This window comes from Mesorhizobium sp. AR10, assembly GCF_024746795.1.
Lineage (GTDB): Bacteria > Pseudomonadota > Alphaproteobacteria > Rhizobiales > Rhizobiaceae > Mesorhizobium.
In genome coordinates, this window is the sequence record NZ_CP080523.1 from 173015 (window position 1) to 229746 (window position 56732).

General features: G+C 61.0%; 51 protein-coding genes and 8 pseudogenes (2 of these 59 running past the window's edge). 42 read left to right on the top strand and 17 right to left on the bottom strand.

Annotated features, from left to right (window positions below):
* The 13 genes and pseudogenes from hupE to hypE form a co-directional block, all read left to right on the top strand.
* Positions 1 to 127, top strand: a pseudogene (hupE, locus tag LHFGNBLO_RS00805) (nickel permease HupE); it begins 413 nt to the left of the window's first position.
* 98 nt (positions 128 to 225) lie between these two features.
* On the top strand, positions 226 to 522 hold the full coding sequence (locus LHFGNBLO_RS00810) for a HypC/HybG/HupF family hydrogenase formation chaperone (protein ID WP_258600300.1): 297 nt from the start codon (positions 226 to 228) through the stop codon (positions 520 to 522).
* 167 nt (positions 523 to 689) lie between these two features.
* A complete protein-coding gene (locus LHFGNBLO_RS00815; RefSeq protein WP_319944162.1) occupies positions 690 to 1181 on the top strand; it encodes a hydrogenase accessory protein in 492 nt (163 codons plus the stop codon).
* Positions 1178 to 1981 (top strand): hydrogenase expression/formation protein, encoded by an 804-nt coding sequence (locus LHFGNBLO_RS00820; protein WP_319944163.1) that lies wholly within the window; start codon positions 1178 to 1180, stop codon positions 1979 to 1981. The genes LHFGNBLO_RS00815 and LHFGNBLO_RS00820 overlap by 4 nt, the downstream gene beginning before the upstream one ends.
* Positions 1978 to 2193, top strand: a complete 216-nt coding sequence (locus tag LHFGNBLO_RS00825) for a rubredoxin (RefSeq protein ID WP_258600301.1) — start codon at positions 1978 to 1980, stop codon at positions 2191 to 2193. Before LHFGNBLO_RS00820 ends, LHFGNBLO_RS00825 begins: the two co-directional genes overlap by 4 nt.
* A complete protein-coding gene (gene hybE, locus LHFGNBLO_RS00830) occupies positions 2183 to 2707 on the top strand; it encodes a [NiFe]-hydrogenase assembly chaperone HybE (protein WP_258600303.1) in 525 nt (174 codons plus the stop codon). Before LHFGNBLO_RS00825 ends, hybE begins: the two co-directional genes overlap by 11 nt.
* Before the next feature lie 41 nt (positions 2708 to 2748).
* Positions 2749 to 3813, top strand: coding sequence for a nickel-dependent hydrogenase large subunit (locus LHFGNBLO_RS00835; protein ID WP_258600304.1), 1065 nt, complete (start codon positions 2749 to 2751; stop codon positions 3811 to 3813).
* Positions 3806 to 4147, top strand: coding sequence for a hydrogenase maturation nickel metallochaperone HypA (gene hypA / locus LHFGNBLO_RS00840; protein ID WP_183455173.1), 342 nt, complete (start codon positions 3806 to 3808; stop codon positions 4145 to 4147). Before LHFGNBLO_RS00835 ends, hypA begins: the two co-directional genes overlap by 8 nt.
* On the top strand, positions 4147 to 4935 hold the full coding sequence (hypB, locus tag LHFGNBLO_RS00845) for a hydrogenase nickel incorporation protein HypB (RefSeq protein ID WP_258600305.1): 789 nt from the start codon (positions 4147 to 4149) through the stop codon (positions 4933 to 4935). Before hypA ends, hypB begins: the two co-directional genes overlap by 1 nt.
* Positions 4936 to 4953: 18 nt before the next feature.
* A complete protein-coding gene (hypF, locus tag LHFGNBLO_RS00850) occupies positions 4954 to 7230 on the top strand; it encodes a carbamoyltransferase HypF (protein WP_258600307.1) in 2277 nt (758 codons plus the stop codon).
* The gene (locus LHFGNBLO_RS00855; RefSeq protein ID WP_258600308.1) at positions 7221 to 7451 is read left to right on the top strand and encodes a HypC/HybG/HupF family hydrogenase formation chaperone; all 231 of its coding nucleotides are present in this window, start codon (positions 7221 to 7223) and stop codon (positions 7449 to 7451) included. Before hypF ends, LHFGNBLO_RS00855 begins: the two co-directional genes overlap by 10 nt.
* Positions 7448 to 8611 (top strand): hydrogenase formation protein HypD, encoded by a 1164-nt coding sequence (gene hypD / locus LHFGNBLO_RS00860; RefSeq protein ID WP_258600309.1) that lies wholly within the window; start codon positions 7448 to 7450, stop codon positions 8609 to 8611. The genes LHFGNBLO_RS00855 and hypD overlap by 4 nt, the downstream gene beginning before the upstream one ends.
* A complete protein-coding gene (hypE, locus tag LHFGNBLO_RS00865; RefSeq protein WP_258600311.1) occupies positions 8602 to 9654 on the top strand; it encodes a hydrogenase expression/formation protein HypE in 1053 nt (350 codons plus the stop codon). Before hypD ends, hypE begins: the two co-directional genes overlap by 10 nt.
* Before the next feature lie 16 nt (positions 9655 to 9670).
* Here the strand turns inward: hypE and LHFGNBLO_RS00870 are convergent, their stop codons facing one another.
* Complete coding sequence (locus tag LHFGNBLO_RS00870) at positions 9671 to 10495, bottom strand: IS5 family transposase (protein ID WP_258600313.1); 825 nt, start codon at positions 10493 to 10495, stop codon at positions 9671 to 9673.
* 77 nt (positions 10496 to 10572) lie between these two features.
* Here LHFGNBLO_RS00870 and LHFGNBLO_RS00875 point away from each other — a divergent pair, with 77 nt between their 5' ends.
* Positions 10573 to 11211: a formyltransferase family protein gene (locus LHFGNBLO_RS00875; RefSeq protein ID WP_258600314.1), complete on the top strand. Its 639-nt coding sequence runs from the start codon at positions 10573 to 10575 to the stop codon at positions 11209 to 11211.
* A gap of 1155 nt (positions 11212 to 12366) precedes the next feature.
* Here the strand turns inward: LHFGNBLO_RS00875 and LHFGNBLO_RS00885 are convergent.
* The 3 genes and pseudogenes from LHFGNBLO_RS00885 to LHFGNBLO_RS00895 form a co-directional block, all read right to left on the bottom strand.
* A complete protein-coding gene (locus LHFGNBLO_RS00885; protein ID WP_258600316.1) occupies positions 12367 to 12549 on the bottom strand; it encodes a hypothetical protein in 183 nt (60 codons plus the stop codon).
* A 427-nt stretch (positions 12550 to 12976) separates the two neighbouring features.
* A pseudogene (locus LHFGNBLO_RS00890) lies at positions 12977 to 14315 on the bottom strand (IS1380 family transposase).
* 305 nt (positions 14316 to 14620) lie between these two features.
* A pseudogene (locus tag LHFGNBLO_RS00895) lies at positions 14621 to 14983 on the bottom strand (transposase); the annotation flags it as partial.
* A 168-nt stretch (positions 14984 to 15151) separates the two neighbouring features.
* Between LHFGNBLO_RS00895 and LHFGNBLO_RS00900 the strand changes: the two are divergent.
* Positions 15152 to 15223 (top strand): hypothetical protein, encoded by a 72-nt coding sequence (locus LHFGNBLO_RS00900; RefSeq protein WP_258600510.1) that lies wholly within the window; start codon positions 15152 to 15154, stop codon positions 15221 to 15223.
* Between the two features lie 311 nt (positions 15224 to 15534).
* Here the strand turns inward: LHFGNBLO_RS00900 and LHFGNBLO_RS00905 are convergent.
* A pseudogene (locus LHFGNBLO_RS00905) lies at positions 15535 to 15770 on the bottom strand (hypothetical protein); the annotation flags it as partial.
* Between the two features lie 307 nt (positions 15771 to 16077).
* Here LHFGNBLO_RS00905 and LHFGNBLO_RS00910 point away from each other — a divergent pair.
* The gene (locus tag LHFGNBLO_RS00910) at positions 16078 to 17484 is read left to right on the top strand and encodes a TolC family outer membrane protein (protein WP_413774622.1); all 1407 of its coding nucleotides are present in this window, start codon (positions 16078 to 16080) and stop codon (positions 17482 to 17484) included.
* Positions 17485 to 17583: 99 nt separating this feature from the next.
* On the opposite strand, the gene LHFGNBLO_RS00915 is transcribed toward LHFGNBLO_RS00910, so the two are convergent.
* Positions 17584 to 18408 carry an IS5 family transposase gene (locus LHFGNBLO_RS00915; protein WP_258600313.1) on the bottom strand — a complete coding sequence of 275 codons (825 nt, stop codon included), beginning with the start codon at positions 18406 to 18408 and terminating at the stop codon, positions 17584 to 17586.
* 144 nt (positions 18409 to 18552) lie between these two features.
* Here LHFGNBLO_RS00915 and LHFGNBLO_RS00920 point away from each other — a divergent pair, with 144 nt between their 5' ends.
* Both LHFGNBLO_RS00920 and LHFGNBLO_RS00925 read left to right on the top strand, forming a co-directional pair.
* The gene (locus tag LHFGNBLO_RS00920; protein WP_258600318.1) at positions 18553 to 18942 is read left to right on the top strand and encodes a hypothetical protein; all 390 of its coding nucleotides are present in this window, start codon (positions 18553 to 18555) and stop codon (positions 18940 to 18942) included.
* A gap of 461 nt (positions 18943 to 19403) precedes the next feature.
* Positions 19404 to 20378, top strand: coding sequence for a hypothetical protein (locus tag LHFGNBLO_RS00925; protein ID WP_258600319.1), 975 nt, complete (start codon positions 19404 to 19406; stop codon positions 20376 to 20378).
* Positions 20379 to 20861: 483 nt separating this feature from the next.
* On the opposite strand, the gene LHFGNBLO_RS00930 is transcribed toward LHFGNBLO_RS00925, so the two are convergent.
* Positions 20862 to 21991, bottom strand: a protein-coding gene (locus LHFGNBLO_RS00930) for an IS3 family transposase (protein ID WP_258599977.1) whose coding sequence is annotated in 2 segments (ribosomal slippage) — positions 20862 to 21733 and positions 21733 to 21991 — 1131 coding nt in all. Because the reading frame shifts where the segments join, the coding sequence is not laid out codon by codon here.
* 504 nt (positions 21992 to 22495) lie between these two features.
* Between LHFGNBLO_RS00930 and glmS the strand changes: the two genes are divergently transcribed.
* Positions 22496 to 24319 carry a glutamine--fructose-6-phosphate transaminase (isomerizing) gene (glmS, locus tag LHFGNBLO_RS00935; RefSeq protein WP_258600321.1) on the top strand — a complete coding sequence of 608 codons (1824 nt, stop codon included), beginning with the start codon at positions 22496 to 22498 and terminating at the stop codon, positions 24317 to 24319.
* A gap of 704 nt (positions 24320 to 25023) precedes the next feature.
* Positions 25024 to 25239, top strand: coding sequence for a helix-turn-helix domain-containing protein (locus LHFGNBLO_RS00940; RefSeq protein ID WP_244662211.1), 216 nt, complete (start codon positions 25024 to 25026; stop codon positions 25237 to 25239).
* Positions 25240 to 26209: 970 nt separating this feature from the next.
* Here the strand turns inward: LHFGNBLO_RS00940 and LHFGNBLO_RS00945 are convergent.
* Entirely contained in the window at positions 26210 to 26599 is a 390-nt protein-coding gene (locus LHFGNBLO_RS00945; protein WP_258600322.1) for a hypothetical protein, read from the bottom strand.
* A gap of 612 nt (positions 26600 to 27211) precedes the next feature.
* Here LHFGNBLO_RS00945 and queC point away from each other — a divergent pair.
* The 5 genes and pseudogenes from queC to LHFGNBLO_RS00975 all read left to right on the top strand — a co-directional run.
* Complete coding sequence (gene queC, locus LHFGNBLO_RS00950) at positions 27212 to 27910, top strand: 7-cyano-7-deazaguanine synthase QueC (protein WP_258600324.1); 699 nt, start codon at positions 27212 to 27214, stop codon at positions 27908 to 27910.
* Entirely contained in the window at positions 27910 to 28266 is a 357-nt protein-coding gene (gene queD / locus LHFGNBLO_RS00955) for a 6-carboxytetrahydropterin synthase QueD (protein WP_258580774.1), read from the top strand. Before queC ends, queD begins: the two co-directional genes overlap by 1 nt.
* Positions 28263 to 28997: a 7-carboxy-7-deazaguanine synthase QueE gene (queE, locus tag LHFGNBLO_RS00960; protein ID WP_258600326.1), complete on the top strand. Its 735-nt coding sequence runs from the start codon at positions 28263 to 28265 to the stop codon at positions 28995 to 28997. Before queD ends, queE begins: the two co-directional genes overlap by 4 nt.
* A 631-nt stretch (positions 28998 to 29628) precedes the next feature.
* Complete coding sequence (locus LHFGNBLO_RS00965; protein ID WP_258600327.1) at positions 29629 to 30744, top strand: hypothetical protein; 1116 nt, start codon at positions 29629 to 29631, stop codon at positions 30742 to 30744.
* A gap of 744 nt (positions 30745 to 31488) precedes the next feature.
* Positions 31489 to 31833, top strand: a pseudogene (locus LHFGNBLO_RS00975) (transposase); the annotation flags it as partial.
* Here LHFGNBLO_RS00975 and glyA read toward each other — a convergent pair.
* From glyA to LHFGNBLO_RS00985, 3 genes and pseudogenes are all read right to left on the bottom strand, one after another.
* A pseudogene (gene glyA / locus LHFGNBLO_RS33555) lies at positions 31821 to 32000 on the bottom strand (serine hydroxymethyltransferase); the annotation flags it as partial. The pseudogenes LHFGNBLO_RS00975 and glyA sit on opposite strands and share 13 nt — an antisense overlap.
* Before the next feature lie 392 nt (positions 32001 to 32392).
* The gene (locus tag LHFGNBLO_RS00980) at positions 32393 to 32689 is read right to left on the bottom strand and encodes a hypothetical protein (protein WP_258600329.1); all 297 of its coding nucleotides are present in this window, start codon (positions 32687 to 32689) and stop codon (positions 32393 to 32395) included.
* 61 nt (positions 32690 to 32750) lie between these two features.
* The gene (locus tag LHFGNBLO_RS00985; protein ID WP_258600330.1) at positions 32751 to 33026 is read right to left on the bottom strand and encodes a hypothetical protein; all 276 of its coding nucleotides are present in this window, start codon (positions 33024 to 33026) and stop codon (positions 32751 to 32753) included.
* 825 nt (positions 33027 to 33851) lie between these two features.
* Here LHFGNBLO_RS00985 and LHFGNBLO_RS00990 point away from each other — a divergent pair.
* The 3 genes from LHFGNBLO_RS00990 (at position 33852) to LHFGNBLO_RS01000 (ending at position 35554) form a co-directional block, all read left to right on the top strand.
* Entirely contained in the window at positions 33852 to 34016 is a 165-nt protein-coding gene (locus LHFGNBLO_RS00990) for a hypothetical protein (protein WP_258580778.1), read from the top strand.
* Between the two features lie 1053 nt (positions 34017 to 35069).
* Positions 35070 to 35300 carry a DsbA family protein gene (locus LHFGNBLO_RS00995; protein ID WP_258600514.1) on the top strand — a complete coding sequence of 77 codons (231 nt, stop codon included), beginning with the start codon at positions 35070 to 35072 and terminating at the stop codon, positions 35298 to 35300.
* Positions 35204 to 35554, top strand: coding sequence for a DsbA family protein (locus LHFGNBLO_RS01000; RefSeq protein ID WP_258600332.1), 351 nt, complete (start codon positions 35204 to 35206; stop codon positions 35552 to 35554). The genes LHFGNBLO_RS00995 and LHFGNBLO_RS01000 overlap by 97 nt, the downstream gene beginning before the upstream one ends.
* Positions 35555 to 36607: 1053 nt before the next feature.
* On the opposite strand, the gene LHFGNBLO_RS01005 is transcribed toward LHFGNBLO_RS01000, so the two are convergent.
* From LHFGNBLO_RS01005 to hemN, 5 genes and pseudogenes are all read right to left on the bottom strand, one after another.
* The gene (locus LHFGNBLO_RS01005; RefSeq protein WP_258600333.1) at positions 36608 to 37753 is read right to left on the bottom strand and encodes a TlpA disulfide reductase family protein; all 1146 of its coding nucleotides are present in this window, start codon (positions 37751 to 37753) and stop codon (positions 36608 to 36610) included.
* Positions 37754 to 38112: 359 nt separating this feature from the next.
* Positions 38113 to 38661 (bottom strand): hypothetical protein, encoded by a 549-nt coding sequence (locus LHFGNBLO_RS01010; RefSeq protein WP_258600334.1) that lies wholly within the window; start codon positions 38659 to 38661, stop codon positions 38113 to 38115.
* Between the two features lie 55 nt (positions 38662 to 38716).
* Positions 38717 to 39040 (bottom strand): hypothetical protein, encoded by a 324-nt coding sequence (locus tag LHFGNBLO_RS01015; RefSeq protein WP_258600336.1) that lies wholly within the window; start codon positions 39038 to 39040, stop codon positions 38717 to 38719.
* Between the two features lie 136 nt (positions 39041 to 39176).
* Positions 39177 to 39657: pseudogene (locus LHFGNBLO_RS01020) on the bottom strand (3-oxoacyl-[acyl-carrier-protein] synthase III C-terminal domain-containing protein); the annotation flags it as partial.
* A gap of 148 nt (positions 39658 to 39805) precedes the next feature.
* Positions 39806 to 41155 (bottom strand): oxygen-independent coproporphyrinogen III oxidase, encoded by a 1350-nt coding sequence (hemN, locus tag LHFGNBLO_RS01025; RefSeq protein WP_258600337.1) that lies wholly within the window; start codon positions 41153 to 41155, stop codon positions 39806 to 39808.
* Between the two features lie 156 nt (positions 41156 to 41311).
* Here hemN and LHFGNBLO_RS01030 point away from each other — a divergent pair, with 156 nt between their 5' ends.
* From LHFGNBLO_RS01030 to ubiM, 13 genes are all read left to right on the top strand, one after another.
* Positions 41312 to 42058, top strand: a complete 747-nt coding sequence (locus LHFGNBLO_RS01030; protein ID WP_258600339.1) for a Crp/Fnr family transcriptional regulator — start codon at positions 41312 to 41314, stop codon at positions 42056 to 42058.
* A 329-nt stretch (positions 42059 to 42387) separates the two neighbouring features.
* A complete protein-coding gene (locus tag LHFGNBLO_RS01035) occupies positions 42388 to 42708 on the top strand; it encodes a hypothetical protein (protein ID WP_258600341.1) in 321 nt (106 codons plus the stop codon).
* Positions 42692 to 44323, top strand: a complete 1632-nt coding sequence (ccoN, locus tag LHFGNBLO_RS01040) for a cytochrome-c oxidase, cbb3-type subunit I (protein WP_258600343.1) — start codon at positions 42692 to 42694, stop codon at positions 44321 to 44323. Before LHFGNBLO_RS01035 ends, ccoN begins: the two co-directional genes overlap by 17 nt.
* Positions 44314 to 45045 carry a cytochrome-c oxidase, cbb3-type subunit II gene (ccoO, locus tag LHFGNBLO_RS01045; RefSeq protein WP_258600344.1) on the top strand — a complete coding sequence of 244 codons (732 nt, stop codon included), beginning with the start codon at positions 44314 to 44316 and terminating at the stop codon, positions 45043 to 45045. Before ccoN ends, ccoO begins: the two co-directional genes overlap by 10 nt.
* Before the next feature lie 11 nt (positions 45046 to 45056).
* Positions 45057 to 45206 (top strand): cbb3-type cytochrome c oxidase subunit 3, encoded by a 150-nt coding sequence (locus LHFGNBLO_RS01050; protein WP_095496049.1) that lies wholly within the window; start codon positions 45057 to 45059, stop codon positions 45204 to 45206.
* 2 nt (positions 45207 to 45208) lie between these two features.
* A complete protein-coding gene (gene ccoP, locus LHFGNBLO_RS01055; protein ID WP_258600345.1) occupies positions 45209 to 46072 on the top strand; it encodes a cytochrome-c oxidase, cbb3-type subunit III in 864 nt (287 codons plus the stop codon).
* A gap of 204 nt (positions 46073 to 46276) precedes the next feature.
* Positions 46277 to 47839, top strand: a complete 1563-nt coding sequence (gene ccoG, locus LHFGNBLO_RS01060; protein WP_258600346.1) for a cytochrome c oxidase accessory protein CcoG — start codon at positions 46277 to 46279, stop codon at positions 47837 to 47839.
* The gene (locus tag LHFGNBLO_RS01065) at positions 47836 to 48333 is read left to right on the top strand and encodes a FixH family protein (protein WP_258580791.1); all 498 of its coding nucleotides are present in this window, start codon (positions 47836 to 47838) and stop codon (positions 48331 to 48333) included. Before ccoG ends, LHFGNBLO_RS01065 begins: the two co-directional genes overlap by 4 nt.
* Positions 48330 to 50615, top strand: coding sequence for a heavy metal translocating P-type ATPase (locus LHFGNBLO_RS01070; RefSeq protein ID WP_258600347.1), 2286 nt, complete (start codon positions 48330 to 48332; stop codon positions 50613 to 50615). Before LHFGNBLO_RS01065 ends, LHFGNBLO_RS01070 begins: the two co-directional genes overlap by 4 nt.
* Entirely contained in the window at positions 50612 to 50767 is a 156-nt protein-coding gene (ccoS, locus tag LHFGNBLO_RS01075; RefSeq protein WP_258600348.1) for a cbb3-type cytochrome oxidase assembly protein CcoS, read from the top strand. Before LHFGNBLO_RS01070 ends, ccoS begins: the two co-directional genes overlap by 4 nt.
* Positions 50768 to 51070: 303 nt before the next feature.
* Complete coding sequence (locus tag LHFGNBLO_RS01080; protein ID WP_258600349.1) at positions 51071 to 51538, top strand: substrate-binding domain-containing protein; 468 nt, start codon at positions 51071 to 51073, stop codon at positions 51536 to 51538.
* Positions 51535 to 53433 (top strand): glycoside hydrolase family 127 protein, encoded by a 1899-nt coding sequence (locus LHFGNBLO_RS01085; protein ID WP_258600350.1) that lies wholly within the window; start codon positions 51535 to 51537, stop codon positions 53431 to 53433. The genes LHFGNBLO_RS01080 and LHFGNBLO_RS01085 overlap by 4 nt, the downstream gene beginning before the upstream one ends.
* A 388-nt stretch (positions 53434 to 53821) precedes the next feature.
* Entirely contained in the window at positions 53822 to 55003 is a 1182-nt protein-coding gene (ubiM, locus tag LHFGNBLO_RS01090; protein WP_258600351.1) for a 5-demethoxyubiquinol-8 5-hydroxylase UbiM, read from the top strand.
* A 353-nt stretch (positions 55004 to 55356) separates the two neighbouring features.
* Here ubiM and LHFGNBLO_RS01095 read toward each other — a convergent pair.
* A pseudogene (locus tag LHFGNBLO_RS01095) lies at positions 55357 to 56000 on the bottom strand (transposase); the annotation flags it as partial.
* A gap of 171 nt (positions 56001 to 56171) precedes the next feature.
* Here LHFGNBLO_RS01095 and LHFGNBLO_RS01100 point away from each other — a divergent pair.
* Positions 56172 to 56732, top strand: the 5' end (the start) of a protein-coding gene (locus LHFGNBLO_RS01100) for a putative bifunctional diguanylate cyclase/phosphodiesterase (RefSeq protein ID WP_258600353.1). 1347 nt of this gene lie beyond the right edge of the window; only the first 561 of its 1908 coding nucleotides appear in the window; it begins with the start codon at positions 56172 to 56174; the stop codon falls past the right edge of the window.

Consider the following 56732-nt stretch of genomic DNA (forward strand, 5'->3'; position numbering starts at 1 on the left):
CACGGTCATCCTGCATCTCACCGGTTTCGGGCTGGCCTGGTTGAGGTTCGGCAACGCCCGACGAGTTGCCGCGCGGACCGCCGGCGTGGCCATTGCCCTTGCCGGTGCAGTCCTGCTGGCCGGCTGAACTTCTCCCAGGGCTAAGGCCGGTCGGGAGTCCGTGTGGGCACCCTGCGTACCGCGGCTCCCGATTTCATAAGATCTGGACGACGGAGGAGGAGCATCATGTGCATCGGCATTCCCATGCGGACCGTCGCCGGCAATGAGTTCGTCGCCCACTGCGAGCGACATGGCCGGATATCCTCGATCTCCCTCATGCTGGTCGGCCCACAACCGCCGGGAACCTACCTACTCACCCATCTCGGCTCTGCCATCCGGGTGCTGGACGTCGACGAGGCCCGGGCCATCGACAACGCACTCGCGGGTCTTGCTGAAGCTGTCGAGGGGAGGGCTTTCGACGCCCTCTTTGCCGATCTCACCTCGCGCGAGCCGGAACTGCCGCCGCATCTGCGTTGCGAGTGAAAAGAAAGTTTCCAAAGTGGAAGGACTTTCCATCCAGATGCCCGCGATACTTTGTGAAGGCGGAAATTTGTCTTCCAGATCAAAGGAATCTGACTTTCCCAAGTCTGGCACGCCGCTTGCTCCTCATTTCGTTGGAATGTTTTGCAGCGTGATTTGTGGAGGAGACTATGCCATCTGTCCTGGTCCGCGCCCTGAGCGAGCGGGCGCGCCTGCCCCTCATCGACGAGACGAATATCGATGCCTTCCTCGCTCCGGCGGCGAGTGAACCCGACAATGCCGTGCTGTTCTTCACCGGCGATCCGTCGCAGCGGCCGGAAGCCGATGACGTCGCCGTCGTCCTCCCACATATCCTCCAGGCCTTCCAAGGCCGCTTGCGCGGCGCCGTGGTCCTGCGCACGGCCGAAGACAAGCTAAAGGCCCGCTTTAACGTCGTTGTGATGCCGAGCCTCACCGTGACTCGTCGAGACCAACCGGTCGGCGTGCTGGGCAAGATCCGCGACTGGTCCGAATATGTCGAGAAGATCAGCGCCTGGCTCGCGCCCGACACGCCGGTCATGGTGCCCTCGGGCGGACCGAAGGTCGAGATCACCCATGCCGGCAAGGAGCGTGCGATGAAGGCCGGATTCTGGGTCGCCCCGGGGGCGAGGATGCGGCGATGACGATGATGCCCGTCGGCCCCGAGCCGCCGCTGCGTGCCCGCAAGCTCAATTTCCTCGCCACCAGCAGCGCCGAGGAAATGATCCGCCGATGTCGGCGGACGGCGATGCTCCTGCCGGAACTCGCTGACGCGCTCGCCGTTCAGAAGGCCGACCGGCCGGGCCGGCTATTCGACATCACCGATTTCCCCGACGACGACAAGGAACTGATCGCCCAGACTCTCGGCGAGGGCGAGGTCGCCGGCGTCGCGGCATTGACGAACGGCATCACGGCCCGGATGCAGGAGGCGGTGATGGCTGGCGTCTGGCGCGTCCGTTTCACCGACGGTGAGGGCCGGCTCATTGCCGACTATGTCGAGGTCGCGAGCATTCCCGCCGCTGTCAAACAGGCGTGCTCGGCGCTGCCGGGCTCGATCAGCCACGGGCCGGCGCCGACCGGCGCCATGAACGTCATGCCCGTGCTGACCGAGATCGGTGATCGCATCGCCCGTTACAGCGACGGTGATCCGGGCCATATCATCACCTTCTCGCTCTTCCCGATGAGCCCGGAAGACATGGTCTTCCTGCAGGAAACGCTGGGTGCCGGGCCGGTGCAGCTCACCTCGCGCGGCTATGGCAGCTTCCGCATCGTGGCGACCGGCGCGCGCAATGTCTGGTCGGTTCAGTTCTACAACGCCATGGACACGATCATCCTCGATACGTTGGAGATCTGCGACATTCCCTCGGTCGCGATCGCCGCCGAGGATGATTTCCGCGACTCCGAGGCGAGGCTGCGTGAGATCGAGGAGGCCTATTTCAAATGAGCGCCTTCGAGAATTTCGGCAAGCGCGAGACCGTGTCGGGCGACGACCAGATGGAATGCGGTATCTGCTGGCATGTCTATGATCCCGCTGAGGGTGACCCGGTCTGGCAGATTGCCTCGGGGACGTCGTTTGCAAACCTGCCGGAAGACTGGCGCTGCCCAAATTGCGATGCGCTGCAATCGAAGTTCATGAGGCTGGGTGATGGACGCTGACGTCGCAGAGAGGGCCGAGATCGATCCCGCGCAGGCGCTCGGCCGGCGGCTCGAGGCCTGCTACCGGCGCATTTACGCGACCGCCATGGCCGATGTGCCGATCTGCAATCCCGCGCTTGGCATTGCCTCGACCGGTTTTCGGACTTACGGCGGTCGTGCGTTCGGCATCGTGACTACACCATGGTTCATGAATCTCGTGGCAGCGGATCTGCCGCAGGGCCCTTCCTCCGCCCCAGCTGCCACCGGTACGACCCTCCGCGTCGGCCTGCCGGCGGGTGAGGTCGGGTTCATTGCCGGTGAACTCGATGCGATTGACCGTGTCGATTCCTGCTCGCTGTTTTCGCCGGTCTTCGAGTTTGCGACGATGGAGGCTGCCCTCGAAACAGCGGACGAAGCAGCCCGGGCCTTCTTTGATCCTGCCACGCTCGAACCGCCGCCCGCCCCGCCCGCGGCGGTCAATCGGCGTGACCTGTTGCGCGGGTATGTCCGCAGGCGCGAGGAAGCGTCGCAATGACATTCCTTCTCGGGGCAGGCACGATAAGGATCGACGTAACCGTGTCGCGCGCGCTTGCCTGTTCCGTCACGGTGAAGGCGAACCGCCCGCAGGGCCTGACGCGCATGTTCATCGGCCGCAGGCCCGAAGAGGCGCCCCCTCTTGCCGGTCAAGTCTTTTCGCTCTGCGGTTTTGCGCAAGCCGTCGCGGCGCGGCTCGCCGTCCTGAATGCAGCGGATATGGCGATGAAGGTGGAAGAACGGATCGGCTCCGGTGCCGGATTGCTCGCCGAGCGGACTTTCGAAACCTTGCGGGCGCTCATCCTCCATTGGCCATGCCCCCTGCCGGCATCGCTCGGCGCAACCGCCGGTAGACATCTCCGCGAAGCGCTGGCCGCTTCGCAAGAAATCATCGCCGCGGCCAAGGCCGGGCAAAACGACAGGGCGCATTTGGCGGCCGCCGCTGCGCGGCTGTCTGCGGCGGCCAGCGCGCTCGGCATCCCGAGCCAGGGCGACACACCTTTGCCGGAATCAGCCTGCGCCGCGATGTTGCAGGATATAGGCAACGATCGGGTCTTCAATGGCCGGCGGCCCGATCCACTGACCATCAATGACGATCCGGAAGTCATCGCCCGGCTTTGCGCCGAGCCCGGCTATGCAAGCCTGCCGCATCTCCTAGGCCGCGTCGCGGAGACGGGCGCGTATGCCCGGCTCGCCGCCGGTGACGTGGAGGCCTCCCATCTGGTCCAACGACTGCTAGCCCGCATCAACGACGTGCGCCTCTGCCTCAAACAACTGACCGCTCTCGCAGCAACCGGCAAGTGCGACGGAGCATCACTCGCCTGCGGCGGGGCCACGCCGGGCGCCGGTGGCTACGGTGCTGTAGAATGCGCGCGTGGCCGGCTCTATCATCAGGCCGAGATCGGCGGCGACGGCAGGCTTTCGTCCTATCGCATCCTCGCCCCGACCGAATGGAATTTTCATCCCGCCGGCCCCTTCGTCGAGACACTGCTGTCGTCACCCGTCGGGACCGATGAGGCCGCCGTGAGATCGGTGTCGCGGCTCGCGGTCCTGTTCGATCCCTGCGTGGCCTTTGAGGTTAATGTTCGCGAGGCCGCACATGCATGAAATGTCGCTGATGGAGAGTGTGATCGAGATCGTCTGCGACACGGCGCGGCAGAACGGCGCGACACGCGTCAAGTCGGTCCGGGTCGATGTCGGCGTGCTGAGCCACGTCGAGCCGGACGCGCTGATGTTCTGTTATGAGGCCGTGCGACACGGCACGATTGCGGACGAGGCGACGCTCGAGATCAACCGCATTGCCGGCGAGGGCTGGTGTCTCGACTGCGGCAAGACGGTCGCCTTGGAGGAGCGGTTCGGCGCCTGCCCGGACTGCGGACGGCATCGGGTCCAGATGACGGCAGGCGACGAATTGAAGATCAGGGATATGGAGGTGAGCTGATGTGCACGGTATGCGGTTGCGAGACTTCTTCCATCGAGGGTCACAAGCACGAGGAGGGCGGGCACCGTCACAGCCATGACCATCATCACGACCAAGACCACCACCACCATGGCGATGGCGGGCATGAGGAGCGGATCATCCAGGTGGAGAGAGACATCCTCTCCAAGAACCACGCTTATGCGGAAGAGAACCGGCGATATTTTGAGCGCCAGGGCATCTTTGCGCTCAACTTCGTCTCCAGCCCCGGCTCGGGCAAGACCAGCCTGCTGGTCCGCACGATCAATGACCTAAAGGACCGCCTCACGATCTCGGTTATCGAAGGTGACCAGCAGACCTCGAACGACGCGGCCCGGATCCGCGAGACCGGCGCCCGCGCCATCCAGATCAACACGGGCAAGGGCTGCCACCTCGACGCCCACATGGTGGGCCACGCGGCTGAGGATCTCGCGCTTGAACCAGGCTCTGCGCTCTTCATCGAGAATGTCGGCAACCTCGTCTGTCCCGCCGCCTTCGATCTCGGCGAGGCCCACAAGGTTGTGGTCCTGTCAGTCACCGAAGGCGAGGACAAGCCGCTCAAATATCCCAACATGTTCGCCGCCGTCGACCTGATGATCCTCAACAAGGCCGACCTGCTGCCGCATCTCGATTTCAATGTCGGCCTCTGCATCGCCAACGCCCTGCGCGTCAATCCGCGCCTCCAGACGCTGACGGTCTCCGCCCGCACGGGAGAGGGCATGGAAGCCTTCTATGCCTGGCTCGAGGCATCCGCCCCCCACCGGGCCGCGTGACCGAAGGTGGCATGAACCATGGCGAGGGCGCTCGCACGACCGATCGAAAACCCGATCCGGCGGCTCAGGCTCCAGGTGCGCGGCGCCGTGCAGGGCGTCGGGTTCCGGCCCTTCGCCTACAGGCTCGCGCGGACTATGCGGCTTTCCGGCTTCGTGCTGAACGACAGTGCCGGCGTGCTGATAGAGATCGAGGGTCCGGATGCGGGCCGCTTTCCCGACGCGATCCGGACCCAGGCGCCGCCGCTCGCCCGCATCGACTCGATCGACGTGCTCGAACTCTCGCCAGCCGGTGGCGAGCGGTTCGAAATCCTCGAGAGCCTTGGCGGCAAGAGCGCGACCCGGATCGGCGCGGATGCCGCGACCTGCGCCGAATGCCGGTGTGAGCTGACCGATCCCGCGAGCCGGTACTTCGGTTATCCCTTCGTCAACTGCACCCATTGCGGCCCGCGCTTCACCATCACTCGCGCGCTGCCCTATGACCGGACGCAGACCTCGATGGCATCGTTTCCGATGTGCCGGGCCTGTGCCTCGGACTATATCGATCCGGAGAACCGGCGCTTCCATTCCGAGCCGGTCGCCTGCCCCGATTGCGGCCCGAGTCTCAGCCATTCGATCGCGGAGATTGCGGCGCGGCTCGAAGGCGGCGCCATCGTCGCGCTCAAGGGCATAGGCGGTTTCCACCTGCTCTGCGACGCCCGCAACGATGCAGCGATCGATCTCCTCCGGCTGCGCAAGGCTCGTGACCAGAAGCCGTTTGCCGTCATGGTCGCCGGCATCGAGGCGGCGCGGCAGTTCGCACGACTGAGCGAAGCCGAAGAAGCCTTGCTGGCCTCGCCCGCGAGCCCGATCGTGGTGGTCGAGGCACGTGCCGGTGCGCTCTCCAACCTCATCGCGCCCGGCCTCGCGCGGATTGGGCTGATGCTCGCCTATGCTCCACTGCATCATGTGCTGCTCGACGAACTCGCCTGCCATTCGCCGCACCGACCTGCAGCGCTGGTCGCGACCAGCGCCAATCCCGGTGGTGAACCCCTTGTGGCCGACAACGCCGACGCCGAGCGCCGCCTTGCCGCGATTGCGGATCTGATCGTCACCCATGATCGCGACATCACCGTCCGCGCCGACGACTCCGTCATGCAGGTCATCGATGGCGCCCCGGCGTTCATCCGTCGCGCCCGCGGCTTCGTGCCCGAGCCCGTCGATCTCGGCGAGGATGGACCTGCGGTGATCGCCACCGGCGCCGACCTCAAGAACACTATCTGCGTCACACGTGGGCACGAGGCCTTTCTCTCGCAGCATATAGGCGGCCTCAACAATGCCGAGGCGATCCGTTTCCAGCGCGAGGCGATCACCCATCTCTGTTCGATCCTTGACGTGAAGCCGGAATTCGCGGTCTCGGACCTGCATCCGGATTTCCGTTCCGTGCGGATGGCAGAGAGCCTGGGCCTGCCGGTCGTGGCAGTCCAGCATCATGTCGCCCATGTCGCGGCCGTGGTGGCGGAGCATCGGCTTTCCGGCCCGGTTCTCGGGCTTGCGCTCGATGGCCACGGTTTCGGCACCGATGGCACGAGTTGGGGGGGCGAAATGCTCATCGCCGATGGGGGTCATTGGCGCCGAGCGGGATCGCTTACATCGCTGCCGCTGCCCGGTGGCGACCGCGCGGCGCGTGAGCCTTGGCGCATGGGGGTGGCAGCCCTGCAGGAGTCCGGATGCATAGATTTCGCGTCGCAGCTCTGGCCAGGTCATCGGGGTGTTGTGCAGCTCACGGCGATGTTCGAACGCGGTATGCAGCCGTCCCGGACAACCAGCCTCGGCAGGCTCTTCGATGCCGCCGCGGCGATAGCAGCCGTTCGTCTCGTCCAGAGCTATGAAGGGCAGGCGGCGATGGAGCTCGAGGCCCTGGTCCGGGCGCCGCGCTGTCTCTGCGACGGCTATGCAATCCGGGACGGGGTGCTCGATTTCCGGCCCCTTATCCTGCATCTTGCGCGGGAAGGACTGAGCGGCGCTGACGCGGCCGATGTCTTTCACGGTACGCTGATCGCGGGACTTGCGGAATGGGCCGCGAGGGAAGCGGCACCCCTCGGCATCCCGCAGGTCGCGCTCGGCGGCGGATGCTTGATGAATCGGGTCCTTGCGGCCGGACTTGCGCAAGCGCTTCGGGACCGCGGTCTCAAGCCTTATTTGCCACGTCTCGCGCCGGCCAATGACGGCGGCATCGCGCTCGGCCAGGCCGCCCATGCGCGGCAGGTCATCATGAACGAGAATGCATCAGCGCAGGAGAGCCGGACATGTGCTTAGCGATACCGGTCCAGGTCAAGGAAGTACTGCCCGACAACATGGCGAAGGTCACGCTCGACGGCGTCTCGAAGATCGTTTCGACCGCGCTGATCGACGATGTCCGGCCGGGCGACTATCTCCTCCTTCATGTCGGCTATGCGCTCGCGAAGATCGATCCGGAGGAGGCGGAAAGGACGCTCGCACTCATCCGAGAAGCTGCGGCCATGGGAGATGCGGCATGAAATATATCGACGAATATCGCGACGGCAGGCTCGCCAAGGCTATCGCCCGGCAGATCGCCGCTCTCGCCGATCCGGCGCGTTCCTATCACTTCATGGAGTTCTGCGGCGGCCATACGCATGCTATTTCCCGCTATGGTCTCGAGGACCTGCTGCCGGCCAATGTGCGGATGATCCACGGACCGGGCTGTCCCGTCTGCGTGCTGCCGATCGGCCGTATCGATGCGGCGATCGCGCTCGCCATGCGGCCGGAGATCACGCTCTGCACCTATGGCGACCTGATGCGCGTGCCGGGCTCGAACGGATCGAGCCTCTTGAAGGCCAAGGCGGCCGGCGCCGATATCCGCATGGTCTATTCCACGCTCGATGCGCTCAGGATCGCCGAGGCCGAGCTCGAACACGAAGTGGTGTTCTTTGCTATCGGCTTCGAGACCACGACGCCACCGACCGCGCTCGCGCTCAAGGCGGCGATAGCCAAGGGGCTCGGCAATTTCTCGATCTTCTGCAATCACGTGCTGACGCCGCCGGCGATCCAGAACATCCTGGAAAGCCCTGACGTTCGCAAGCTCGGCACGATCAAGATCGACGGTTTCGTCGGCCCTGCCCATGTCTCGACCGTCATCGGCACCGAACCTTACGAATTCTTCGCCGGGGAATTCCAGAAGCCGGTGGTGGTGGCGGGCTTCGAGCCGCTCGACGTCATCCAGGCGATCCTGATGCTGGTGCGCCAAGTCAACGACGGCATGCACGAGGTCGAGAACCAGTATATTCGCGCCGTGACTGCGCTCGGCAACGAAAAGGCCCAGGCGGAGGTAGCGAATTTCTTCGAGCTGCGCGAGAGCTTCGAATGGCGCGGTCTCGGCGAAGTGCCCTATGGCGCGTTGCGGCTCCGGCCGCAATATGTGGCCTACGACGCCGAAAAGCGTTTTTCAATGGTGACGCCCGCCGCGAAGGACAACCCGGCCTGCGAATGCGGCGCGATCCTGCGCGGCGTGAAGAGGCCGGCCGACTGCAAGCTGTTCGGCTCGGTCTGCACGCCCGATACACCGATGGGCTCCTGCATGGTGTCGTCGGAAGGCGCCTGCGCCGCGCACTGGACCTATGGCCGCTTCCGCGAGAAGGCGCGGCAGGTGGATGGGGGGAGGGCGGTCGCATGGACATGATGATCAAGGCCTACAGGCGCAAGCTCGATGTCGCCAACGGCCGTGTTGACCTCTCGCACGGGGCCGGCGGGCGCGCCATGGGCCAGTTGATCGAGGGCATTTTCCACAAGGCCTTCGACAATGACTGGCTGAGGGCCGGCAACGACCAGTCGGCCTTTTCGGTGCCTGGCGGGCGGATGGTGATGACCACGGACGGCTACGTCGTTTCGCCGCTTTTCTTCCCCGGCGGCAATATCGGCACCCTCGCCGTGCACGGCACGATCAACGACATCGCCATGGCGGGCGCGGTACCGCTCTATCTGTCGGCAAGCTTCATCATCGAGGAGGGTTTTCCGTTCGCCGATCTCGAGCGCATCGCCCAGAGCATGGGCGCCGCCTCACGCGAGGCCGGCGTGCCGATCATCACCGGCGACACCAAGGTCGTCGAGCGCGGCAAGGCCGACGGCGTCTTCATCTCGACCGCCGGCGTCGGCATGGTTCCGGACGGGCTCGATCTCCGGTCGGACGCCGCCCGGCCCGGCGATGCGGTGATCATTTCCGGCTCGATCGGAGACCATGGCGTCGCCGTGATGTCGAAACACGAGAACCTGGAATTCGACACCGACATCGCCTCCGACAGCGCGGCCCTGCATGGGTTGGTAGCAGACATGGTCGCGGCTGGCGGGGCGCATATCCGGCTAATGCGTGATCCGACCCGCGGCGGCATCGCCGCGACGCTGAACGAGATCGCCAGCCAGTCGCGGGTCGGCTTCCGCATCGACGAAGACAAGATCCCGCTCAAACCGGAAGTGGCTGCAGCCTGCGAGTTCCTCGGCCTCGATCCGCTCTATGTCGCCAATGAAGGGAAACTGGTAGCAGTCGTGGCGCCGGAGGGCGCTGACGCCGTGCTCGCGACGATGCGCGCCCATCCGCTTGGCAGTGAGGCGGCGCTGGTCGGCCACGTCGTGGCCGACGACAACTGCTTTGTCCAAATGACGACCTCGTTTGGCGGCGGCCGGATTGTCGACTGGCTGTCGGGCGAACAACTGCCCCGGATCTGCTAAGAGTCGGTTTGGAAAATCACGGATGGGCGTTTCTGCGTAGCATGATGCCGCCCATGGCGACGAGGATCATGGCCTGCGAGACATCGATGCGCTGCTCGTAATCGCGCACGAGGCGTCGCCACCGGATCATCCATCCGAACGTCCGTTCGACGACCCAGCGACGCGGTAGAACCTTGAAGCCTTTCTGGTCGTCGGAGCGGCGGATGATCTCGACGATGAAGTCGAGATAGCAGGCCTTATCCATCAGCTTGAGCCGGTCATAGGCCCCGTCGGCGAAGAGATGCTTGACCCACGGCCAGCGTTTGCGGATGCCGTCGAGTATCGCCTGCGCACCCGCGCTGTCGGAGATGTCAGCGGTGGTCAGGTTGACCATCAGGAGCCGTCCGTCCGTATCGACCGCAATATGGCGCTTGCGCCCGACGATCTTCTTACCCGCGTCGTAGCCTCGTGCTTTTGCATGGGGTGCCTTGATCGACTGACTATCAATCACACCAGCGCTGGGTGAAGGTTCGCGACCCTGCCGCTCGCGGTCGAGCATCAGTTCCACGTCGTGGATCGTCTGAAAAAGGAAGCGCCGTGCCAACTCGCGGAACCAGCTATAGACCTTCTGCCACGGCCCAAAATGAATGGGCAACATCCGCCACCTACAGCCTGAGCGCACCAGATAGCGCACCGCGTTGATTACCTCCCGAAAATCCACCTCGCGGGGACGCCCACGCCGACCAGGAACCGGCATCAGTGGCGCGATCCGCTCCCATTCCTCATCTGTCAGATCACACGGATAACGCTTCGTCTTACGCGCGATCTTGGCAACACGGCCACGGCTCTGTTCGGTCCACATCCACGCTCTGAACCAGACTTCATGCGCAAACGAAACCCCTCAAATCCGATTTTCCAAACAGCCTCTAAGAGAGGGTGATGCGCATCCTGCTTCTCTGCCACAATTTCAACTGGCTCTCCCAGCGCCTGCATGTCGACCTGAGACGGGCTGGTCACGAAGTGACGGTCGAGCTTGACATCCATGACGACTTCACTCGCGAGGCGGTCGCTCTCTTTTCGCCGGACCTCGTGATCGCGCCCTTCCTCAGGCGGCCGATCCCGGCCGATGTCTGGCGCGGAACGCTGTGCCTGATCGTCCATCCGGGCATCCGTGGCGACCGCGGCGGCCCGAGCGCCCTCGACTCGGCGATCCTCGACGGCGAAGCGACCTGGGGCGTCACACTGATCGAGGCCCGGAAGGAGATGGATGCGGGGCCTGTCTGGGCTTGGGCGGAATTTCCGATGCGCCCCGCTCGGAAGTCGAGCCTCTACCGACATGAAGTGACCCAGGCTGCCGTAGCCTGCGTCTTCGAAGCGATTGGCCGCATCGAGCGCAGGGAAGGGGCGGCGCTGCCGGCGAACTGGGGCAGGGTGCGAGCGACCCGCCTGCCGGAGGTCCGACCGTATCCTCGACCCGACCCGACACTCGGCCGAGGAAGCGCTACGCATCATCCGGGCGTCGGACGGAGATCCCGGCGCTACGATGACGATCGCCGGACAGACTTTCCTGGTGTTTGACGCCGAGCGTGCGGAAGGAGTTCCGGGGCCTGCCGGCGCGCTGATCGGCCGTTCGCGGCACGCTCTAGCCATGGCTTCCGTGAGGGGGCGCTGTGGATTGGCCATCTCCGGCGACCGGATTCCCGCTCGCTGAAACTGCCGGCGCTCCGGCTGCTCGGTGCCGAAGCAAGATGGAGTATTCGGCTTGAGCCCCATAGTTGGAGGATGCAGGAGGTGCTGGGCTTCGAGCTGATGATAGAACGTGGTCTGCGTGGAGCAGCCACAAAGCATCAGAAAGGAAGCGCAGCATGAAATATTATGCCGGATTGGACGCCTCAGTGAAAGAGACGTCGATATGCATCGTGGACGAAAACGGGCGCAAAGCGGAAGGGTTCAGGGCTTTCGCTATAGCGGTAGCGCATGGACTGCCGGTGCTGTCATTGCGCCGAATTTGGACTGTAGACGACGGGGAATTGACGGGGCCTCTCTGGGAAATAGTCTACCGCGAAAAAGCCCCGCCGGAATCAGCCTAGAGTTTCTTGCACGTATCACATTTTGGATGACCGCCTGTGCCTGACACACGGTTGTAAGATTCGATATTATTTCCTTCAGTGCACTTGTCATTGTCGTGGTGGACCTTTGTTCCAACACGCTTGGAATGAAAAGGATTCACTTTGGCCATTTTAGACTCCGAATCGGTTGTTTTCGTACGATCTGATATTTATCAGAAAGGGCCTGTGGAGTCCTTTTAGATTCGAGCCTCAGTATTCCATTTTAGAGTATTGCGACGACAAACAAAGTGTGCACTGCAACATTTTGCTCCTCTTGCATCGAGCCAAAACGATCGCTAAAGATTTTTGGTCTTAAGCGGGCGGATATTGCATGGTTTTTTGTCGTCTAGGCGTGGTCGCTCTTGGTGTGGCATCATTCGTCGGCTGCGCTCATGCTCAGGAAGCCTGCGACCCCAACTACTCGGGCAGTTGTGTTCCAATAGCCAGCGACGTCGATTGTTCTTCTGGCAGTGGCAATGGCCCCGCATATGCACACGGGCCGGTCACTGTCGTAGGCACGGATATCTATGATCTCGACCGCGACCATGACGGGGTAGGCTGCGAAAACGGCTAGAGCCAACGCTACCCAGCCGCAGGGGAATGGCGGCTACGGAGTTGGCGCAAACTAGCCTTTCCCAGCTTCGCGTTTCCGGCGCACCAATTCTTTTATCTGCTCATTGGTGAGTTTCGGAGCGTGGGCGATTTTATTCAACACAGCCTCAAAGGCGGCGTCGGACTGATCGGTTTTCAGTTCGCGAGCGGCTTCGCGGAACTTGTCGATTTGCGGCTTGTCCACTGGCTTAGCCATAGGAATATAGACTCCGATTCGTGCGTATGCTCAACGAACGGGCGGGGATCACTCCCCGCCCAAACTCTATCTTATGAGGCGCGGTTGGGAATAGCCCGCCGCGCGCGGTAAGTGGAGCATGGGTAGCTCCAGTCTCCCGGCAACTGTCCAGTGCCGGGTCTGGCCCCGTCCAGCGGAAGTTCAGCCATTCAGAAGACCATCTGACTGGCTCTCGTTTGACGAACCTGGCAGTTCGTCGGTGACGCAAACCTCCTAGCCGCCTAGATGCACGGCGATCGGCTTTCGGCAGCCTGCATCGGCGATCTGGCCGCCCTCGGGGTGCATTTTGACAAGCCTCCTCGGGCGCCGGCGATGATCCGTCGTGATGGCAGGCGGGGTTTGCAGGTTGCGGTCGGCGGGTTCGTTTCGGGGCGCCTGCGCCCCATCGTTATGTCGCGAGTTGGGGGATGCGATCGAGGACGATGCGCAGAATACGCTGGTCGGGGCAGGATGTCGGCAGGTGCAGGCGGATCTGCGTTTTCATCTCGACCACCCGCGCGGCGATCTTGATGAGGCGCAATCGCAGCGTGTCGAATTGGGCGACGGCAAAGCTCGAGCGTTTGGGCATCGCAGCGCGCAGGCCCCACATCAGCCAATAGGCGCCGGCATGCAGGAACAGCCGGAACTGGTTGGCCGTCGCTCTTGTGCAGGATGTGCGGTCGGCGGCAAGATGCGTCTTCCAGGACTTGATGTGGTTCTCGGCCGCGCCGCGCCGGCAGTAGAGGTCCTCGTAGAGCGCCTTGGCCTTGCCACTGGCCAGATTGGTGACGATGAAGCGGGTGTCGGCTCCTTTGGCGCCGACCTCGACCCGCGCGATGATGCGCTCCACGCGGCTCCAACTGGCGGCGCCGTCAAAGAACTCCTTGAAGCGGCGGACCTTGTTCGATTTCGCCGACGCCTCAAAACGCGCCAGCGTGGTGGCTTCCAGATGCGCGACATGCTCGCGCAGCGTCGTGGTGGGCACCACGCCGAGGATGAAGTCTACCCCGTTGGCGCGGCACCAGTCGATGACCTGCGGACCGCAGTAGTGGCTGTCGGCCCGGATCAGGATCCGTGTGTTCGGCCAATTGCTCCGGATCGCCCGCACGAGGCGGCGCAGGTGGGGGCAGATCTCAGCCCCGCTCGGCCGCCTGGCCGGTCGCAGGATCGCGCTGACGAACCGGCCCGCACCGTCGAACACTACGATCGGCTGGAAGCCGTATTGTCGTAATGCGCGTTGAACAGGCGAAGCTGTTGGCCTCCGTGCACAGCGTCAAACGTGTCGTCGATGTCGAGCACGATCCGCTTCGGCACCTGCCGGAAGGAGGCGCAATAGAGATCGACCATCGCCCGCCCCATGGCGACCAGCTCCCGCACGCCGGGCAGGTTCTCCAGCCGGCACAGCGTCGATTGTGAGGCCAGATCCCGACCCGACGGCAGTGCATCCTGGGCCATCTTGAAGACCGGATCGGAGCGCAGCCGGTTGGCGTCATTGCCATCCTCATAGCTGGCGGCGATCATCTTCATGCGAAAGCCGATCATGTCCGCCAGGCTGTGGACGACCTGGTCCGGGCAGCGCGGATCATCGATGCAACGCGCCAGACGGTCGGCCACCGCAGTCGTTTTTCCACCTCCGCCAGAGCCAGAACGCCGCTGTTGGACGACAGCATGCCGCCGTCAAAACGGGCGACGACGGACTTGCCGCCGACAGATGACAAACCGCTCAGCGGCGGGGTAAGATCATTCATGGCGGGTGTGGTCTCCGGGAAATCATTCGGATCGGCTTTAGCAACCAAATCCTACGTCATTTCAACGGCTTGCACCACATCCGCCAACCCACCCTGAATTTTTCGGGCTAGGAGGGACTCTGTACGTCTAGATGCGATTCGTTCGCATCTCTCAGCCGTAAGGCTGGGTGGCGGTAAGTGAACTCCAAAACGAAAAGGGTTGGCCTCTCGGTCAGCCCTTTTTGTTTGGAGGCCATCTAGGCCTCGTATACCGCCAGACCGGGAACTCTAACTGCGCCGCCTTGCGGAAGTGCGTTCGCTTCTCGTCAAGCAGGTCTTTGATACCGGAGGCGCTTACCGGCAGCGCCCTTCAAAGCGATGAAAGCGCGGGGGCCGTCATCGACGCCAAGGGCAATGCGGTTGCTATAGCGAAAGTCGAATTCGGCGAGGTAGCGGTGCAGGTCGTGTTCGCCGCAATGCTGGTAGATGCCTTTCATGCCACGCTTGAAAATCGAATAGTAGCCTTCGACCGTGTTCGTATGCACGTTGCCGCGAACGTATTCGTCCTTGGAGTGCGTGACGAAATCGTGCGAGGCGAAATCCTGGCTGGCGCGGCGATAGATACCGCTCTCGTCGGTCATGAGCGCGCTTTCGATCGGCATGACGTTGCCCTTGCGGGCGGTATCGACGCGCTCGACAAGCGTCCTGCAGCTCTGCCTTTCCTGCTTCCCTTTGCCTGATGGTCCATGATCTCTGTACCGTCGACGCGTCAACATCACGCCCCATCGCGATTTAGCTCTTCGCACGTGCACAAAAATGTGCCAAAGGCGTAACGCTCACCGCGAGAGTTCGAATGCCTGAAATGGACGGCGCGCGGCAAGTCGCCTTGGGGCGTCAGCCAGATCCTCGGCGTCTCAAAGCGCACCTGACCTTCCATCTGAAAACGCCAAAGCAAAGCTCGGCGTGGGAACGGTCAACCAGGCCGTCGCACGGCTCGCTGCCTCCGGTCAGGCGAGTTCTGATCCCTTCCACCGCGATAGCTGTAAACGTCTACAGGATGCATCACCAGCGGCTTTGTCCTTCGATGGCGGAAACACATCCCGCACGGAGGCGACCAGATGGTGAATTGGGCTCACGAAGGGCAGCAAAGCGTGAACTTACGCCGAAGCGTCCCGCACCTGGCTGATCGCCAGCAGAAGCTCGCAGATTCTTGGCGGCGGCACTTAGTGCAAGGCCAAGGCTAAGCGCTGCCGGCTCCGATGCGCCACACCGGGATACCGACCTTGCGCGCCTTGTCGGCAAGATTGGCCCGATTCCAGCCGGGGAAGACCGCGACACCGGTCGGCAAGACCTGCGGCGTATCGTCGTTGCGCATGAACCGTGCGGCGTTGCCGTGCTTTGTCCCGTCCCGCTTGAAGGCATTTGCGGCATCTTGCGAAAATCGGCCCAGCGGGCGGCAATGCGCTCGGCGATTTTGGCGACCTTGGTTCTCGAACCAGTCCCGCCGTCGGAGGCGAATAACGGTCTCCCGAATGGTGAACTTTATTGCGATCGCCGATCCGCTGTACCGCCATGCCTCCAGCTTGCGGTTGGTTCCGTTGATATCCATCATGTAGATGGGTTTCCATCAAAACAATCGATTTTACGCAGAATGACCGGAATGAAAAGGGTCGCTCGGGTGGCTCTCTCTATGCGCAAACATAGAGCCTGAAGGGCCCCGAGACGTCGTGTCGGCTGGTTAATCGCGACCGCCGATGCGGCGCAGTTGCCATGACGAAATAAAATGAGGGATATGTTTGTGCCGACTGTACGCAACAGCATTTTTGCCGTTATTTTTTGCTCTGCTAGCATCCTACCGCCGTTAACGGCGTCGGCAGAGACTATCTTCGGAACCCTATCTAAGGCCTATCAGAACAATTCTTCGCTGAATTCGACCCGCGCCGGCACACGCGTCACGGACGAGGGCGTGGCCGTCGCCAAGTCGGGCTGGCGTCCGACCATCACCGGCTCCGCGGACATCGAGTATTCCAGCAGCCACCTCAACGGCTCGAACCGGAGCGTGCGCCTAACCCAAGGCAACTTCGGCGTCGAAATCGATCAGACCCTGTTCGACGGTTTTCAGACCAGGAACAATGTCGCTGCTGCCGAAGCGCAGGTCGGCGCTTCGGTCGAGAGCTTACGCAACGCCGAACAAGACACCCTTTTCAACGCGGCTCAGGCCTATATGAACGTAATTCGCGACCGGCAAGTTGCCGTGCTGACGGAGCAGAACCTGCAGTTCCTGACCGAACAGGCGCGTGCTGCGCGTTCGAGCTTCGAGGTTGGGGAAGGCACGCGCACCGACGTCGCGCAGGCCGATGCCCAGCGCGCCAACGCAGTGGCGAAGTTGAGTGCCGTCCGCGCGCGGGCGCTGGCAAGTGCGGCAACCTATCGTCAGATCGTCGGGGACGAGCCGGGGAAGCTCAGGCCGGCGGCGCCGGTGGCAAAATTGCTGCCGTCGAGCCTCGATGCGGCAATCGCGATCACATCAGCCGAGCATCCGGCCATCCTCGCCACCCAGCTTCTGGTTGACGCGGCGGCGTTTTCAGTGAAATCGGCCGAAGGCGCGCTGCTGCCCCAGCTTTCCGCAAGCGCCGGCGTCTCGAGCGCTTATCGCAACACCGTGCCCGGTGTGATCACCTCGGGAACGGAAGGCACAACCAATTCGGCCAGCATCGGGGCGACGCTAACCGTCCCCATTTATTCTGGTGGCCGCACTTCAGCACTGGTGCGCCAGTCCAAGGAATCGCTCAGCCAGGCTAGGATCAAGGTCGACGTCAGCCGCGACCAGGTGCGCCAAGCCGTGATCGCGGCATGGACCGCTTATACCGCCGCTCAGCAGAGCGTCGCGGCCAACCGGCAGGCGATCGCAGCCGCGCAGCTTGCCTTGAACGGCGTCATCGAGGAGCGCAATGTCGGCCAGCGCACTACGCTCGACGTGTTGAACGCCCAGAACGACCTCATCACCGGCAAGATCGATCTTGCCAGCGCCGAGCACGATGTGGTGGTAGCGAGCTATGCCATCCTACAGGCGACCGGGCGTCTGTCGGTCGAGCGCCTTGGCCTGAACGTGACAAAGTACAAGCCTGAAGACCATTACAACGCGGTCAAGGACAAGTGGATCGGCCTGCGCACGCCGGACGGTCGCTAGCCGATCAACGCACGCCCTGTCTAGTAAGCACCACTTGCGCCAAACGCGGAAGTTCATTGGTCTCCAACAAAATCTGCTCCTTAGAGTCGGTTTGGAAAATCACGGATGGGCGTTTCTGCGTAGCATGATGCCGCCCATGGCGACGAGGATCATGGCCTGCGAGACATCGATGCGCTGCTCGTAATCGCGCACGAGGCGTCGCCACCGGATCATCCATCCGAACGTCCGTTCGACGACCCAGCGACGCGGTAGAACCTTGAAGCCTTTCTGGTCGTCGGAGCGGCGGATGATCTCGACGATGAAGTCGAGATAGCAGGCCTTATCCATCAGCTTGAGCCGGTCATAGGCCCCGTCGGCGAAGAGATGCTTGACCCACGGCCAGCGTTTGCGGATGCCGTCGAGTATCGCCTGCGCACCCGCGCTGTCGGAGATGTCAGCGGTGGTCAGGTTGACCATCAGGAGCCGTCCGTCCGTATCGACCGCAATATGGCGCTTGCGCCCGACGATCTTCTTACCCGCGTCGTAGCCTCGTGCTTTTGCATGGGGTGCCTTGATCGACTGACTATCAATCACACCAGCGCTGGGTGAAGGTTCGCGACCCTGCCGCTCGCGGTCGAGCATCAGTTCCACGTCGTGGATCGTCTGAAAAAGGAAGCGCCGTGCCAACTCGCGGAACCAGCTATAGACCTTCTGCCACGGCCCAAAATGAATGGGCAACATCCGCCACCTACAGCCTGAGCGCACCAGATAGCGCACCGCGTTGATTACCTCCCGAAAATCCACCTCGCGGGGACGCCCACGCCGACCAGGAACCGGCATCAGTGGCGCGATCCGCTCCCATTCCTCATCTGTCAGATCACACGGATAACGCTTCGTCTTACGCGCGATCTTGGCAACACGGCCACGGCTCTGTTCGGTCCACATCCACGCTCTGAACCAGACTTCATGCGCAAACGAAACCCCTCAAATCCGATTTTCCAAACAGCCTCTTAGGCGAAGAAAGCACGAGATACCTCAATCTCTTAAAGGCCTGCGATCAGCTCTCACACGGCGGTGAGACTCGTTCACTTGAACATGATCCTCAAGGAAGACACCGCGCACAGGCCGCGTCCTAGCGTTGAGATCGCTTCCTCCTTTTTCGCGGACGCGTCACAATCGGACGCCACGTCGGCAAGGTTCTTTTGGGATCCGCGCGACTGCGCCCGTATTCTACGAGCGGCCGCGGAACCGGTTGGGCTCGACCACGATTTTGAACCGCTTGATCTTTCTCCGCTCTCATGTGGCAGGGACATCCTGCTGACACCTGCCGGCGTGCAGCTCGTGCTGCTGAGGGAGGACTGTCGGAGTCTGCAGATCGCCGTTTCCGGTGCCTCCGTTCTCCGCCCGTTGCGGCTATATGTCGACGCAATCGTGCCGCCGCGGCACCTGAAGTTCCATGTCGCTGCCCGTAGTTTCTGAATGACATCAATGGTTGCGGCCGCCTGGCAGCTGCTTGCCTTCCGCCGGAATTCCGCAGAGGGCGTCTGCGTATCCTGCTCCAGGCTTTGGATGGTTCGCTGCCGGAGCATCCCAGGAGATCGCCATTGCCCTGTTCGGGAGACGGCGAGTCGAAGAAGATTGGTCTCATCCGGGCAGCCATCTTCGCGATCAGGGTGCGTCGCGCCGTCCAACGTGGCCGCTACCTGATGGGCGGGGGCTACAGACAGTTCCTGGTGTAATTGTGGTGACAGCCTAGTATTTGGCTTATTCCAAAACACGCAGGGATCTGTCCGCATCCGCCCATGACGGGCTTATTGTGCATTGCACAAAACCTGACGCGCGGTTAGTCTTTCCACTGCGGGAATTGGGTTTGGGTAATACGGACGAAGCACTGAGAACCAAGGCTTCGTTGATAGTGCATTCATACCCCGAGGACCCTGATGACCGATACGCACCCCGACAAAGCCGGCGCTGCAAGCCTTGAGGCGATCGCGCGAAACGGCAGCATGCTCCATCGCATCGCTGTGCGTATCCCGACCTATCTCTCGGATTTTCGAGAGAACCCGGCGTGGCTGCCGATGTTCATGCTCGCCCGCACCATGCCGGCACGGAAAATGCACTGGCGTGGTGCAAAGCCTGTTCGAGTGTCGCAGAAAGCCCAGGACACGATGTTTGCTGGCGTCAATCGCCAGGATGTTGTCGACGCTCTGCGGTCGGATGGGCTTTTTTCCGGTCTCGTCTTGCCAACAATGGTCTCTGAAGATGTAGCCGCATTCGCCAGGTGCACACCTTGCTTCGGCAATTTCGACCGCCGCCTCGAATTCATGCCGACGGAGCATGGGGAGGCTGAGGTCCGGTTTGGCCGTCCGTTGCTCAGCGGCCACTATTTCGAGCGCATTCTGGGCTGCAAGGCGGCACTCGCCATCCAGAACGATCCGCTGCTCATGGATATCGCCGCGCACTATCTCGGCGGCCAGGCGAAGTTGATCACCACGCGTGTCTGGTGGAGTTTCCCGACCGGCCAAGCCTCCGACGCCGACAAGAACCTGGCTTCGCTTGGCAAATACCACTTCGACCTCGACGACTGGCGGATGCTGAAGTTCTTCTTCTACCTGATGCCCGTCGACGAGGGCACCGGCCCCCATGTCTATGTCCGAGGCAGTCATAACCGCCGCGCCCTGAAGCACCAGCTTACGCTTCTCGTCGGCCATCCCGCGCAAGAGGTTCTGGATGTCTACGGGGAGCAGAGCCCGGTCACGCTGACCGGGGAGGCCGGTCTCGGTTTCGTCGAGGATCCTTTCGGCTTCCATATGGGCACCGTGCCGGCCCGCAGGCCACGGCTGATGATGGAAGTCGGCTTCGGCGTTTCTCCTCCATCGCGCCGCCGCTTCCATGGCGAGCCTGTGATCCGCTGATTTCGAAAAGTCACGAAAAGAATATGGCTATGGCGCCATTCCAGTCTGCTCGGCGCCGAAGCGGTTGTCTGCACATCCGTTGGATGTGGCTGGCGCTATGGGTCTCGCCATGGCGCTAGCCAGCGCATGTTCGAATCGAGGTGCGATGGCGCCGATTTCCGCGGACCGGCTGAGCTGCCAAATTTGAATGAATCGATCTCAACCGGGCGTCGATGCGCGACGACGACCCTAAACCGAGCTCGGAAGGATGCATGCGACCGGCTCCTCTCGCGCCAAAATATCCGCATCAGGTCTTGCCAACGGCCGATCTCGCGCGCGGCAGCTAACGCAGGCGTATGGGCGCCTGTAACGATAACCGGATCGGGCGCGGTGCGGGCGTCGGCCGCGTGCTTGCTGGCGCGACCGCTTCGCCGACTTCCGGCAGAGGTGGCTCGGTTTGTTTGGACAGGAATTCCCGATTTATAAGTGGAACACTGCCTCTGGTTAGGCCGCCTCGGGAAGCGGTAGCGGGGTGAAGTAGGCCTCATCTGGCGCTCTGCCGTCAAGGCTGGAATGCGGACGTCGCCGATTGTAGAAATCGAGATATTTTCCGATCGACGCCCGCCCTTCGCGAACGCTGTTATAGGCCTTGAGATAGACCTCCTCATATTTCACCGACCGCCAGAGACGCTCGACGAAGACGTTGTCGCGCCAGGCGCCCTTGCCATCCATGCTGATCCTGATCTCCCGGTCGAGCAGGACCTTGGTGAAGTCATGGCTGGTGAACTGGCTGCCCTGATCGGAGTTGAAGATCTCGGGCTTGCCGTATGTCGCCAGCGCCTCCTCGAGGGCTTCAATGCAAAACGCCGCATCCATGGTGATCGACAGCCGCCAGCTCAGTACCTTGCGCGTGAACCAGTCGACGACAGCAACCAGGTAGCAGAAGCCGCGGGCCATCGGGATATAGGTCAGGTCCGTCGCCCAGACCTGGTTGGGCCGCGTCACCGCCAGCTTGCCCAGCAAATACGGATAGATCTTGTGCCCGTCGCCCGGCTTCGAAGTGCGCGGCTTGCGGTAGAGCGCCTCGATACCCATGCGCTTCATCAAGGTGCGCACATGCAGGCGACCCGTCTCATAGCCTTCGCGCTTCAAAAGCTTCTGCAACATGCGGCTGCCCGCGAACGGGTAATCCAGGTGCAATTCGTCGATGCGCCGCATCAGCTTCAGGTCTGCCGCCGATGTCGGCTTGGGTAGGGAGTAGACGCTGCCGCGGCTGATCCCCAGTTCGGCCGCCTGCTTGGCAATCGGCAGTTCATGTTCCCGGTCGATCATCGTCTTGCGCTCCCCGACCAGCCGGCCTTGCCGAGCGCCGAGCCTAAAAAATCATTGGCCAGCGTCAGCTCTCCGATCTTGGCATGGAGGGCCTTTATGTCCACCGTCGGCTCCGATTTCTCCGCCGCGCCAAACACGTTCGAGGCCCCGTCCAGAAGCTGCTTTCTCCAATCCGTGATCTGGTTCGCATGCACATCATATTGCTGCGCCAGCTCGGCCAGCGTCTTTTCTCCCTTGATCGCCGCAAGCGCAACTTTCGCCTTGAAAGCCGGGCTGTGGTTCCGGCGTGGTCGTCTGCTCATTCGTGATTCTCCTGTTCCGGCACTCATGCCGATCTCAGGCAGAAATTCCACTTATCACCCTGTCCAATTTTGCCGAGCCACCTCTCGGCAGCGGGCGTCGTCTTCAAGTCCCGCGTCGTCAAGCTGGATGGAAAGGGTCTTCAGAGCGCGCGTCGCGCCTCAACGATCTGCCGACGCGAGTGGATTAGAAACCTCATGGAAAGGACTGCGTCGGCGGTTGTGTGGGGAGGTGCTTAGCCGGGATGGCCGCGCATGGCCGGCCGACCGATGTTGTTGCTTAGTGCCGCGGGTGTGAGCTTGCGTTCGGTCATGAGAGTGTCAGGCGCAACGAGGAGTTTAGATCAGGGCCCGCGTCTTGGTCTATCCATAGAGTGGATGGTAGCTATCCTTACAATCAATTGTACCGATATTACCAAATACTACTACAAGATCCTGAATGAAAGCGGGCCGGGTGGGTGTCGTCTCACGTGGGCTGAAGCTGCCGGGAAGAATGCGGAGACGAACATGTGCGGGATTGTTGGCATTGCTGGGCAACAGCCGGTGTCGGATCGGTTGGTCGACGCGTTGAAGCGTCTGGAATATCGCGGCTATGACTCGGCCGGCGTTGCGACGATCACCGAGGGCGCCTTGCACCGCCGGCGCGCCGAGGGCAAGCTCGTCAATCTCGAGACGAGACTGAAGGAAGAGCCCCTGAGCGGCAACATCGGCATCGGCCACACGCGCTGGGCAACCCATGGGGCACCGACTGAACGCAACGCGCATCCGCACTTTAGCGATGGTGTGGCCGTCGTCCATAACGGCATTATCGAGAATTTCGCCGAGTTGAAGGACGAATTGGCGGCGGCGGGAGCCGAGTTCCAGACCGACACCGACACTGAGGTCGTCGCGCATCTCTTGGCAAGACACCGCCGGGAGGGCATGGGGCGAGGTGAGGCGATGTATGCCATGTTGAAACGCGTCAGGGGCGCCTACGCGCTTGCCATTCTCTTCGAGGATGATCCATCGACCATCATGGCGGCGCGCAATGGACCGCCGCTGGCGATCGGTCACGGCGACGGCGAGATGTTCCTGGGCTCCGATGCGATCGCGCTTGCTCCCTTCACCAATGAAATTACCTATCTCATCGACGGCGACTGGGCCGTAATCGGCAAGACGGGCGCCGATATCTTCGATTTCGACGGCCATCCTGTCGAGCGTCCGCGACAGACCTCCACGGCCGCGGCCGATCTCGCCAACAAGGGCAACCATCGCCACTTCATGGAGAAGGAAATTTACGAGCAGCCCGAGGTCATCGCGCATGCGCTCGGTCACTATATCAACATCATAGAGAATCGCGCCGACATGGTTTCTGGCATCGATTTCGCCAGAATCCCGAGCTTGGCGATCTCTGCCTGCGGCACCGCCTATCTCGCCGGACTGATCGGAAAATACTGGTTCGAGCGCTATGCGCGCCTGCCGGTTGAAATCGACGTTGCGTCTGAATTCCGTTACCGCGAAATCCCGTTGTCGCCGCAGTCGGCGGCTCTTTTCATTTCGCAGTCTGGCGAAACCGCCGATACGCTGGCATCGCTGAGATACTGCAGGGAGCTTGGGCTGAAAATTGGCGCCATCGTCAATGCCCGCGAATCGACCATCGCTCGGGAGGCCGATGCGGTCTTCCCGATCCTTGCCGGACCGGAGATCGGCGTCGCCTCCACCAAGGCTTTCACCTGCCAGCTTGCCGTTCTTGCCGCACTCGCCATCGCCGCCGCCAGGGCCCGCGGAACCGTAACCGAAGACGAGGTGCAGGCGCTCGTCAGGAGCCTCGCCGAAGTGCCGCGCGTCATGGGCCAGGTACTCAACAGCATCCAGCCACAGATCGAGTTCCTCTCGCGTCAACTGTCAAAGTGTCGTGACGTCCTGTATCTTGGCCGCGGCACCAGTTTCCCGCTGGCGATGGAAGGTGCGCTGAAGCTCAAGGAGATTTCGTACATCCACGCCGAAGGCTACGCGGCGGGTGAGTTGAAGCACGGTCCGATCGCATTGATAGACGAGAACATGCCAGTTATCGTTATCGCGCCACATGATCGCTTTTTCGAAAAGACCGTCTCCAACATGCAGGAAGTGGCTGCCCGTGGCGGGCGGATTATCCTCATCACCGATGAGAAAGGGGCAGCCGCATCGAAACTCGACACCATGCATACGATCGTGCTGCCTGCCGTCGACGAGATTATCGCGCCGATAATTTTCTCGCTGCCGATACAGCTTCTTGCCTACCACACGGCGCTCTTCATGGGCACAGATGTCGACCAGCCGCGCAATCTCGCAAAATCGGTCACCGTCGAATGACTGTGACGTTTTTATAGGTGGCGATGCTCGTCCATCCGAAAGCGCCAACACGTGTCTAGAACTGAAGCTCGGATGAAATCCAACAATCGCCATCCCTTTTTCGGCAGGTCGGGCAATTGCGCAGGGCAGCCGGATTGAGCTTGCTCAAGCCGACGTCAGCACAGAAGCCCGCGGCCCTTTCGGCTGTATCCTCGGCCGCCCCATCCTTTCAGTCTGCGAATAAGCATCGGCGGCTTAAAAAATTTGGTTAACAGCGCTAGTCGATGTGTGATTCAAACGTAGCGCGTTTTTCGCTGCATCGGCGGCGGACATTGGTCGAAGGTATCAGCGTCCGCTAGGCTGGGTGGACGGTGCTGGAGGCGGAGGCAGGGGGAGTTCGAGTTGCTGTTCAAGAATGCCATCGGCGAGGATGAGTTGCGTGGGATCGCAGGACGAATGCGGTACAGTTGATCGGGCCATCTCAGGGCAGGCAGGTTCTTGAAACTTGATCAGAAAAAGGTGAGTCGCCACATTCCGACCTGGCTGTCCATTTCAGGTGGCCCATTTTATGGATGACGCCGGTCCGGCCGAATCGACGTCCATTTTTTTGATTTGCTGGGTGCGCGCCAGGTCCGGGAGGAAATCTCCCGATTTATCAGGCGCTCCTTATCTTCTTGGAGGTGTCTATGAAGGATTCGCGCAGTCCCGAGCCAGTCTTGACGGCTATGTCGCAGGGGACCCACATCATCCGCGCTTATCGTGAGCACCTTGGATATTCGATCGAGGACCTCGCAGTGGCGTGCGGGCTTGCCGCTGAGGAAATCCAAAACATCGAGTCCGGTCTGAGGTACAACAAGGGCTATCGGGATCGGATAGCGAGATCGCTGTCCATACCTGTGGGAATTCTTGAGGCAGAGTCGGACATATCGGACGCCGCGTGATGTCGGATAATCTGCAAATGAGTGGCGCAGTACCGCCAAGAGAATTCTCGTCCAACTGTCCGAGTCAGGAATTGCACAAGGGTTCGCCGAATATGAAGTTGGAACGCTTCTTCATACTGTCTTAGGCGATATCGCCGCCCGGAGTGCTGCGACATGTGCACGATAGCATCGGCTCGTGACGAAGGTTTGCCAACGGCGAACTCATGCTGGTCGGCAACGCGATACTGGCTGGAGCATCAGGTTGGCCGACGCCAGAAGGCATTCGCGTCTCCCCGTTCTTCGTTTCCAGGACCCGGGCGCTCTTGACGTTCGACTATCAGTCGCAAATTACACATCACAAGGAGCGATGCCCGCTGTGCTCTTGTCAGAGCGGCGCGATGTCGGCCGTGTCGGCCGATCCTGCCCAACTTGGTGGGCCGCTCTCGCACCCAGACACTGCCGGGTTGACTATGGGTGTCGGAACCGCGAAAAGGGGCCGCTCTTCATGAGTGGCGTGCGCCGGCAGTCTAACCCCAAGCCCACCGCCCAGGCTGCCGGCGCGCTTCTAAGGAACGTCGACATAGGACACAACGTTTCCTTATCCGACTTACGCCTCGATCAGATCCCGAGCTGCCAGCCAGTGTTCGACCGTCGCTTCCGCCACTGCCTGGCGCCCGAGGCGCTTCCTCCAGCGAGGAGAGCCGATCACCATGGGTGCCGCCAGTTCTGACGCTCACCCACGTGCCATTTGCGATCTCGTGTCGGTGAGAGCACCGGAAGCACCTCCCTGCTTGAAAAGGGCAGGGCAGCTTGCGTCGCCCCTATTGTTACTATTCTTCGCTGTGGTCGGTGTCGTCCTTGGCTTCGGAAGCGGGACATTCGACTTTGCAAAAAAATAGGCCGCCGGAGCCGTTTTCGAGCACGACAATCATGCCGGCAGTGCCGGCAACGATGCCGCATGCAAAAATCCACAGATGGTTTTAGCCAAATGCTAGCTGCCCAGCATATGTCCGGCATTTCGCAAGGCGCCTAGGAAGAGACTGGCATGGCCGTTGACATCGATCTTGGCCTGCATCGACAAAGGCATGCTGTTCCAGTTTTCCAATGGCGCAATGAAATGTGAGAAAGTACCATTGACGATGCAATGGTGGGTAACAAGGCCCTGTCTGTCCAACGCCAGCACACCGGTTTGGTCGCCGTGATATCGGATGGCTGCGACCCGCTGGACCTCCGCGTCACCGTCGACGCGCACGTCGAAAAGCAGGATACCGCGGCTCCTGGTGGCTATCTCCGCGGCCTTTTCAGCGAAGCTTAAGGAGAGAGAGCGGACGCTTTCGACCGCCATCTGGAAAACCATCAAATCCAGTTCATCGACTGCCATAAGGTAACTGCACGTAACACAGGGGTCATTGCAATCGACGCACACGGCTTGTTCACAGATGTCGGCTCACGACCGATCATTTAGTTTGGGTTTGCCGGTCGGCCACTGACCGAGGGCGTGCTCCGGTTCGAACCGATCCTGAAGCGGAATGCGCGGGATCTACGGAACCCAAAGAGCCGGCCAGCCAAGTTGCCGCGACAATTGATGTCGATCATTCCAGACATCTGCATTTCGGCGCGGCTGCGAAAAAATGCCACCTGGTAAATCCGTTCTTTGCGGCAAGCCCATCCTCGGGCCGTCTTGTACATGAAACCCTCGCGTGGCGTCCCTCGAAGCTCGGCACCGCCGGGCGCTTGATCGAAGCGTCGAGAACCCTGTTTCCGAAGAGTCGTACCTCCTTCAGAGCATATTCTGGTACGCCTTTGAACATCCACTGAAGCGTCCGTTTCCGTGTTCCCTGCAGGCTCACCGCCTGAGCGCGCCTTGCACACAGCGGCACGTCCGAGCATGAAACTTGTCCCCCGTTCACTTCACAAAATGGATTTCCTGAAGTACTGGGAGCGCAGAGAAATCTCCGGTCGCAGCCTACCCGGTTAAAACAAGGACCCAACGATGAAAACTCTAGTCGTCTGCTCCGGCGGATTGGACTCCGTTACTCTTGCTCACAAGGTGGCAGCGGAGTACGAGCTCGCCGGCCTCCTATCTTTCGATTACGGCCAACGGCACCAGAAGGAATTGGGATTCGCCGCCCTTTGCGCTGAACGACTGAACGTACCGCATCGCAGCATCGACATCCGCCAAATCGGCCGCGGCCTTTCCGGCTCCGCGCTGACCGACGGTGTGGATGTGCCGGATGGGCACTACGCCGAAGACACGATGAAGGTCACGGTGGTGCCGAACCGGAACGCCATCATGTTGGCCACCGCCTTCGGTCTCGCCGCCGCGCACAAGGTCGAAGCGGTGGCGACTGCCGTGCACGGTGGGGATCATTTCATTTATCCCGACTGCCGTCCTGCCTTCATCGACGCTTTCCAGATGATGCAAGACCGCGCGCTCGACGGCTACGCGAAGATTCGCCTTTATGCGCCCTATGTGAATCTCACGAAGGCAGACATCGTTAGGGATGGAGCAACATACGGCACGCCATTTGCGCAGACCTGGTCCTGCTACAAGGGCGCCGAGCGTCACTGCGGGAGGTGCGGGACCTGCGTCGAGCGGCGCGAGGCGTTTCATCTCTCTGGGCACCCCGACCCCACCGACTACGAGGACTCCGACTTCTGGCTCGATGCGCTGCGAAGGAGGATCGCATAATGTTTCGCATCACCAAGGAATTCCACTTCTCGGCCTCGCATCAGCTCACCTCGTTGCCGCCCGATCACCAATGCGCGCGTCTGCACGGGCATAACTACATCGTCGAAGTGGAGCTTTCAGCGAATGGACTGAACGACAACGGTTTCGTGCGCGACTATCACGATTTGGCGCCATTCAAACGCTATATCGACGAGAGCTTCGATCATCGACATCTCAACGACGTGCTCGGACATGAGCGAGTCACCGCGGAATCCCTGGCCAGACATTTTTATCTATGGTGCAAGGCACTCCTGCCCGAGACCTCGGCCGTGCGGGTGAGCGAAACGCCGAAAACCTGGGCGGAATACCGGCCATGACCGATACGCATCCCGCAATCCGCGTGAGCGAGATTTTCGGGCCGACGATCCAAGGCGAGGGCGTGCTCATCGGTTTGCCGACGGTCTTCATCAGAACCGGCGGGTGTGACTATCGCTGTTCCTGGTGCGACAGTCTCCATGCGGTGGACAATCAATACCGCCATGAATGGGAGATGATGCCAATCGACGGGGTATGGCAAACCGTCGTTACGCTTTCCGGCGGCCGGCCAGTAATGGTGTCGCTATCAGGCGGAAATCCGGCCATTCAGCCGTTTCGTGCGCTCATCGAGCGAGGCCATGGTGAAGGTTACCGTTTTGCGCTCGAGACCCAAGGTTCGGTGGTCAGGGACTGGTTTGCCGACCTCGACGTGCTGGTCCTCAGCCCTAAGCCGCCTTCAAGCGAAATGAGGACCGATTGGGCCACTCTCGAGGCGTGCGTCGATGCGGCGCAGGAGAAGCCGCAGATCGTGCTCAAGCTCGTTGTTTTCGACGAGAGCGACTACGCCTACGCGAAAGGCGCCGCGGAGCGATTTCCGCGCCTTCCGGTTTACCTGCAACCCGGCAATCACACGCCGCCCCGTCCTGGCAACGAAGACGCGTCTGTCGATCTGGACGGAATAATGAAACGCATGGAGTGGCTGGTTGAAAAGGTAACCGGCGACAGGTGGTTCGACGCCCGCGTGCTGCCGCAGCTGCACGTTCTGCTGTGGGGCAACAAGAGGGCCGTCTAGCCTGCGTCTTTCGCACTGGAACTGCGTCTGCGGATCTTCGGTTAGCAGGGTCGGCCCCCATTGACGGCGTTGTCGGGGTACTTGCGGACTTATGGTACCGGCACCAAGAGCGTGGCCAGCCGCGTTTGATCCGACTTTGATGGGGCATCCTTGTGGTCCGAATTCAGGGATGCGCGATGGGCCAGATTGTGCCTGGGAGCACGACGACCGGGGCGATCCATCGAGCAATACATCATGGTCAAGACGGCCTGAGGACGCGGGCCAACGCTACGGCACAAATCACAAGACCGTTGGCAACCTGGCGCGAGAACTCCATGTCCATCACCGCCTGCAGGTCCACGACCGACAACCCCTGCGCCCACTCAAAGGTTGGCGCGACGCTACCATTAAACAGTATCTCGTATCGCGATCCCGGCGCCTCCTGCAGTTGGCACAGTTCTTGCTGCGTCCTGCGCGAATGGGCGAGATTTAGCCGATCGACCGAAGCACCGGTTCCCGACCCCAGGGAAAGCTCCCGCAAAGCAACTGTTTTGTCCTCGTTGATTATCGAACTCAGGGATCTGCCGATCCATTTTTCAGGGGAGGGCGGTGCCGCGCGTCTTTGGTCGATAAGATGGATTGGGAGAGGACCATGAGTGTTCAAAGCAAGCGATTGACCCGATTTGGCATTGCGCTGGAAAACAGGCATAACCTTCGCATTGAGGAGGTTATGCGCCTCGGCGTACTTCGCGATGGGGTCCAGCTTCTCACGACAGAAATCCGGTTACCGATCTTGGGGCAAGTGATCCCCCGCATCGAGATTGAATTGTCCAACGGAGTATTCCGAAAGAAAATCACCGCGAGAGTGAACTCCGATTCGCCCTTCATGTTCGACGGCGAGGCGTTGATCGCGACAATCAATGGTGTGACCGAGCACGTACCCTGCCGTCAATTTATTGATCCAGACAGAGCGCCGACCGGTATGTACAATTTCGGCATAACACGCAAAAATGGCGCTCGCAGCTTCGTTTTTGATCATCATGTTTATTGCTGCTATTCTTGTGATTATTGCTTTAAGGAGAACGAATGGGAGGTAATGGCCATACGCGGCGGGGGTAGCACAGACTACCAATCCAACTTCCAAGAGTGCCTCTCCTATATTGAGCGTAACGGTCCTAACTTCAACAGTCTGTATGACATTGTCTGGCTCTGCACAGGGAGCATCAAGGACGAAGCACAAGAACTCGAACGGCACGCGGCACTCGCACGACGACTGCGTGACGCAGGCTACGCACACGACATTTATTTATCCCAGGTGGTTCCTCCGAGCGTCAGGAACGACCGAGTACGACGGATAGAATATCTTACTCAACTTCGGGAAGCAGGCGTCACACGGTTTAATACTGGTGTCGAGATAGTCGGCGCCGAGGTGCGACGAAAATACATCCGCGGCTTTAAAGGCACGTATGTCTTCAGCGACTATTTGCCTATTTTCGCTGATGCGGTCGACGTTTTCGGTCCCTTCCGTGCCGGCAGTTGCCTCCTGACCGGAATAGAACCATCCGACAGCACGATCGCTGGACTAAAAGCTCTTGCCGAGCTTTCCGTCGTGCCCGCGCCAACTGTGTTCACTCCGTTCGTGACAAAGCAACTGGCTATCTCCTTCTGTTTCGATCTGGACGAACTGCTTGACGCTCACGCTCGTTTCCACGCCCTGATCAAGCGTCATAAGCTCCCGGTATTTTCGGGCGTGTTCAGCCTTGCCTGACCGATTTCCCATCCGACCCGGAACTTATGACCTTCGTGAGCTGACCCACTCCAATCAGCCAAGGGCGAGGAAAGATGAAACACATAATGCCAGCCTGTTCAGGCTTGAGCGCGGCACTGGGGCAGCGTGGTTAGACGCAGCCGCTTTCGAACGATCCGCCGCCAACTCCATCCACGATATTGGACGCCCGCTTGGCTGACGCGGTCAAGCAATTGACCTTCGAGATCGCGGTCTAACGTGGCACCGCGCTTGGACTCAAGTCAGCCGACGGTCGCTTGAGAGATCGACCCGTTGTTTCTTTTCGAAATCCGCAGAGCTGGCGTCGACGGCTCGCATCCGGCGCAGCTGATCCGAGCGGTGCGGCGGCAGCCCAGCGTTCGCGCGCCAGGAGCGCAACTATTGTCGCAACGCGGCCGGTCGACTTCCGCCATTTGTGGCGCGCCGGACTATACGGGGTCGCAGCGGCAATCGTTTGGCCGCTGCCAGAATGCGGTGTAACGCTCAGAGTGGCCTCCAATCCCCGACACTCAGCCCTTCTCTCGATAAGGTCACGCGCCAGCGGCGCGTGCTGAAATCCGCACAAGCACGGAGTGAGGTCCGGCGCGTTTCTCGCGCCGCCGCTATTTCGCCTTCTTTCCTGCCGCGCGACCAGCCTGCGCATTCGCTCGGTGGCCGCATCTGGTGTCCAGATCTCCGGCAGGTAGCTGGCCGCGTACAAGCTGGCCAGCGTGCCCGCGTCAACCTTATCTCGGGCTGAATCCGAGCGTCAGGCAATCAGGACCCGGGCCTGCCTATCATGGACGCATTACCAAGCAGGGATGCGGACATGTTGCCGCACGACCTGATAGCGGCCCGCGGCATGCTCGTCGAAGCGGCTTGGGCGGCAGCACGCGCGCCGGGGCCACTCCGTGCCTTCTTCCTGCGGGTGCGGGCCCGCCGCGGCCAGCACGTCGCCGCCGTCGCGACCGCGCGCAAGCTCGCCGTCGTGAGTCTGGCATCTGCTGATGAAGGGGGAGAGCTACGCATGGGCAAGGCCGTCCTTGCACGCCAAGAAGCTGCGCAACGTCGAGCTCAAATCCGGGAACCTCGAACGCAGCGCAGAGGTCGGCAACGTCTCTGCGCACTCTGGCACGAACATTTGTGTCATCGGGCTGGCGGCAGACCAGGTCAATGAAAGCGGCAATCTGCACCATTTCCCCCTCGCGTATGCCCATGGAGGTCACTGCTGGCGACCCCAAGCGGATCCCGCTTGTGAGCCCGGCTGCTCAAGGCAGGCCGCACTGTGCCACAATGCCTACCGCCGCGACGAGATTGACGCCGAGAGCGTGCGCCATCTGACGCTGGCGACCAAGGACCGGCAGAAGGATGCGGTTTCTCCGCTTTTTTCACAGGAAAGGCGCACCAAGAACGGGGCACACCTCAATACAAGCGTCCGCAGCGTTCAACATACGTTCGCTTGGATTAAATCCTGGCAGCATTTGCCCCAGGATCATAGCGTTAAGGAACAGCGAACCACCCAGACGCGGATGAGTTGTGTGCCCAATCGCCAAGCTCAAATTTGAAGGGCGACCACCATAGCGGAATGCAATATTCTGCGCATTTGAAGCGCCAGATAAACCTCGTTTCTTTTTACCTTCCCCGCTCATATTTATTTGTTCTTTCTCTTTCTTCTGTCGTCTAGATATCGATCAACAGACGACACAAAATCGTGCAGCAAATTACTACGCCAACCTAACCAATAGCGTATGCTTCCGGGCTCATTCTCTTCCTGCTTTCTGGCAGAGAGAGCGCAATTCTGCTTTGATTTCCTTCCGGTCCAAACCTTCGGAGCTTTGGCTTCGTTGTCCGGCAACAAGGCGACGCCCTCTTGATTTCCGAGAGCGCCGTCTTCCAATCCTCTGTCTTCACCGCCGTCCAAAAATTCATCATCGATCGCCTTCTTCAACGCTTTGTTTGCGCGTTATGGGTTCGTTTCTGGCGATCCGCTCCGTGTCGGCGGCTTTCGCTTAAGCGCTGGTGCGCCAGTTGCCGTTAAGCACTTTCGGCAAAACCTCATCGAGTTGCATCGGATGACCGATAAAGGCGATGTGGCCGTCTCGGTCGACCACGAACGAGGCCGGAACCCCGACAGAAAAGCTGGGTTCCCTCCAAAGCTTGTTCATTTCGCCTGTGTGGTCGAACGCGATCCGATAGTTCAGATTCGAGCACTTTTCGGTCAACCACGCGTCCAACTTGGTCTGGGCCTCAACGGGCGTTGGAGCGTCTCCACGCGGCGACTCCAACGATCTCGATTCCGCTGTATTTCTCCTGCAGCTTCATCAGATGGGGCATTGCGTCCTGTGCACCACGTTGCCCAAAATTCGACAATGGGCACTTTGCTCGGCTGGAAGTTCGTGAGGGGCTCGCCACGTAGCCAGTTGTCGACTGATTGAAGGTGCCGTGCAGTTCATCTGCAATTCCATGTTGCTCCCCAACGCTGCTGCTAAGGCTTGCGCGAATTTATGCTCTTGTTTCCCTCTTAGAGGGGGCACACGGGTTCAGGGGAGGAACGCATCGCTTCTCTTGCGGATTTGCGTGCAGTCACCCTCGATCCGTGTTGCCACCTCTCAATTTGCAAAGGCCGTGCCAACACCTCAGCGCCCAGTGAGCGCCATTTGCCTTGAAAACCTCCACAGTGCCCAGATGTCGGTTGTAGTGAACCTGACATTTTGTCTGCCGCTGTCAGCCTTTGGACACGGGATCACGCGCTTCGCGCCGCCAGAAGGCATGGCCATCGGCACGGTCCCGAAGGGCCAAGACCATGAGAGCGCGTGCGACACGCCGCATGACGTCGTCTAATGCATCCGATGCTAGGCCCCACGCCGTTAAAGTCGCGCACGCCAGATCGTCGTGAACGAGACGTTCAAACTTGACCCGGAGCTCGAGTCGAAAAACGGCGCGAGGTTTGGCCTTGTTCGGGGGCGCCGGATAAGGAGGGCGCGAGGTCGGCGGTAATGAACGGGACTATGACACGGCGCCTATCTTCGCCCGCCTTTGGAGCTCTCCGACGACGATGTGGTGCGCGCGCTCACCATCGTCATGGCGAGACGCTGGAGGCCGGATGCGCCGTGGTCCAGGCGGTCGGTAACCATCTGAATGTCGGCATGGGCGCATTGTGGCAGCCGGACGATGCCTTCTTCGATCTCCTGCGCGACAAGGAACTTGCCGACGCATGCTGGCCAACGTTGCAGTCGAGCGGTCGCGCGGACGGCAATTTCGCCGAGAAGGTCTAGACGCAGAAGACCGTCGTCCGCGACTTCCTGTCGGGCGAGAACGGTCGCCAGAAACTTGAGACCTGGCTGCCGCGCTGGATGAAATTCCCGGTCGAATGCTACTCCAATCACGGCGGCTTCCGCACGGCCGATCAGTGGGCCAAGGTCAGTCGCAGTTTGCACCGCCAACCGCTGAATGAGCGGACTGGGCAGGGCGGTGGGGATTCCGCCCCCGTTCCTGCAACGCGGCTGCTTTCGCCGTAGGTTAAGTTGCGTGTGCACGGATTCGCCAGCAGTGAGTGCTGGAATCCGCACAAGCACGGCGCGAGAGGCCCTTATCAATTCCGGAAACCTGCTCGTTTCTCGGCGCTGTCGCAATTGGCACGGAGTTTGCGACGACCCTGGTGGTGCAACGTTCGACCGGAGCGCAGCGACGGGAGATGCCCGGGAGGGAAGGAACCCACCTCGATCCGGTCAGGAGACAAGTATGTTGAATATTGTGATCCCGCAAACCGCAGCGCGAGTCCCGCGCCTCGCAAGCCCTCTTATCCGCAGCTTTACGTGCAGGTTTGTGCTGCAGTCACGCTCAGCCATCGCACTCGGCCGCCTGAAGCCGCTCGGCGAACGGCGATACGGCTGGGCGGTTCGCGCGCACACAGCGCCGCTCACGGATGGTTCGGCTGATTGGGCGCAGCCGTCATACCGCAACCGCCAGCTTGCACCCCTTCGGATAGCACGAGCACCCTTAACCTCCCGTAGTCCGGGAACAGCGGGGCAAGACAATAAAGCGATGGCCCCTTCACGTCAAAGCCAGCCGTTGCTGCCCGTCCGTTCACTGTTGATTGGAGCCTGAGCCATGCCTGAACTAAGAGCCAGCCTTGTCGCTCTTTTAGTGCTAGCCCTGCTTCTTTCTGGGCTGGCGGCGCGATTGCCACAGACTACCTGCGCCAGCTCGAAGACCATCGTCGGCTTGCCGCGGATTGGCGGAAGCTCATTCCGGAGCAGCGCGACGCACTCCTCAACGACCCCGCTGCGCCAACTGCTGGCAACCCGAATGGCGACGTCCCTCTGGTGGTGTTTTTGGACTACAACTGCCCGCACTGCCGGACGGCAGACCTTATCATCCAGCAAGCCCTCAAGGACGATCCCAATCTGAAGGTTGTCTACAAAGAGTATCCGGGCAAGGGACCGGGCTCAAAATTCGCGCAGTGGCGGCGCTCGCCTCCCGCAAGCAGGGAAAATATGAGCCGTTCCATCACGCCCTTATGGCTGCTCGCGGTCGGCTCAGCGAATTCTCCATCCTGACTATCGCACGACAGGTGGGCCTCGATGTTGAGCAGCTCAAGCGGGACATGGATGATCCGGCCATCCCAAACGCCCTTGAGCGCAATCGCGCGCTCGCGACCAAGCTGTACATCACCGGCACGCCGGCGTTGGTGCTCGGCGACGAAGTGATTGCAAAGGTGCCCGAGATTCCCACGCTGAAACGCTTAATCGCCAAAGAGCGGGAAAAAACTAAGCGTTATAACCCTGCCGGATCACCAACTTCGGCATTTTGAAAGTGGTGGCGGCCGGTGCAATGCGCGTTCTCTGGCCATGCGTGCTGCCTCTCGCGCCGGGCCAAATCTGTTACGTGGCCGGCAACGCGGTAGTCGGCGGACCACGCCGTTCTATCGGTAGCGTGGCAGTCCCGCATTTAGCGCGCTTTCCTCAACTTGGCCGAACGCGATCGCACATCTCGGGATCTATTCAGCCGGCCTTGGTCTTCCCGTCCCGCCATCGGCGTCTTTCACCGAAAGCCTCGCCAAAGGGATAGGCACGAAGCGCGCCGGACGCGTGCTTCAGATCGCGGCCGGCGCGACGATGATCGTCATGGGCTTTCGCCCCCTGGGTGATCGTACAAGCCCCATTGTCAGAAGGATCGGTTGACGTGGACGCCGTCGGCGCCAAGCTCGCGCCGCCTGTCGACAGCGTGGCCCTTGGCGTGTTGATAAAGCCACATCGGTCGCAAGAAATCCCGTTCGGATTGACGAAATGACGTTGCCGCCATCCCATACACCTCCATCATGCCATTCAAGGCCGAGGCTCTGGTCGAGGTCACCTCATTGGGATGACGGCGTCCGGAATTGCCTGGACCAAGCTGCCAAGCTGTGAGCCCGACACCTCATCGATGGAGTTGTTGAGGATGGCGCCGGTGTTCGGGCATTGAAGTCCTGTATCGATTGTGCGACAGGCCTTCCCCGTTGGACCGCCGGCGAAGGCATGCGTGGGCGCGGCACCACATCGCCAAAGGCATGCCGCCAGCCAAGCCATCCCTTGTGCGTTGATGGCCATGCCGCCAAGATCGCATTCGCTACCGGCATGAAGCCTCAGTGTGGTGGAGGTGTCGGGGGGCACCTGCTCCAGACTGGCGATCGGTTCGAAGCGGACAAACACGTAGCTCAGCTCATAGCCTGCCTAGCCGAAGGCGCGTATCGTAGCAGGCCGCCGTCCCTCTGACATAGGCCCAAAAGATCGGGCCAGGCGATTCCGCAAGCCGGGCGCGGGTTTGCACCGTTCGCATCAAAAAGCTGTCCGCCCGGCCAATTCTGTCCCTCACATAAACCTGACGGTCAGCCGCAAACGGTATACCACCTGTCGAATCGGCCATTGTTTGGAGCCGCACATAGAGCGCCGTAACAAACCTTCTCACCCTTGAAGTTGGCCAGGAACTGCAGCAAATGCGATATTTCGCGCTGTTTATCTCCGTCCCGGATAAGCTCCGGACTGCCCAGCGACTTCAGTGCCAGCTCGATCAGCTCGATCGCCCGATCTTTGTTGCCGCTCTCGTGATAGTACAGAGCCACCGGATAAGGCAGGAGCTTACATTGGTCGCTTTCTGGGGGATTCAGTGCCAGAATGTGTTCGGACAGCTGTTTTCCCATTGCCAAGCGTTCAGCAGACGGAAAGTGCGAATAGTCAAAGTTCGGAAAGAAGAGTTCGTCTAGCGCCGCAATCATCCAATTCTCGGAGTTTCTGTTAATCGCGTCGCGAACGAATTGGCGCATGACGGGCAAGCCGGCCTGCATGTCGCGCATTTTGTGAAGCAACAGATTCACATGAGACCGGCGGAAACCGAGCTTGTCCGGCAACAAGGCGATGCCCTCTTCGATCGCCGAGAGCGCCGTCTTCCACTCCTGTTTCTCCACCGCCGCCCAATATCTATCATTGATCAGCTTCTTCAGCGCTTGTTCGCGCGCTATGGTTTCGCCTTCCGCGATCCGGTCCGTATCGGCCGATTTTGCTTGATCGCTGGCGCGCCAGCTGCCGTTAAGCACCTTCGGCAAGACCTCATCGAGTTCCATCGGATGACCGATAAAGGCGATGTGGCCGTCTCGGTCGACCACGAACATGGTCGGAATCGCGACAGAAAAGCTGGGCTCCATCCAAAGCTTGTCCATTTCGCCCGTGGAGTCGAACGCGATCCGATAGTTCAGATTCGAGAACTTTTCAGTCAACCAAGCGTCCAACTTGCTTCGGGCCTCATCGGCCGTTGGAGCGTCTTCAGAAGCCGCGACTCCGACGATCTCAACTCCGCTCTCCCTGTATTTCTCCTGCAGCTGCATCAGATGGGGCATCCCGTCCACACATGGTCCGCACCACGTTGCCCAAAATTCGACGATGTACACTTTGCCGGGCTGAAAGCTCGTGAGGGGCTCGCCACGCAGCCAGTTCTCAACTTTAATCGAAGGAGCCGGGGACTCGATCTGTAATGCCACCAATGTTGCTCTCCAAAGCTTGCTTTCTGCGCGAGCTTGTTCCCGCTCAGAGAGACGGCACACGGGTTCAGGGAGAAAGCATTGCTCGTCTTGCCCCATTGCGTGCAGTCACCATCAAGAGCGCAAAAGCCGTGCCAGCGCGCTCAGCGCACAGTAAGCGCCTGATTGCTTGGAAAAACCTCCACGTGCCCAGATGGCCGGTCGTGATGAACCTGACATTTTTGCTTGCGGACGACGCGGCTGAGGTGGTCGTCGACTGGATAAGCGACATCGACCCGACCGGGGCGGATATGCGCCTCCATGCCGGCCAGCCCGAGGACTATACCTGCGCGCCACCGGCGCGGCGCGTGGCGCGGTGTCTACATGACCCCGGGAACCGTTCGGTGGGCCGCGCCGCCGTGAGACGCATGCGGAACTTGCCCGGTAATCGGCCGCATTCCGGCATCTCTGACTCGATCCCGGCAACACGGCGAAGTTAACACGGCCGGCTCACTGGCTGCATGTCCAATTCGCCATGATGGGACAAGCCGGAAAGCGCCGTCACCGCTGTTGTCGATCGGTCCGCGCGTTGGCGGGGCAGGCGCGGTTTTGTCCCGAGGATGAACCCAACCCGTGTTCCCTACTGTGCCATTTTCGTTTTCGGACCAATGCGTCGGCGGCGAACCGGGATCGAGGTACCGACCGATGGAAAGCAGGCAGGCAACGCTCTCTCGTATCACAGAATCGCGGTCTTCAAACGCTTCGCCTATGCACTCCAGCTCATCGTACGCCGCCAGCGTTTCTTCGGCGTCGCCAAGCACATAGCGAGTATCGCCGACAGCACAGATATCGCAGCCAGCCTTGATCAGCGTCACAACGAAGGCGGGGATATCGCTCGCCTTCATCAGTCGCTTGTTACCTGTCATCATAAGCCTGCCCTCAATTGACGGCGAAGAGGCTGGAGCTGAGCCTTAAGTTGGCACATCAGCTTGAGCGTGCGTCTGTCGATCCGCCAAGTTGATCTGCGTGGGGTACCCCCAGCAGCTTTGACTCCGGCAGGTGTTCACCGGGAGCTTGGCCGATGACGACAATCTCATCTGCCCCGAACCTGTCGGTGCTAAGCCCTTTCGTTTGGACTGATTTGCCGTGCTCGATCTTTTGCCAGTGACCGTTTCGCGGCCGTGCAATGTTGTATGCATCGCAAGCCCGCGCGATATGCTGATCGCGAACTCCGAGTTCACGGGCGATCTGTGTCATCGGCTTGGCCCAGACCAAATCATAGAGCTGAGCCCGGCTTAGGCTGACCATTGACGCCTCCCATATCGTATGTCTCGGGCTGCCCGACCCTGGGGTTCTCTAAGCTTAGCGATTCTCGCTGTCTACGCTCGAATGCCTGCGCCCTTCCCATCATACAAGGTCAACTCTACGCAGCCGGTTGCCGCCGCTAGATTCCAACGACGAGTGCACCGCCGCTCAGACCCGCGCCTGCTGCCGCCAGAAGAATTTTCTCGCCCGGCCGAAACGGCTCCGTCTGGTGGGCCAGCGACAGCGAGAGAGGGGTCGTCGCGGCGGAAGAGTTGCCGTATTCGGCGATCGTCTTGACGATCGCGTGATCGGCAATGCCGAGGTTCCTCCCGACGGCATCGAAAATTCGGGCGTTAGCCTGGTGCGGAACGAACCGATCGATATCCCGCGACCGCATCCCGGCCGCAGCGAGCGCGTCCTGCGAGCAGGCAGTCATCATCTCCACGGCCTTGGCGAACACTTCGCGGCCGTCGGCGATCGTCAGGTTGGTAGAGGTCAAGATTGCCGTGGAATGGTGTGTTGCTTCCTCCGGCGGGAATCTGGATCAGCCCATAGCGCGAGCCGTCGGAATCCACCGAAGCGCCGAGAATGCCCCGATCCGGCTCCTCGCACGGGCCGAGGGGTGGACGGCGCCGGAAGGCACGACCGGACGCCTATGGCCCAAGACCTTCGTATCTGGTCCGCAATGCAACTGTAGCCGATGAATGGTCAAAACGTAGCGCATCGGTTCACGATCGACTGAAAACCGTGACCGTTCCTCTGCGGTGCTCAGACTGCCACCGAGTGCCTGGCCGTTCCACTTTCGAGATATTTGTCGAACTTCGCCGCAACGCTCCTCACGAAGGGACGGCTTTCCGCCAGCACGACGAAACTGTCGCCTTGGAGTTCAAGCAGTCGAGCAGGATCCTGAAGAGCGATTGAGCTTGCCTGAAAAAGGAGCTTTTGGCCGGCTTCCCCGAAGCTCTCCACCAGGTCGATCGCCGAGAAGGCGAAATCGCACATCAGCCGCTCGATGATCCAGCCACGGACGCGATCGTCGTCGGAAAAGGCGATGCCGCGGACGGCGGCCAGCCCGCCATTGGCGACCATACGTCCGTACTCAGCGGTCGAAGGATTGTTCTGCAGGTAGCCCTGGCGAAACCGGCTGATGGACGAAGGACCGACACCGATCAGCGTCTCGCAGCGATCCTCTGTGTAGCCTTGGAAGTTGCGATGCAGGGCCCCTGTGCAGGCCGCCACCGCCAGCGCATCGCCCGGCTTGGCGAAATGGTCGAGGCCTATTGCTTCATATCCCTTGTCCAAAATCGCCCGCGCGGCGAGTTGCGATTGCGCGAACCGCTCCGTGGGACCGGGGAGCCATGCCTCGTCGATCATCGTCTGATGTTTCTTGAACCAGGGCACGTGAGCGTAGCCGAACAGCGCCATCCTGTCCGGTTCCAGGGTGAGCGCCTGCGCGACGGTAGAACACAGGCTCTCCCTGGTTTGATGCGGCAGGCCGTAGAGCAGATCCAGATTGACGGACTCGACGCCACGGGAACGAACTCCGTCGACGACTGCCTTGGTCTGCAAAAAGCTTTGTTCGCGGTTGATCGCCTTTTGCACTTTCGGATCGAAATCCTGCACGCCGAGGCTCGCCCGCGTCATGCCAATTTCGGCAAGTGCATCAAGGCGTGCCTCGTCCATATCGTTCGGATCGATCTCGATGCTGATTTTCGTATTCGGAACAAAATCGAAGCTGTCCCGCATGAACGCGCCTAGAGCCACCATATCCTCAGGCTTCAGCATTGTCGGCGAGCCGCCGCCGAAGTGGATTGCGCGGACGAAGACCTTCCCGCTGATAAGGGCGGCAACCGTCGCGATCTCCGCGCGTAGCGAGCGCAGATAAGCGGTCACCGGCTCATAGTGGCGCGTCTGCTTGGTATGGCACGCACAGAACCAGCAGAGCCTGTCACAATAGGGAATATGCAGGTAAAGCGATATCTCGTCACCGCCTTCGAGGACCTCCAACCAGCCTTTCTGGACCGCCGCATCGACGCCCGGATGGAAATGCGGCGCGGTCGGGTAACTGGTGTAGCGGGGGACGTTCTCGCCAAGTCTGGCAGTTAATTCCGGTCGCATGTCTTGGTCCACCGTGTTTGAGTCGCCGGAACTCTGGACGCGTCCAACAGCCAAAGCCCTGATTTCGGTCAACCTCCAGCACGGACAAACTGCCGCAACGATTTTTCTACCGTCGATTGCTATCCTGCTGGCACTTGGGATCGGTAGAGCGATGGAATGACAGTACGGCAAGATATTCATAGTTCCGGCATTCCCGTTCTTTGCCTACCCTGCGAGGTACGGCACCGCGGCGTCTGCGGTGCGCTCGATCCAGACGATTTGGCGCGGCTCGCCAAGACTTCGTCGCGGCACAAGATCGAGCCGGGGGTCGAACTGATCGGCGACGCCGAGGCCGTCGACAGCTATTCAAACGTGCTTTCAGGCGTGGTGAAGCTGACGAAGAGCCTTTCGGACGGCCGCCAGCAAATCGTCGGCCTCCAGTTCGCACCGGATTTTCTGGGACGGCCCTTCAAGGTGAAAAGCGCGATCAATGCGGAAGCGGCAACCGCTGTCTCGCTGTGCTCGTTTCCGAGGGCGGCCATCGAACGGATGATGAAGGAATCACCGGAACTTGAGCATCGCCTGCTCAAGCAGACGCTGAACGAACTCGACGAGGCACGCGAATGGATGGTGACTCTGGGGCGCAAGACCGCACCGGAGAAGGTGGCCAGCTTTCTCCTCATGATCGCCCGGAATATCGATTCCAGTGTTGGCCCGGCGGCCAGGTCGGCGTGCTTCGATCTGCCGCTGACGCGTGCCGAGATCTCTGATTTCCTTGGACTTACAAACGAGACTGTGAGCCGCCAGCTGACCAGACTGAGAATGGACGGCGTGATCCGGATCGAGAACAATCGCCATGTCACGGTGGACAGCGTCAGCCGGCTGGAGCAGCGCTGCGGCGGCCGAGGCGCAACCGCCCTTTAGATGAGACCTAAGCGCGCGGGGCCGTCGCCTACTCCGACCCGCAGCAGGATTTGTTCGCGTTCGAAGGCGATGTGTGTCGCCGCAAGCCTTCGAAGAAAGCCGCGCAGAATGAAACCGACGGCTTCCGCATTCTCCACCGTCTCGCCATGGCCGATCGCTAGCAGAATTCAGTCACCTCACCAGCAATGCACTCGTATTCGACCTGTTCGGCGCGCAACCGTCGGGTAGAAGCGAGGCTGGCATCGCCGCCAACGACAGCGGCCTCGTAGGCGGGAAAGACGATCGTTTCTTCATATTGATGAACGCTTGCGCAAAAATGGGAGGATTGCGTGGGCAGTGCCGAGGCACTTCAGGCGATCGACGCTGGGCAGCGCATCAGCGATATTTTCCTAAGCATTGCAGAGCTGCAGTTTTCCCTGTGCGCGCGCTTCATCACATCACACGGAATCGCCTCCACGCGGGGCGGCCCGTGCTGCGTTTCCTCGTTCAATCGCCACCTTCTGATCGCACCGAACTCGATGCTGCCCGAAGCAAAATCCTGCGATCTGACATGGATCAGGGCGAGCAGGCGGCGGCTGCGCAATCAATGCACTGCGGAGTTGGGTCCGCCGGAATTGGAGATCGGTACTTGCGATGAAATTCGGCACTGAGATCGTCCTTCTAAGCCTGTTTGCTTTTGCGGCCCTGGTGGCTGCCGGCTTCGGCGTAGACGAACCTTTTCGCCAGCATATGTGGGTTTTGTTCTTCGCCGTGGCTGGCTTCACTGCGATCCTGTTGCGCAACACGGAGTTCAAGCCAGCAGTTCCGATCCACCCCGCCGATTACATGGATGGGCCGATACGCTACGGGGCCGTCGCAACGGTGATCTGGGGGGTCGTTGGCATGCTGGTCGGTGTGGTCATCGCGCTGCAGCTCGCCTATCCGGATCTCAACATCGAACCCTGGTTCAATTTCGGTCGCTTGCGGCCGCTGCATACGTCGGGCGTCGTTTTTGCTTTCGGGGGCAATGCACTGCTTTGCACATCCCTGTATGTCGTGCAGCGCACCTGCCGCGCCCGGCTGTTTGGCGGCGATCTCGCCTGGTTCGTGTTCTGGGGTTACCAGCTTTTCATCGTCATGGCTGCGACAGGCTACCTGCTCGGCATCACCGAGGGCCGCGAGTATGCCGAACCCGAATGGTATGTGGACCTGTGGCTGACCATCGTCTGGGTCGCCTATCTCATCCTGTTCCTCGGCACGATCCTGAAGCGCAAGGAACCGCATATCTACGTCGCCAACTGGTTCTATCTGTCGTTCATCGTGACCATCGCGATGCTGCATGTGATCAACAATCTGTCGATGCCCGTCTCGTTCGTTGGCTCAAAAAGCTATTCCGCCTTCTCCGGCGTACAGGACGCCCTGACGCAGTGGTGGTACGGCCACAATGCCGTCGGCTTCTTTCTGACCGCCGGCTTTCTCGGCATGATGTATTATTTCGTGCCCAAGCAGGCGAACCGCCCAGTTTATTCCTACCGCCTGTCGATCATCCACTTCTGGGCGCTGATCTTCCTCTATATCTGGGCTGGTCCGCATCACCTGCACTACACCGCTCTGCCCGACTGGGCGCAGACGCTTGGCATGGTGTTTTCGATCATGCTCTGGATGCCCTCCTGGGGCGGCATGATCAACGGCCTGATGACGCTGTCCGGCGCCTGGGACAAGCTGCGCACGGATCCCATCATCCGCATGATGGTGATGGCCATCGCCTTCTACGGCATGTCGACCTTCGAAGGCCCGATGATGGCGATCAAGACGGTCAACTCGCTGTCGCACTATACCGACTGGACGATCGGGCACGTCCACTCCGGCGCGCTTGGCTGGGTTGGCATGATCTCGTTCGGCGCGATCTATTTCATGGTGCCGAAGCTGTGGAACCGCGAGCGGCTCTATTCACTGCGGCTGGTCAACTGGCACTTCTGGCTGGCGACGCTCGGAATCGTCCTTTACGCGGCGGTGATGTGGGTCTCCGGCGTCATGCAAGGCCTGATGTGGCGCGAGTACGACGAGCAGGGCTTCCTGATCTACTCCTTCGCCGAAACCGTCGCTGCCATGCATCCCTACTACATCATGCGTGCCATCGGCGGCGCGATGTATCTGTCCGGCGCCCTTATCATGGCCTGGAACATCGCCATGACCATCTTTGGCTACCAACGCGAGGAGGATCCGATGCCGGGCTCCATCCCCGCCCTCCAGCGTGCGCGATCAGGAGCCAGAAAATGGGCTTGATGGACAAACACGCCATCATCGAGAAGAACGCCACGCTTCTTCTCGTTGGCTCCCTTCTGGTGGTGACGGTCGGCGGCATCGTCGAGATCGCGCCGCTCTTCTATCTCGACAATACGATCGAGAAGGTCGAAGGCATGCGGCCCTATTCGCCGCTCGAACTTGCTGGACGAAATATCTATGTGCGCGAGGGCTGCTACCTCTGCCACAGCCAGATGATCAGACCGTTCCGCGACGAGGTCGAGCGCTATGGGCACTACAGCCTGGCGGCCGAGTCGATCTACGATCACCCTTTCCAGTGGGGATCGAAGCGCACCGGACCGGACCTCGCCCGGGTTGGCGACCGCTACTCCAACGAATGGCACGTACAGCATCTTGCCGATCCGCGCTCGGTGGTGCCGGAATCGATCATGCCGAACTACGAGTTCCTGAAGAATACGCCGATCGAGGTGAAAGACTTCTCGACGCATCTTATCGCAAACAGGCGTGTCGCCGTCCCTTACTCCGATGACATGATCGCAAACGCCAATGTCGATCTGATGGCGCAGGCGGATCCCAACATCGATACGTCCGGCGTTGAAGCGCGCTACCCCAGGGCCAAGCTCGGCGACTTCGACGGCAATCCGCAGCAGGTCACCGAAATGGATGCCTTGGTCGCTTACCTCCAGATGCTTGGCACATTGGTCGATTTCAAGACCTACGACGAAGCCGCCGGCTACCGCTGAGGAGTGTGCTCGTGGACTACAATTTGATGCGGGAATTCGCCGACAGCTGGGGCCTCCTTGCCATGGCGCTCTTCTTCGTCGGATGCGTTGCCTTCGCGCTTCGCCCTGGCGGCCGCAGGCAAGCTGACGAAGCCGCTCGAATTCCTCTCAAGGACGATTGATCATGAGTAGCGAGCACATCGACGAGGTCTCGGGCATCTCAACGACCGGCCATGAGTGGGATGGCATCCGGGAGCTCAACAACCCACTTCCGCGCTGGTGGGTCACGACATTTTACATCACCATTGTCTGGGCGATCGGCTACACCATCGCCTATCCCGCATGGCCAATGCTTACTTCCGCGACCAGAGGTGTGCTCGGCTATTCGAGCCGCAACCACGTTAAGAATGAACTGGCGGCCGCCGAAGCCGCCAAGGCCAAATATGTCGCAGCGGTGGAATCGAAAACCGCCTCGGAGATTGCTGCCGACGACGCATTGCGCGAGTTCGCCGTGGCTGCCGGCGGTGCGGCATTCAGGGTCAATTGCGTGCAGTGCCATGGCTCCGGCGCGCAAGGCTCCAAAGGTTTTCCAAACCTCAACGACGACGATTGGCTGTGGGGCGGCAGCGCTGAGCAGATCCAGCAGACGATCACCCACGGCATCCGCTTCGCGTCAGACCCGGATACGCGCCTGTCGGAAATGCCGGCTTTTGGCGACATCATCACGGCGGACCAGATCGCACAGGTCAGCGCCTACGTTGCCAGCCTGTCCGACTTGGTCCGGGACGCAAGTCTGATCGAGCCCGGCGCCAAGGTTTTCGCGGAAAATTGCGTCGCCTGTCATGGCGACACAGCAAAGGGCAACAGGGAACTCGGCGCGCCCGACCTGACCGACGCCATCTGGCTCTATGGACCGGGCGAGACGGCTATTGCTGCGCAGGTCCGCGCGCCGAAGCACGGCGTCATGCCGGCCTGGATCGGGCGTCTCGGCGAGACCAAGGTCAAAGAACTCGCAGTCTATGTTCATTCGCTTGGCGGCGGAGAATAGGAACGGAAGCCTATTCTCGGCCCTCCCCGCCAAGCGACGGGGCCCGGCTTGCGCCGGGCCTCGACACCATTCCGGCATCCGGCGAATGACTTGCATCAACGCGGTGCAATTCGCCATGCGGCAAAGCGTGCTCAACGTGGCCATAAGCCAGAACCGATCGGTCGGGCTTCCGCCGCGAAATCGTCGCCGGGACTGGAGCTTCTCGTGCTTGAAAACACGCAAATTGAACGGCTCGAAGCCGAATCGGTCAACTCCGCCAAGGCCCGTCAGCCGCTTTATGCCCCGCACAAGAAGGTATTCCCGCAGCGCGCTTCAGGCAGCTTTCGCCGCTTCAAGTGGTTGGTGATGGCAATCACGCTGGGCATTTACTACTTGACGCCCTGGCTGCGGTGGGATCGAGGGCCGTTCGCGCCTGATCAGGCCGTGCTGGTCGATCTTGCCAACCGCCGCTTCTACTTTTTCTTCATCGAAATCTGGCCGCAGGAATTCTACTACGTGGCTGGCCTGCTGGTCATGGCCGGCATCGGCCTTTTCCTGGTCACCTCCACAGTTGGTCGGGCCTGGTGCGGCTATACCTGCCCGCAGACCGTATGGGTCGACCTGTTTCTGGTCGTCGAGCGCGCGATCGAAGGAGATCGCAACGCGCGCATGACGCTCGATGCCGGACCCTGGACAGCGCGCAAGCTTATGCTGCGCGTATCGAAACACGCCATATGGCTGGTCATAGGGACGGCGACCGGGGGGGCCTGGATCTTCTATTTCGCCGACGCGCCAAAGCTGATCGGCGAAGTCTTCACCGGGACCGCCGCACCCGTCGGCTACATCACCATCGCCGTGCTGACGGCGACTACCTACACATTCGGTGGACTGATGCGCGAGCAGGTCTGCATATATATGTGCCCGTGGCCGCGCATTCAGGCGGCCATGCTCGACGAGAATTCTCTCACGGTGACCTACAATGATTGGCGCGGCGAACCTCGTTCGCGTCACGCCAAGAAGGTTCAGGCCGCTGGGCAGCTGGTCGGAGACTGCGTCGATTGCAACACCTGTGTCGCGGTCTGCCCGATGGGGATCGACATTCGCGACGGCCAGCAGCTCGAATGCATCACTTGCGCGCTCTGTATCGACGCCTGCGACAGCGTCATGGCCAAGCTCGGCAAGGAGCGCGGGCTGATCTCCTATGCGACGCTGTCCGACTACAACGCCAACATGGCGGTGGCGACCGGGGGCGGCTCCAGCACGGTGAAGCCTTCGCTGGTGCGCACTGCCGACGGCGCTTTCGCCGACAGGTTGGCCCATTTCCACATTCGCAAGATCTTCAGGCCGCGCACGTCCGTCTACATGGGTGCGTGGTCGGCGGTCGGTCTCACCCTGTTCTATTCGCTTCTGACGCGCGACCGGCTCGAGGTCAACGTTCTGCACGACCGCAATCCGCAGTTCGTCGTGTTGTCCGACGGTTCGATCCGCAATGGCTACACCGTCAAGCTGCTCAACATGATCCCCGAGCCCAGGACGATCGTCGTCACCATGCAGGGCCTGCCGGAGGCCGAGATGAGCGTCGTCGGGATCGACGACCTGCCTGCGGATCGCTCCTTTGCCATTCCGGTCGAACCCGACCGGCTGAAGATGCTGAAGGTTTTCGTTCGCCAGCCGGCGGAACAGATCAAGGGCCAAGCGCAAACATTCAAATTCCGGGTCGAAGACAAGGCGAGCTTCGAGTCGGACGAATACACGGCCACTTTCAACGCACCGGAGATCGTCAGATGAGCGCCAATCCGCAGAAATCCCGCGAATTCACCGGCGGGCATATGTTGGTCACCATTCTCGCCTTTTTCGCTGTGGTCATCGGCGTCAATCTGACCATGGCGACACTCGCCAACACGAGTTGGACCGGCCTCGTCGTCGAAAACACCTATGTGGCCAGCCAGCAATTCAACAGGAGGGCCGAGGAAGGGCGCGCGCAGGCCGCGCTCGGCTGGACTGGCAAACTGACGATCGCGTCGGGCGAAGTCCGTTACAGCCTCAGCGACGCCGCCGGCAAGCTGGTCCCATTGGACGGCGTCAGCGTCCTGTTCCGTCATCCTGCCTATGAGGCCGAGGACAAGTCCATCATTTTAACTCTCGCAACGGATCAGGAATTTGCCGCGCACCACACGCCCAGGGACGGCGTCTGGATCGTCGAAGTCGATGCCGACGCCGGTCTCGCGGAGCCCTATCGGGAAGTTCACCGTATCATCATTTCCCAAGGTGCGTTGCAATGAGCTGCTGTGCACCGGGCGCCGAAATGGCGCTGGATGTCGCTGGCGCCGCATCCGTTTTGCCGTCGAGCCAAGAAATCAAACTGGCGAGCCGTTCGCTGGGCGGCGACCTGTATCAGACCGATCTTTCAGTACCGGCGGTTCGTTGTGCAGCCTGCATCCAGGCGATCGAAACGGCGCTTGGAAAGCTGGATCGGGTCGAGGGCGCCCGCGTCAACCTGTCGACGAAACGGGTTTCGGTCCGGTGGCGCGGCGACGAGGTTCCGCCATTCCTCGCCACACTTGGACGGCTGGGCTATGACGCACACCTGTTCGAACCCGAGGCTTACGGCAAGGACAAGACGCTGTCGGAGCTGATCCGCGCCGTCGCGGTTGCCGGCTTTGCGGCCGGCAACATCATGCTGCTTTCGGTGTCGGTCTGGTCGGGCGCCGAAGGCGCGACCCGCGATCTGTTCCACTGGGTCTCGGCACTAATCGCCATTCCCGCACTTGCCTTCGCCGGCGGCATCTTCTTCCGTTCGGGGTGGAATGCGCTACGCCACGGCCGCATGAACATGGATGTGCCCATCGCGGTCGGGGTGTCGCTCGCCTATGCCATGAGCCTTTACGAGACGATCACCCATGGCGACCACGCCTATTTCGATGCGTCGGTGTCGCTGCTGTTCTTCCTGTTGATCGGCCGCACGCTGGATCATGTCATGCGCGAGCGCGCCCGCACTGCGGTGAAAGGCCTGTCTCAGTTGGCGGCGCGTGGCGCCATGGTGCTGCGCGGCGACGGCGCGCGCGACTATCTGCCGGTTGGCGAGATCGAACCGGGAATGCAACTCCTGATCGCGGCTGGTGAGAGGATCCCCGTCGACGGCAAGATCATTCATGGTGCGTCGGATCTGGATTGCTCTCTGGTCTCTGGCGAGAGCACGCCCCGAAACGTGGCGCCGGGCGAAACCGTGCAAGCCGGTGTCCTCAATCTGACAGGCTCGCTGACCGTCCAGGCGACAGCCGCCGCAAAAGATTCCTTCCTGGAAGAAATGGTTCGGCTGATGGAAGCCGCCGAGGGCGGTCGCGCGCATTATCGCCGGATCGCCGATCGCGTTTCTGCGCTCTACGCCCCGGTGGTTCATATCACCGCCTTCGCGACCTTCCTTGGCTGGATGGCGGCGACTGGCGACTGGCACCGGGCGATGACGATCGCCATCGCCGTCCTCATCATCACATGCCCGTGTGCGCTCGGCCTCGCCGTGCCGATCGTGCAGGTGGTCGCCGCGCGGCGCCTGTTCGAGAACGGCATCATGGTCAAGGACGGCTCGGCCATGGAGCGCCTGGCAACGATCGACACGGCTGTGTTCGACAAGACCGGAACACTTACGCTCGGTCAGCCCCGTCTCGTCAATGCGGCCTCGATCGATCCGGCCATGCTGGCAATGGCGGCAGACATGGCCGCGCACTCGCGTCACCCATTTTCAAAGGCCATAGCCGGCTTTGCCGCTTCCGGCGGGCAGGACAAATTCGATGCTGTCAGCGAGCATCCAGGATTCGGGATCGAAGCCACTGTCGCTGGGAGCATCTGGCGGCTGGGCCGACGCGGATGGGCTGGATGGAAGGCCCGGACCGGCGGCGAAGGAAAGCATGGCTATGGCGGAACGGTCCTGACGAAAGACGGGATCATTGTCGCGTCCTTCGTTTTCGAGGACGCACTGCGTGCCGACGCAAGGGCAGCCATTGTGCAGTTGAACGATGCCCGGGTGTCCATGGAGATGCTGTCGGGCGATACCGCAGGCGCCTGCGGTGAAGTTGCAAAAATGCTGGGTGTCGGCGACTTCGTTCCGTGCCTGCTGCCATCTGGCAAGGTCGAACGCATCGAGACACTGGCGAGAGCTGGCCACAAGGTTCTAATGGTTGGCGACGGCCTCAACGACACGCCTGCGCTGGGGGCAGCACATGTCTCGATCGCGCCGGCCACCGCTGCCGATATTGGCCGCAACGCCGCGGACTTCGTGTTCCTGCGCGAAAGCCTTTTGGCCGTACCCCTTGCCCTGGACGTCTCACGGAAGGCCGGCCGGCTGATCCGTCAGAACATCGCCATCGCGATCGTCTACAACACCATTGCTGTGCCAATCGCCATTCTGGGGCACGTCACGCCGCTGATCGCGGCAATCGCGATGTCTGCTTCATCGCTGCTTGTCATCGGAAATGCGTTGCGCCTGCAGGGTTTTGTGCTCGCCGAGGTGACGGGGGCTCCCTCGGCAACGCGTTCGGGCATTCGCGCATCGGTGCAGCCGTCATGACGACGCTCGTCTACCTCATACCAGCAGCTCTATTCCTTGGCGCGCTGGGGCTGTCCGGCTTTCTGTGGGCCTTGAGGAGTGGTCAATATGAGGATCTTCAAGGGGCCGCCGAGCGCATCCTCATCGACCGGGACGACAAGCCGGAACGCTGACCCAGATCGCTGTGCCGACGACTGTGCGGATGCCGGTCGTCAGCCGAGACGGCTTGTTCGGGAACAAAGTGCTGAGGCTCCACAGCTAGCTTAGCTAAGCCGCGTTTGACGTAGATTTGTGAAAAGCCCTGTCGCTCGAAGGACTGCATCGCCCGGATTTGTCGTGTCTGGCTGATCCAGATCAAGGTTATCTCCTCATCGGCGTGGTTTCGTCGACTAGCCTTTCAAGGGAGAACGCATGTCTAACGGACAGTTTAGTCGTCACCATCAGCGTTTTGGCGGTTTTTGGGTCTTTTCACGATAGTGGTCGACACCTTCAATGGATCGCGCCGCCCAACACCTCGGCGACCGGTCTGGATCAAGACCGACACGAAGAACGGCCAAAGCCAAAAGTCAGCCGAGGCGTTGGGGCGCGACACGGCGGCCAGATTGTTCTCGGGACCGCAAACGCCGAACGCGATCTTCTGCGGCAACGATCAGATCGCCGGCGGCGCGTGCGACACGCTGCGCGAGATTGGCCTGGCAGCACCTGTCGACGTGGCCATCGTCGGATTTAACAACTGGGACGTGATGGTGCTTGCGATGCGGCCGCGGCTGGCCAGCCTCGATGAGAACCTGAACGCGCTCGGACGCGACGCTGGTGACAGCGTGCTGGAGATGATCGCCGAGCGCGTGCGTCAGGCGTCGGCCGTGTTCACTGGCCGTGCGGGCATCGTCGAAGCCGTGAGCACGCCAATGCACTTCATTGCAGGAACGGATGCGTTCCAATGAACGAGTTCGAGCCGGTTCAGTTCGTCGATGTCGCGCTGGAGGGGCAATTCTGGCGCGAGCGGCTTGAGACTGTGCTGACGCGGACCATCCCCACCCAGCACGTCCAGCTTGGCAAGCACGGTATCCTGCAGTCCCTGACACTGCCGAACCCGCCGCCGTTGAGCTCCGCGCCCAACCAGCACAATTTCGTGCAGGTGTTCTGGGATTCCGACGCCGGCAAGTGGATCGAGGCGGCATCCTATGCGCTGTCACACAGGCCCGACGCCGACATCGAGGCCAGGATCGAAAAGATCGTCGACGATCTCGAAAATGCACAGGCTGCCGACGGTTATCTGAACTGCTGGCACCTGCAGCGCGAGCCGGACAAGCGCTGGACCAACCTGCGCGACTATCACGAACTCTACAATCTGGGACATCTGCTCGAGGGCGGCATCGCCTACTTCCTCGCGACGGGCCGGCGCCGGCTCCTTGACATCCTTGAGCGCTATGTCGACCATGTGCGCAAGACGTTCGGTCCGAACCCCGGTCAGAAGCACGGCTATTGCGGCCATCAGGAGATCGAGCTTGCCCTCGTTAAGCTCTATCGCTTGACGGGAGCGAGAAAGCATCTCGAACTAGCGGCCTATTTCGTCAACGAGCGCGGGCGCCAGCCACACTACTTCGATCAGGAAGCGGTCGCGCGCGGGGAGAACCCTAGTGAGTTCTGGGCGAAGAGGTATGAGTACAACCAATCGCACAGGCCAGTGCGCGAGCAGACCAAGGTGGTCGGCCATGCCGTTCGGGCGATGTACATGTTTTCCGCAATGGCCGACCTCGCGGCGGAACTGAACGACGACGGCCTCAAGAAAGCATGCGAGGTGCTCTGGGCCGATGTCATGAACTCGAAGATCTACATCACCTCCGGCTTGGGTTCGGCTGCCGCGAATGAAGGCTTTACTGAAGACCACGACCTGCCGAACGATACGGCCTATGCGGAGACCTGCGCCTCGGTAGCGCTGATCTTCTGGGCGCATCGGATGCTGCATCTCGATCTCGACGGCCGCTATGCAGACGTAATGGAACAGGCGTTGTTCAACGGCGCGCTGACCGGCCTGTCGCGCGATGGCGAGCACTATTTTTACTCCAATCCGCTGGACAGCGATGGACGACACAGCCGATGGGCCTGGCACACATGCCCATGCTGCACGATGAATTCGTCGCGTCTCATCGCTTCGGTCGGAGGCTATTTCGTGTCGGCCAGCGACGACGCAATCGCCTTCCATCTCTATGGCGGCATTTCGACGAACATCCGGCTTGCTACGGGAAATGTGTTCCTGCGGGAAACCAGCGCCTATCCATGGTTCGGCTCGATCAGGATCGAGGTCAGCCCTGACGCCCCGGCCGAGTTCGCCGTGAAGCTTCGCATTCCCGGATGGGCGCACGAAGCCGAAGCCTCGGTCGAGGGACATCCCATCGACGTGGAGGCATGCACCAGCAACGGCTATCTTTCGATCTCGCGGCTATGGAATGCCGGAGACACGATCACCCTCGAGCTGCCGATGCCTCCCGAGCGCATCTATGCTCATCCCAAGGTCAGTCAGGACATCGGCCGGGTGGCGCTCAAGCGCGGACCGTTGGTCTATTGCGTCGAACACGTAGACAATCCCGGGGGGCGAGTGCAGCAGCTCAAATTGCCGCGAGACGCCTGGATTGAAACGGAGGAGCGGGGCGACCTCTTCGATGGCGTGGTCACGCTGACCGCCCCCGCGAAGCGCGTCGTAGACCAAGGTTGGGGAGACAGCCTGTACAGGAATGCGCCGCCCGTCGTTTCCGACTGCAGGCTAATCGCCCTGCCATACTATCTTTGGAACAATCGGGCGAAAGGCTCGATGCAAGTGTGGCTGCTGGAAAGCTGAATTCGGCGCTGTCGCCGCATGAAGAGCCCTCGTCTCAACTCAAGAATGCCGTCAAGATGCAGTCAAGAAAAGTCTCGGATAGCATTTTCCCTCATCTCGGGCGCGGTCCAGCGATCCGTGCCCTGGTTTTCGAGTGCCACGACCGGATTGAGACCGGCCCTGCCAACAGGGGGGCATGGCGCTGGCTGGGCGGACCCAAAGACTGGTGCGATCAGCTGCGTCGGTGTTTGATAAGACTGCATCCTTCGTTGCCGATTTATGCGGACGTTCATGCACAGTGGCTTGAGGCGACGCGGCGGGCACTGGAACCCCGCGCAATCGGTCCACAGTTTGCGGCTCAACTCCACCAGCATCTCACGCAGATAGCCGACGCGATGGCGGCACGCTGATGGCCGGCTCCGACGAGAGTTTCGATATTGTTATCGTCGGAGGCGGGCCGGTCGGACTTTCCTTCGCCGCGTCGCTGGGGCAGAGCGAACTGAAGGTGGCAGTTGTTGAACAGCAGTCCTTGGAACGGCTGGCGAATCCAGCTTTCGACGGTCGCGAGATCGCGCTGACCTACGCCTCGATCAGAATCCTTCGCGAGCTCGGCGCCTGGGATGCCATCCCCGTTTCGCACAAATCACCACTGCAAGGCGCGCGCGTGCTCAACGGATCGAGCCCTTTCGCTCTGTGTTTCGATCCTCCCAGGGGATCTGGGGAACCACTCGGATTTCTGGTCCCAAATTGTCGCATCCGCGATGCCCTGTTCAAGATCATCCGCTTGCAGGATCCTGCCCGGCTGATATGCGGCCACTCGGTCGTCGGTGCAACAAACAGCCACAAAGGAGCAGTCGTAACGCTGTCCGATGGCAGGCAATTGACCGCCCGGCTTCTCGTTGCAGCGGACTCGCGTTTTTCCCCCACGCGCGACCTGCTCGGCATCGGCGCCGATATCAATCGGCTCGGCAAGGCCATGCTGATTTGCCGGGTAAGGCACGAGCGCGTCCATCAGCAGATCGCAGTCGAATGGTTCGATCACCATCAGACGATAGCGATGTTGCCGCTCATGGAAGGCGTGTCGTCGCTGCTACTCACTTTGCCGTTAAACGAGGCCGATAGACTGCTTGCTCTAGACGACGATTTGTTCCTGATGGAATTGACGAACCGGTGTCGAGGGCGCCTCGGAGAAATGACCTTGGCAAGCACCCGCCATAGCTATCCGCTGGTCACGACGTGGGCGCACAAGTTCTGGGCACCGAGCGCCGCACTCATCGGCGACGCCGCCATTGGCATGCACCCGGTGACCGCGCATGGCTTTAACATCGCCCTCGGTGGCCAGAAGCAACTCGCCCATAGAATCCTGACAGTATGTCGCGACCGGCGCGACATTGCCGATCCCGACATGCTCCACAGATACGAAAGCTGCCTGCGCCGGTCGGCGGCACCGCTCTATCATGCTACGAACATCCTCGTCGGACTCTACTCAGGCGAGCACCCGGCGGCACGGCTTGCAAGACACGCGGGGCTTCGCTTTGCCCAATATCTTCCCTTTGTCCGCCATGGCATTTCGGCCATGCTTAGGCGATGAAATCACAGACAGTCTCGACTCCTGCCGTTAGCAATGCTGCGTCCATGTGTCGTGCGAATGCTCGGAATGATGCGGATCACGCGCGGCGCGGGCAAGACCTCAATGATCAGCCGGCAATGTTAAGAGGAGGCATACGAGCGCCGCACAAGTTACCACGCTTATTAGCCGCCTTGATGCACGGCGATCGGCTTTCGGCGGCCTGCATCGGCGATCTGGCCCGCCCTCGGGGTGCATTTTGACAAGCCTGATCGGGCGGCGGCGATGATCCGTCGTGATGGCAGGCGGGGTTTGCAGGTTGCGGTCGGCGGGTTCGTTTCGGGGCGCCTGCGCCCCATCGTTATGTCGCGAGTTGGGGGAATGCGATCGAGGACGATGCGCAGAATACGCTGGTCGGGGCAGGATGTCGGCAGGTGCAGGCGGATTTGCGTTTTCATCTCGACCACCCGCGCGGCGATTTTGATGAGGCGCAATCGCAGCGTGTCGAATTGGGCGACAGCAAAGCTCGAGCGTTTCGGCATCGCAGCGCGCAGGCCCCACATGAGCCAGTAGGCGCCGGCATGCAGGAAGAGCCGGAACTGGTTGGCCGTCGCTCTTGTCGCCCGCCCCATCGCGACCAGCTCCCGCACGCCGGGCAGGTTCTCCAGCCGGCAGATCGTCGACTGGGAGGCCAGATCCCGACCCGACGGCAGCGCATCCTGGGCCATCTTGAAGACCGGATCGGAGCGCAGCCGGTTGGCGTCATTGCCATCCTCATAGCCGGCGGCGATCATCTTCATGCGAAAGCCGATCATGTCCGCCAGGCTGTGGACGACCTGGTCCGGGCAGCGCGGATCATCGATGCAACGCGCCAACGGTCGGCCACCCGCAGTCGTTTTTCCACCTCGGCCAGCACCAGAACGCCACAGTTGGAGGACAACATGCCGCCATCGAAACGGGCGACGACGGACTTGCCGCCGACAGATGACAAACCGCTCAGCGGCGGGGTAAGATCATTCATGGCGGGTGTGGTCTCCGGGAAATGATTCGGATCGGCTTTAGCAACCAAATCCTACGTCATTTCAACGGCTTGCGCCACATCCGCCAACCACCCTGAATTTTTCGGGTTAGTTAACCCGTCCTTCAGTGGGCTTGCATAGGCTTGCGCTGCGATGAAGCTAGCTAGCCCGTCATGGACCTGAAGAAAGAAGACACGCTGGAGGCCAAAATCCGTCAGGATCAGCTTGCTGACCTGAGGGCTGGTCTCTTCGTGTCAATGCCGATCAGCACCGTCCTCTCAAGCCTTATTTTGTCGGTGCAGGCCCTTTCTGGCGGCGGCTCTGGCGCCGTGATCTGGTTCCTGGTCATCAATGCGATAAATGTCGGCCGCCTTGCACTCGCCCGTTATCAGCTAAAGCAAACGGGACGCCAGGACGATCTGACAGGGATTTCGCCGAGGCTTCGCTGGTTTGGCATCCTTGCTCTTCTGGCAGGGTTTGCCTGGTCGTTCCTTGCCGTCCTTACGGTTGGATACACGACACCTCACGCACCGCTGCATCTGATTATTCTGGCAGGCATCTCAGCTGGTGCTGTTACATACGGCAGTTCATATGCCGCGTCAGCGACCAACTTCATCACACCCCCGCTCCTCATCACAGCGGGGTGCTTGCTGGCGAAAGGCAACTTTGAAGGGTACGTTCTTTCTTTCGCCGTTCTACTCTTCCTGGGCGGCCTGGTTCGAGCCGCGTTTGTT

Excerpts from the sequence above, each read along its gene's own strand:
- LHFGNBLO_RS00810 (WP_258600300.1), top strand. The coding sequence starts at position 226 with ATGTGCATCGGCATTCCCATGCGGACCGTCGCCGGCAATGAGTTCGTC.
- LHFGNBLO_RS00815 (WP_319944162.1), top strand. The coding sequence starts at position 690 with ATGCCATCTGTCCTGGTCCGCGCCCTGAGCGAGCGGGCGCGCCTGCCC.
- LHFGNBLO_RS00820 (WP_319944163.1), top strand. The coding sequence starts at position 1,178 with ATGACGATGATGCCCGTCGGCCCCGAGCCGCCGCTGCGTGCCCGCAAG.
- LHFGNBLO_RS00825 (WP_258600301.1), top strand. The coding sequence starts at position 1,978 with ATGAGCGCCTTCGAGAATTTCGGCAAGCGCGAGACCGTGTCGGGCGAC.
- hybE (WP_258600303.1), top strand. The coding sequence starts at position 2,183 with ATGGACGCTGACGTCGCAGAGAGGGCCGAGATCGATCCCGCGCAGGCG.
- hypA (WP_183455173.1), top strand. The coding sequence starts at position 3,806 with ATGCATGAAATGTCGCTGATGGAGAGTGTGATCGAGATCGTCTGCGAC.
- hypB (WP_258600305.1), top strand. The coding sequence starts at position 4,147 with ATGTGCACGGTATGCGGTTGCGAGACTTCTTCCATCGAGGGTCACAAG.
- hypF (WP_258600307.1), top strand. The coding sequence starts at position 4,954 with ATGGCGAGGGCGCTCGCACGACCGATCGAAAACCCGATCCGGCGGCTC.
- LHFGNBLO_RS00855 (WP_258600308.1), top strand. The coding sequence starts at position 7,221 with ATGTGCTTAGCGATACCGGTCCAGGTCAAGGAAGTACTGCCCGACAAC.
- hypD (WP_258600309.1), top strand. The coding sequence starts at position 7,448 with ATGAAATATATCGACGAATATCGCGACGGCAGGCTCGCCAAGGCTATC.
- hypE (WP_258600311.1), top strand. The coding sequence starts at position 8,602 with ATGGACATGATGATCAAGGCCTACAGGCGCAAGCTCGATGTCGCCAAC.
- LHFGNBLO_RS00870 (WP_258600313.1), bottom strand. The coding sequence starts at position 10,495 with ATGTGGACCGAACAGAGCCGTGGCCGTGTTGCCAAGATCGCGCGTAAG.
- LHFGNBLO_RS00875 (WP_258600314.1), top strand. The coding sequence starts at position 10,573 with ATGCGCATCCTGCTTCTCTGCCACAATTTCAACTGGCTCTCCCAGCGC.
- LHFGNBLO_RS00885 (WP_258600316.1), bottom strand. The coding sequence starts at position 12,549 with ATGGCTAAGCCAGTGGACAAGCCGCAAATCGACAAGTTCCGCGAAGCC.
- LHFGNBLO_RS00910 (WP_413774622.1), top strand. The coding sequence starts at position 16,078 with ATGAGGGATATGTTTGTGCCGACTGTACGCAACAGCATTTTTGCCGTT.
- LHFGNBLO_RS00915 (WP_258600313.1), bottom strand. The coding sequence starts at position 18,408 with ATGTGGACCGAACAGAGCCGTGGCCGTGTTGCCAAGATCGCGCGTAAG.
- LHFGNBLO_RS00925 (WP_258600319.1), top strand. The coding sequence starts at position 19,404 with ATGACCGATACGCACCCCGACAAAGCCGGCGCTGCAAGCCTTGAGGCG.
- glmS (WP_258600321.1), top strand. The coding sequence starts at position 22,496 with ATGTGCGGGATTGTTGGCATTGCTGGGCAACAGCCGGTGTCGGATCGG.
- LHFGNBLO_RS00940 (WP_244662211.1), top strand. The coding sequence starts at position 25,024 with ATGTCGCAGGGGACCCACATCATCCGCGCTTATCGTGAGCACCTTGGA.
- LHFGNBLO_RS00945 (WP_258600322.1), bottom strand. The coding sequence starts at position 26,599 with ATGGCAGTCGATGAACTGGATTTGATGGTTTTCCAGATGGCGGTCGAA.
- queC (WP_258600324.1), top strand. The coding sequence starts at position 27,212 with ATGAAAACTCTAGTCGTCTGCTCCGGCGGATTGGACTCCGTTACTCTT.
- queD (WP_258580774.1), top strand. The coding sequence starts at position 27,910 with ATGTTTCGCATCACCAAGGAATTCCACTTCTCGGCCTCGCATCAGCTC.
- queE (WP_258600326.1), top strand. The coding sequence starts at position 28,263 with ATGACCGATACGCATCCCGCAATCCGCGTGAGCGAGATTTTCGGGCCG.
- LHFGNBLO_RS00965 (WP_258600327.1), top strand. The coding sequence starts at position 29,629 with ATGAGTGTTCAAAGCAAGCGATTGACCCGATTTGGCATTGCGCTGGAA.
- LHFGNBLO_RS01010 (WP_258600334.1), bottom strand. The coding sequence starts at position 38,661 with ATGATGACAGGTAACAAGCGACTGATGAAGGCGAGCGATATCCCCGCC.
- LHFGNBLO_RS01015 (WP_258600336.1), bottom strand. The coding sequence starts at position 39,040 with ATGGTCAGCCTAAGCCGGGCTCAGCTCTATGATTTGGTCTGGGCCAAG.
- hemN (WP_258600337.1), bottom strand. The coding sequence starts at position 41,155 with ATGCGACCGGAATTAACTGCCAGACTTGGCGAGAACGTCCCCCGCTAC.
- LHFGNBLO_RS01030 (WP_258600339.1), top strand. The coding sequence starts at position 41,312 with ATGACAGTACGGCAAGATATTCATAGTTCCGGCATTCCCGTTCTTTGC.
- ccoN (WP_258600343.1), top strand. The coding sequence starts at position 42,692 with ATGAAATTCGGCACTGAGATCGTCCTTCTAAGCCTGTTTGCTTTTGCG.
- ccoO (WP_258600344.1), top strand. The coding sequence starts at position 44,314 with ATGGGCTTGATGGACAAACACGCCATCATCGAGAAGAACGCCACGCTT.
- ccoP (WP_258600345.1), top strand. The coding sequence starts at position 45,209 with ATGAGTAGCGAGCACATCGACGAGGTCTCGGGCATCTCAACGACCGGC.
- LHFGNBLO_RS01065 (WP_258580791.1), top strand. The coding sequence starts at position 47,836 with ATGAGCGCCAATCCGCAGAAATCCCGCGAATTCACCGGCGGGCATATG.
- LHFGNBLO_RS01070 (WP_258600347.1), top strand. The coding sequence starts at position 48,330 with ATGAGCTGCTGTGCACCGGGCGCCGAAATGGCGCTGGATGTCGCTGGC.
- ccoS (WP_258600348.1), top strand. The coding sequence starts at position 50,612 with ATGACGACGCTCGTCTACCTCATACCAGCAGCTCTATTCCTTGGCGCG.
- LHFGNBLO_RS01085 (WP_258600350.1), top strand. The coding sequence starts at position 51,535 with ATGAACGAGTTCGAGCCGGTTCAGTTCGTCGATGTCGCGCTGGAGGGG.
- ubiM (WP_258600351.1), top strand. The coding sequence starts at position 53,822 with ATGGCCGGCTCCGACGAGAGTTTCGATATTGTTATCGTCGGAGGCGGG.